Source organism: Stenotrophomonas sp. INTA L402-1 (genome assembly GCF_059295135.1).
In genome coordinates this window covers 1-54603 of sequence record NZ_JCAFWP010000011.1, presented here as the reverse complement: position 1 = coordinate 54603, position 54603 = coordinate 1, and the positions used below count along the sequence as shown (strand labels likewise).

The 54603-nt window shown below is 67.1% G+C and carries 54 protein-coding genes and 4 tRNA genes (1 of these 58 only partly in view); 32 read left to right on the top strand and 26 right to left on the bottom strand.

The features are described from left to right. The 4 genes from AC5O77_RS08695 to AC5O77_RS08680 form a co-directional block, all read right to left on the bottom strand. On the bottom strand, positions 1-15 hold the 5' end (the start) of the coding sequence (locus AC5O77_RS08695) for a nucleoside deaminase (RefSeq protein ID WP_004154307.1). 546 nt of this gene lie to the left of the window's left edge; the window shows 15 of its 561 coding nt (coding positions 1-15); it begins with the start codon at positions 13-15; its stop codon lies off the left edge, out of view. A 98-nt stretch (positions 16-113) separates the two neighbouring features. Next, positions 114-836 (bottom strand): DUF6348 family protein, encoded by a 723-nt coding sequence (locus AC5O77_RS08690; RefSeq protein ID WP_478057627.1) that lies wholly within the window; start codon positions 834-836, stop codon positions 114-116. A gap of 50 nt (positions 837-886) precedes the next feature. Continuing rightward, complete coding sequence (locus tag AC5O77_RS08685; protein ID WP_049460927.1) at positions 887-1540, bottom strand: membrane protein; 654 nt, start codon at positions 1538-1540, stop codon at positions 887-889. A gap of 43 nt (positions 1541-1583) precedes the next feature. Beyond that, a complete protein-coding gene (locus AC5O77_RS08680) occupies positions 1584-3332 on the bottom strand; it encodes a glutamine--tRNA ligase/YqeY domain fusion protein (RefSeq protein WP_494506675.1) in 1749 nt (582 codons plus the stop codon). A 258-nt stretch (positions 3333-3590) separates the two neighbouring features. On the opposite strand from AC5O77_RS08680, the gene AC5O77_RS08675 reads away from it, so the two are divergent. Both AC5O77_RS08675 and msrA read left to right on the top strand, forming a co-directional pair. After that, on the top strand, positions 3591-3854 hold the full coding sequence (locus AC5O77_RS08675) for a putative signal transducing protein (protein ID WP_010481810.1): 264 nt from the start codon (positions 3591-3593) through the stop codon (positions 3852-3854). A 30-nt stretch (positions 3855-3884) separates the two neighbouring features. Next, positions 3885-4550, top strand: coding sequence for a peptide-methionine (S)-S-oxide reductase MsrA (msrA, locus tag AC5O77_RS08670; RefSeq protein ID WP_032968772.1), 666 nt, complete (start codon positions 3885-3887; stop codon positions 4548-4550). Positions 4551-5127: 577 nt separating this feature from the next. Here the strand turns inward: msrA and AC5O77_RS08665 are convergent. The 5 genes from AC5O77_RS08665 to ahpC form a co-directional block, all read right to left on the bottom strand. After that, positions 5128-6084: a transaldolase gene (locus tag AC5O77_RS08665; RefSeq protein ID WP_494506674.1), complete on the bottom strand. Its 957-nt coding sequence runs from the start codon at positions 6082-6084 to the stop codon at positions 5128-5130. Between the two features lie 48 nt (positions 6085-6132). Then, on the bottom strand, positions 6133-6537 hold the full coding sequence (rnk, locus tag AC5O77_RS08660; RefSeq protein WP_005408156.1) for a nucleoside diphosphate kinase regulator: 405 nt from the start codon (positions 6535-6537) through the stop codon (positions 6133-6135). Between the two features lie 123 nt (positions 6538-6660). Next, complete coding sequence (locus AC5O77_RS08655) at positions 6661-7623, bottom strand: LysR substrate-binding domain-containing protein (RefSeq protein WP_032129919.1); 963 nt, start codon at positions 7621-7623, stop codon at positions 6661-6663. A gap of 85 nt (positions 7624-7708) precedes the next feature. Next, entirely contained in the window at positions 7709-9301 is a 1593-nt protein-coding gene (ahpF, locus tag AC5O77_RS08650; RefSeq protein ID WP_478057624.1) for an alkyl hydroperoxide reductase subunit F, read from the bottom strand. A 225-nt stretch (positions 9302-9526) separates the two neighbouring features. Next, on the bottom strand, positions 9527-10090 hold the full coding sequence (gene ahpC / locus AC5O77_RS08645; protein WP_004144811.1) for an alkyl hydroperoxide reductase subunit C: 564 nt from the start codon (positions 10088-10090) through the stop codon (positions 9527-9529). 350 nt (positions 10091-10440) lie between these two features. On the opposite strand from ahpC, the gene prmC reads away from it, so the two are divergent. Further along, positions 10441-11298, top strand: a complete 858-nt coding sequence (gene prmC / locus AC5O77_RS08640) for a peptide chain release factor N(5)-glutamine methyltransferase (RefSeq protein WP_478057623.1) — start codon at positions 10441-10443, stop codon at positions 11296-11298. Positions 11299-11346: 48 nt separating this feature from the next. Then, a complete protein-coding gene (gene pip, locus AC5O77_RS08635) occupies positions 11347-12288 on the top strand; it encodes a prolyl aminopeptidase (protein ID WP_032130095.1) in 942 nt (313 codons plus the stop codon). A gap of 139 nt (positions 12289-12427) precedes the next feature. Here the strand turns inward: pip and AC5O77_RS08630 are convergent, their stop codons facing one another. Then, positions 12428-13312 (bottom strand): LysR family transcriptional regulator, encoded by an 885-nt coding sequence (locus AC5O77_RS08630; protein ID WP_478057670.1) that lies wholly within the window; start codon positions 13310-13312, stop codon positions 12428-12430. Between the two features lie 105 nt (positions 13313-13417). On the opposite strand from AC5O77_RS08630, the gene AC5O77_RS08625 reads away from it, so the two are divergent. Continuing rightward, the gene (locus tag AC5O77_RS08625) at positions 13418-14836 is read left to right on the top strand and encodes an MFS transporter (RefSeq protein WP_478057622.1); all 1419 of its coding nucleotides are present in this window, start codon (positions 13418-13420) and stop codon (positions 14834-14836) included. Then, positions 14833-15504, top strand: coding sequence for a DUF7716 domain-containing protein (locus AC5O77_RS08620; RefSeq protein ID WP_478057621.1), 672 nt, complete (start codon positions 14833-14835; stop codon positions 15502-15504). The genes AC5O77_RS08625 and AC5O77_RS08620 overlap by 4 nt, the downstream gene beginning before the upstream one ends. Before the next feature lie 83 nt (positions 15505-15587). Here the strand turns inward: AC5O77_RS08620 and AC5O77_RS08615 are convergent, their stop codons facing one another. Genes AC5O77_RS08615 through AC5O77_RS08600 form a run of 4 tightly spaced genes read right to left on the bottom strand, consistent with a single transcriptional unit; the run spans position 15588 to position 18457 of the window. Continuing rightward, the gene (locus AC5O77_RS08615) at positions 15588-16385 is read right to left on the bottom strand and encodes an N-formylglutamate amidohydrolase (protein WP_478057620.1); all 798 of its coding nucleotides are present in this window, start codon (positions 16383-16385) and stop codon (positions 15588-15590) included. Beyond that, on the bottom strand, positions 16378-16932 hold the full coding sequence (locus AC5O77_RS08610; RefSeq protein ID WP_010481791.1) for an NUDIX hydrolase: 555 nt from the start codon (positions 16930-16932) through the stop codon (positions 16378-16380). The genes AC5O77_RS08615 and AC5O77_RS08610 overlap by 8 nt, the downstream gene beginning before the upstream one ends. Then, complete coding sequence (locus tag AC5O77_RS08605; RefSeq protein WP_107432197.1) at positions 16929-17879, bottom strand: 5'-3' exonuclease; 951 nt, start codon at positions 17877-17879, stop codon at positions 16929-16931. The genes AC5O77_RS08610 and AC5O77_RS08605 overlap by 4 nt, the downstream gene beginning before the upstream one ends. Further along, positions 17876-18457: a nitroreductase family protein gene (locus AC5O77_RS08600; RefSeq protein ID WP_049399990.1), complete on the bottom strand. Its 582-nt coding sequence runs from the start codon at positions 18455-18457 to the stop codon at positions 17876-17878. The genes AC5O77_RS08605 and AC5O77_RS08600 overlap by 4 nt, the downstream gene beginning before the upstream one ends. A gap of 331 nt (positions 18458-18788) precedes the next feature. On the opposite strand from AC5O77_RS08600, the gene pacR reads away from it, so the two are divergent. Together pacR and AC5O77_RS08590 are read left to right on the top strand one after the other, a co-directional pair. Next, entirely contained in the window at positions 18789-21110 is a 2322-nt protein-coding gene (gene pacR, locus AC5O77_RS08595) for a PacR family protein (RefSeq protein ID WP_478057619.1), read from the top strand. Positions 21111-21162: 52 nt separating this feature from the next. Further along, the gene (locus AC5O77_RS08590) at positions 21163-22242 is read left to right on the top strand and encodes an NAD(P) transhydrogenase subunit alpha (RefSeq protein WP_049422877.1); all 1080 of its coding nucleotides are present in this window, start codon (positions 21163-21165) and stop codon (positions 22240-22242) included. A 100-nt stretch (positions 22243-22342) separates the two neighbouring features. Here AC5O77_RS08590 and AC5O77_RS08585 read toward each other — a convergent pair whose 3' ends face one another. The 3 genes from AC5O77_RS08585 to AC5O77_RS08575 are packed head-to-tail and all read right to left on the bottom strand — an operon-like array spanning position 22343 to position 23715. Continuing rightward, positions 22343-22804, bottom strand: a complete 462-nt coding sequence (locus AC5O77_RS08585) for a DUF3106 domain-containing protein (protein ID WP_049463518.1) — start codon at positions 22802-22804, stop codon at positions 22343-22345. 3 nt (positions 22805-22807) lie between these two features. Continuing rightward, on the bottom strand, positions 22808-23134 hold the full coding sequence (locus AC5O77_RS08580; RefSeq protein WP_032130086.1) for a hypothetical protein: 327 nt from the start codon (positions 23132-23134) through the stop codon (positions 22808-22810). Beyond that, positions 23131-23715 carry an RNA polymerase sigma factor gene (locus tag AC5O77_RS08575; RefSeq protein WP_478057618.1) on the bottom strand — a complete coding sequence of 195 codons (585 nt, stop codon included), beginning with the start codon at positions 23713-23715 and terminating at the stop codon, positions 23131-23133. The genes AC5O77_RS08580 and AC5O77_RS08575 overlap by 4 nt, the downstream gene beginning before the upstream one ends. A 98-nt stretch (positions 23716-23813) precedes the next feature. Between AC5O77_RS08575 and AC5O77_RS08570 the strand changes: the two genes are divergently transcribed. Further along, complete coding sequence (locus AC5O77_RS08570) at positions 23814-24134, top strand: NAD(P) transhydrogenase subunit alpha part 2 (RefSeq protein ID WP_005408173.1); 321 nt, start codon at positions 23814-23816, stop codon at positions 24132-24134. Continuing rightward, positions 24131-25591: an NAD(P)(+) transhydrogenase (Re/Si-specific) subunit beta gene (locus AC5O77_RS08565; RefSeq protein ID WP_032130084.1), complete on the top strand. Its 1461-nt coding sequence runs from the start codon at positions 24131-24133 to the stop codon at positions 25589-25591. Before AC5O77_RS08570 ends, AC5O77_RS08565 begins: the two co-directional genes overlap by 4 nt. A 237-nt stretch (positions 25592-25828) precedes the next feature. On the opposite strand, the gene AC5O77_RS08560 is transcribed toward AC5O77_RS08565, so the two are convergent. Then, positions 25829-26248, bottom strand: a complete 420-nt coding sequence (locus tag AC5O77_RS08560) for a hypothetical protein (protein WP_049399978.1) — start codon at positions 26246-26248, stop codon at positions 25829-25831. A 122-nt stretch (positions 26249-26370) separates the two neighbouring features. Here AC5O77_RS08560 and sufT point away from each other — a divergent pair, with 122 nt between their 5' ends. From sufT to AC5O77_RS08530, 6 genes are all read left to right on the top strand, one after another. Continuing rightward, entirely contained in the window at positions 26371-26922 is a 552-nt protein-coding gene (gene sufT / locus AC5O77_RS08555; protein WP_005415385.1) for a putative Fe-S cluster assembly protein SufT, read from the top strand. Positions 26923-26981: 59 nt separating this feature from the next. Continuing rightward, positions 26982-28076 carry a branched-chain amino acid aminotransferase gene (locus AC5O77_RS08550; protein ID WP_004144913.1) on the top strand — a complete coding sequence of 365 codons (1095 nt, stop codon included), beginning with the start codon at positions 26982-26984 and terminating at the stop codon, positions 28074-28076. Positions 28077-28250: 174 nt separating this feature from the next. After that, the gene (locus AC5O77_RS08545) at positions 28251-28907 is read left to right on the top strand and encodes a hypothetical protein (protein WP_478057617.1); all 657 of its coding nucleotides are present in this window, start codon (positions 28251-28253) and stop codon (positions 28905-28907) included. Beyond that, entirely contained in the window at positions 28904-29239 is a 336-nt protein-coding gene (locus AC5O77_RS08540; RefSeq protein ID WP_012510131.1) for a transcriptional regulator, read from the top strand. Before AC5O77_RS08545 ends, AC5O77_RS08540 begins: the two co-directional genes overlap by 4 nt. 1 nt (position 29240) lies before the next feature. Further along, entirely contained in the window at positions 29241-30263 is a 1023-nt protein-coding gene (locus tag AC5O77_RS08535; protein WP_494506673.1) for a M23 family metallopeptidase, read from the top strand. A gap of 367 nt (positions 30264-30630) precedes the next feature. Then, the gene (locus tag AC5O77_RS08530) at positions 30631-32370 is read left to right on the top strand and encodes a S8 family peptidase (protein ID WP_004144921.1); all 1740 of its coding nucleotides are present in this window, start codon (positions 30631-30633) and stop codon (positions 32368-32370) included. A gap of 120 nt (positions 32371-32490) precedes the next feature. Here the strand turns inward: AC5O77_RS08530 and AC5O77_RS08525 are convergent, their stop codons facing one another. The 3 genes from AC5O77_RS08525 to wrbA form a co-directional block, all read right to left on the bottom strand. Beyond that, positions 32491-32976, bottom strand: coding sequence for an asparaginase domain-containing protein (locus tag AC5O77_RS08525; RefSeq protein ID WP_032130424.1), 486 nt, complete (start codon positions 32974-32976; stop codon positions 32491-32493). Positions 32977-33055: 79 nt separating this feature from the next. Beyond that, positions 33056-33391, bottom strand: a complete 336-nt coding sequence (locus AC5O77_RS08520; RefSeq protein ID WP_049422884.1) for a DUF2069 domain-containing protein — start codon at positions 33389-33391, stop codon at positions 33056-33058. Further along, positions 33388-33981: an NAD(P)H:quinone oxidoreductase gene (gene wrbA, locus AC5O77_RS08515; RefSeq protein WP_012510135.1), complete on the bottom strand. Its 594-nt coding sequence runs from the start codon at positions 33979-33981 to the stop codon at positions 33388-33390. The genes AC5O77_RS08520 and wrbA overlap by 4 nt, the downstream gene beginning before the upstream one ends. 77 nt (positions 33982-34058) lie before the next feature. Here wrbA and AC5O77_RS08510 point away from each other — a divergent pair, with 77 nt between their 5' ends. Together AC5O77_RS08510 and AC5O77_RS08505 are read left to right on the top strand one after the other, a co-directional pair. Beyond that, positions 34059-35333: a YihY family inner membrane protein gene (locus AC5O77_RS08510; protein ID WP_032130426.1), complete on the top strand. Its 1275-nt coding sequence runs from the start codon at positions 34059-34061 to the stop codon at positions 35331-35333. Further along, entirely contained in the window at positions 35330-35899 is a 570-nt protein-coding gene (locus AC5O77_RS08505) for a TlpA family protein disulfide reductase (protein WP_121504922.1), read from the top strand. Before AC5O77_RS08510 ends, AC5O77_RS08505 begins: the two co-directional genes overlap by 4 nt. A 216-nt stretch (positions 35900-36115) precedes the next feature. Here AC5O77_RS08505 and ppk2 read toward each other — a convergent pair whose 3' ends face one another. From ppk2 to hemA, 4 genes are read right to left on the bottom strand one after another with little or no spacing between them, the layout of a single operon-like run. Next, positions 36116-36898 (bottom strand): polyphosphate kinase 2, encoded by a 783-nt coding sequence (ppk2, locus tag AC5O77_RS08500; protein WP_032130438.1) that lies wholly within the window; start codon positions 36896-36898, stop codon positions 36116-36118. Positions 36899-36944: 46 nt separating this feature from the next. Continuing rightward, the gene (locus tag AC5O77_RS08495; protein WP_494506672.1) at positions 36945-38651 is read right to left on the bottom strand and encodes an O-linked N-acetylglucosamine transferase, SPINDLY family protein; all 1707 of its coding nucleotides are present in this window, start codon (positions 38649-38651) and stop codon (positions 36945-36947) included. A 5-nt stretch (positions 38652-38656) separates the two neighbouring features. Then, positions 38657-39739, bottom strand: coding sequence for a peptide chain release factor 1 (prfA, locus tag AC5O77_RS08490; protein WP_010481754.1), 1083 nt, complete (start codon positions 39737-39739; stop codon positions 38657-38659). Continuing rightward, positions 39717-41000 (bottom strand): glutamyl-tRNA reductase, encoded by a 1284-nt coding sequence (gene hemA, locus AC5O77_RS08485; RefSeq protein ID WP_010481752.1) that lies wholly within the window; start codon positions 40998-41000, stop codon positions 39717-39719. The genes prfA and hemA overlap by 23 nt, the downstream gene beginning before the upstream one ends. 63 nt (positions 41001-41063) lie before the next feature. Between hemA and AC5O77_RS08480 the strand changes: the two genes are divergently transcribed. From AC5O77_RS08480 to ychF, 8 genes are all read left to right on the top strand, one after another. Next, positions 41064-42749: a tetratricopeptide repeat protein gene (locus AC5O77_RS08480; RefSeq protein WP_183080233.1), complete on the top strand. Its 1686-nt coding sequence runs from the start codon at positions 41064-41066 to the stop codon at positions 42747-42749. Beyond that, positions 42746-43405: a lipoprotein insertase outer membrane protein LolB gene (gene lolB, locus AC5O77_RS08475; protein WP_478057610.1), complete on the top strand. Its 660-nt coding sequence runs from the start codon at positions 42746-42748 to the stop codon at positions 43403-43405. The genes AC5O77_RS08480 and lolB overlap by 4 nt, the downstream gene beginning before the upstream one ends. Further along, a complete protein-coding gene (gene ispE, locus AC5O77_RS08470; RefSeq protein ID WP_494506671.1) occupies positions 43402-44271 on the top strand; it encodes a 4-(cytidine 5'-diphospho)-2-C-methyl-D-erythritol kinase in 870 nt (289 codons plus the stop codon). The genes lolB and ispE overlap by 4 nt, the downstream gene beginning before the upstream one ends. Positions 44272-44282: 11 nt before the next feature. Beyond that, positions 44283-44359 (top strand) — tRNA-Gln (locus AC5O77_RS08465). Positions 44360-44498: 139 nt separating this feature from the next. After that, positions 44499-45458: a ribose-phosphate diphosphokinase gene (locus AC5O77_RS08460; protein ID WP_005415400.1), complete on the top strand. Its 960-nt coding sequence runs from the start codon at positions 44499-44501 to the stop codon at positions 45456-45458. A 110-nt stretch (positions 45459-45568) separates the two neighbouring features. Further along, positions 45569-46186, top strand: a complete 618-nt coding sequence (locus tag AC5O77_RS08455) for a 50S ribosomal protein L25/general stress protein Ctc (RefSeq protein ID WP_014036085.1) — start codon at positions 45569-45571, stop codon at positions 46184-46186. A gap of 48 nt (positions 46187-46234) precedes the next feature. Beyond that, positions 46235-46813 carry an aminoacyl-tRNA hydrolase gene (gene pth, locus AC5O77_RS08450; protein ID WP_032130433.1) on the top strand — a complete coding sequence of 193 codons (579 nt, stop codon included), beginning with the start codon at positions 46235-46237 and terminating at the stop codon, positions 46811-46813. A 150-nt stretch (positions 46814-46963) separates the two neighbouring features. Then, the gene (ychF, locus tag AC5O77_RS08445; protein WP_478057608.1) at positions 46964-48055 is read left to right on the top strand and encodes a redox-regulated ATPase YchF; all 1092 of its coding nucleotides are present in this window, start codon (positions 46964-46966) and stop codon (positions 48053-48055) included. A 589-nt stretch (positions 48056-48644) separates the two neighbouring features. Here ychF and AC5O77_RS08440 read toward each other — a convergent pair. Then, a complete protein-coding gene (locus AC5O77_RS08440) occupies positions 48645-51377 on the bottom strand; it encodes a TonB-dependent receptor plug domain-containing protein (RefSeq protein ID WP_478057607.1) in 2733 nt (910 codons plus the stop codon). A 170-nt stretch (positions 51378-51547) separates the two neighbouring features. Here AC5O77_RS08440 and AC5O77_RS08435 point away from each other — a divergent pair, with 170 nt between their 5' ends. From AC5O77_RS08435 to AC5O77_RS08410, 6 genes are all read left to right on the top strand, one after another. Continuing rightward, complete coding sequence (locus AC5O77_RS08435) at positions 51548-52567, top strand: cyanophycinase (RefSeq protein ID WP_478057606.1); 1020 nt, start codon at positions 51548-51550, stop codon at positions 52565-52567. 105 nt (positions 52568-52672) lie between these two features. Next, positions 52673-53689 carry an isoaspartyl peptidase/L-asparaginase family protein gene (locus tag AC5O77_RS08430; RefSeq protein ID WP_478057605.1) on the top strand — a complete coding sequence of 339 codons (1017 nt, stop codon included), beginning with the start codon at positions 52673-52675 and terminating at the stop codon, positions 53687-53689. Positions 53690-53826: 137 nt separating this feature from the next. Next, positions 53827-53912: transfer RNA gene (locus tag AC5O77_RS08425), tRNA-Tyr, on the top strand. A gap of 24 nt (positions 53913-53936) precedes the next feature. Further along, positions 53937-54010: transfer RNA gene (locus AC5O77_RS08420), tRNA-Gly, on the top strand. Between the two features lie 49 nt (positions 54011-54059). Then, a tRNA-Thr gene (locus AC5O77_RS08415) sits at positions 54060-54135 on the top strand. 41 nt (positions 54136-54176) lie between these two features. Continuing rightward, on the top strand, positions 54177-54603 hold a 427-nt coding region (locus AC5O77_RS08410; RefSeq protein ID WP_172711931.1), incomplete at its 3' end, for a GTP-binding protein.

The window sequence follows — 54603 nt, the reverse complement described above, 5'->3', positions numbered from 1 at the left end:
TTGCGCGTACAGCATCGCGGGGGCGCCTCGTAGTGGGATGGAAGAAAGTGCGGTTGCTTGGGAAACCGGCGCGCAGTGTAGCTGCACCGGCCTGTATCGGGTGTGGCGGCGGGTCAGCCCGGTGAGCCGGTGCGGATCACCACGTACTGCTTGCGGAATTCCAGCCCGGCCTGCGGCCAGCTGGCGGCGTAGGCGCGCAGCAGGGGCAGGGCGGCGGTAAAGTCGTGGCCGTTGACCCGGCAATCGGCCTCGCACAGGCCGTCGGCATCGCGCGAGGCGAACAGGCGGATGGCGAGGAATTGGCGGGCTTTCAGCAGCTCGTCGAAGGCCTCCATGCTACGCGTGAACAGGCAGCAGGGGCAGGAGCCATGATCGTCTTCGCTGCAGGTGGAGGCATCCACTTCCTGTGCACGGTAGTGCGCCAACGGCCCCAGCACCACGGTGCGCTCGTGTTCCTCGCCATCGTCACCGGCTGGATAGGTCAGGCCCATCATCGGCAGGCCCTGCGCGTCTTCGGCGCCGATCGCGGTCTGCAGCGTTGCCAGGTCCACCCGCACCCAGGTCTGAAAGCCGGACAACAGCGATGCCTGCTCATCGGCACCGTTGGCGTGCTGGTACTCGAACAGGCCATCGGCGAACAGCTGCGGATGCTGGGCCTCGATGACGGTGGATGTCTGCCAGCCGCCGTTGTCGCGCGCGTGCGCGGCCATCGCATGCGGGGTCAGGCGCAGGCCGCTGTCCAGCAGCAGCGCGTCGCCGTCGACGTGGCTGGCGATGCCGGCCTCCTGCAGGACCTGCTGCAGCAGCGGGAGGAGGTCGGTGGAGGTCGTGGTCATGTCAGGCCTGTGGATGGATGGGGTGGAACATCCAGGCAAGGCCTGGGGATCTAGCGGTCGAGCGCGTCAAGTTCGGCGCGATATCGCTGCGCGTCGGACTGCTGCTGCGGATCGTTGCCGTGGTCGCGCAGCCAGGTTTCCAGCTCGCGGCGATAGTCCGCGCGGAAATCGGCATTGCCCGGGCTGAAGTGCAGCTTGCGCGCCGCCACTTCCACCCGCTCGCGCGCGCTGGCCCGGGCCTGGGCGATGCCGTGCGGCGATTCATTGGTGAGGATGACGAAGTTGCGCGGGAAACCCGGCGTGTACTTGACCACGAACGGCTGGTCGGGCGCCGGGATGCGGATCGCGTTCTCCAGCGGCCACAGCGAGGCGGTGTTGGTGTGGAACACCACCTCCACGTCGCGGCCCTCGGCGGTACGCAGCACCCCTTCGTAGCGCCAGATGTACTGCTCGTTCATCGTCGAGCTGGTGCGCTCGGACTTCACGATCACTGCTTCACCACGCTCGCCCACCACGTTGAGGAAGGCGGCGTTGAGGAAGTGGCCGAGGAAGATGTTGAGCATCGCCAGCGGGAACACCACGATGGCGTAGCCCGGAAAACGCCGCCACCACGAGACCAGCCCGGCCAGCACCATCGCCGAAAAGAACGTCAGCAGCGGATGCTGCGAGATGAACCAGAACAGGACGGAGAGGGCGGTGATCATCGTCGGGGTCATGCGGGCGCCGTGCTGGCGCCCGCGCAGGTCCTCAGGCCGACCAGGTGTCGCGCAGGGTCACGCTGCGGTTGAACACCGGCTTGGCTTCGGTGTGGTCGCGGCGGTCGGCCACGAAGTAGCCGGTACGTTCGAACTGGAACGACTGCTCCGGCGCGGCGCTGGCCGCGGCCGGCTCGACATAGCCGGTGACGGTGCGGCGCGATTCCGGATTGAGGTAATCGCGGTAGGTCTTGCCTTCCGATTCATCATCCGGGTTCGGCACCGAGAACAGGCGGTCGTACAGGCGGATCTCGGCCGGCACGCCATGCACGGCGCTGACCCAGTGGATGGTGCCCTTGACCTTGCGGTTGGCGCCTTCCATGCCCGGACGCGATTCCGGATCCAGCCAGCCACGCAGCTCGGTGATGGTGCCGTCGGCATCCTTGATCACTTCGTCGCAGCGGATGATGCCGGCACCACGCAGGCGCACTTCGCCGCCGGGGACCAGGCGCTTCCAGCCCTTCGGCGGCACTTCGGCGAAGTCCTCGCGGTCGATCCACACTTCGCGTGCGAACGGCACTTCGCGGCTGCCGAAGCTCTCGTCCTTCGGGTGATTGCTGAAGGTCAGCTGTTCTTCATGGCCTTCCGGCAGGTTGGTCAGCACCAGCTTGACCGGGTCGACCACCGCCATGCGGCGCGGCGCGGCGCTGTCCAGGTCTTCGCGCAGCGCGCCTTCCAGCACGCTGAAGTCGATCAGCGAATTCTGCTTGCTGATGCCCACGCGCTCGGCGAACAGGCGCATCGCGGCCGGGGTGTAGCCACGGCGACGCAGGCCCTGCAGGGTCGGCATGCGCGGGTCTTCCCAGCCGTCCACCAGCTGCTCGGTAACCAGCGCCATCAGCTTGCGCTTGCTCATCACCGTGTAATTGATGTTCAGGCGCGAGAACTCGATCTGGCGCGGCTTGGCGGCTTCGCGCGGCAGGCCGGCGTCGACCAGCGGCTGGGTCAGCGTGTCGTCATGGGCGAAATCGACGTTGTCCACGCACCAGTCGTACAGCGGGCGGTGGTCTTCGAATTCCAGCGTGCACAGCGAGTGGGTGATGCCCTCGATCGAGTCGCCCAGCGCGTGCGCGAAGTCGTACATCGGGTAGATCGGCCACGCGTTGCCGGTGTTCTGGTGCTCGACGTGCTTGATGCGGTACAGCGCCGGATCGCGCAGGTTGATGTTGCCGCTGGCCATGTCGATCTTCGCGCGCAGGGTGCGCGCGCCATCCGGGAATTCACCGGCGCGCATGCGGCGGAACAGGTCGAGGTTTTCCTCGACGCTGCGGTCGCGCCACGGCGACGGGCGGCCCGGCTCGGTCAGGGTGCCGCGGTAGGCGCGCACTTCCTCGGCCGACAGGTCGCAGACATAGGCCTTGCCCTGTTCGATCAGCTTTTCGGCGGCCAGGTAATAGGTCTGGAAGTAGTCAGAAGCATGGCGCAGCTCGTTCCAGCTGAAGCCCAGCCAGCGCACGTCGTCCTGGATCGCGGCCACGTATTCCGGGTCTTCCTTGGCCGGGTTGGTGTCGTCGAAGCGCAGGTTGCAGACGCCGCTGAACTCGCCGGCGATGCCGAAGTTCAGGCAGATCGACTTGGCATGGCCGATGTGCAGGTAGCCGTTCGGTTCCGGCGGGAAACGGGTCTTGATCCCCTGGTGCTTTCCGCTGGCCAGGTCCTCGCGCACGATCTGGCGGATGAAATCGCGCTTCTCGTGGCTGTCGGCGGGGGTCTCGGGGCTGGCGGGGGTGTGCTCGGACATGAGTCGGCGAAAAGAAAGGCAGAAAGACCAACAGTCTAGCGCGTACCGGGCAGGGCTGCCCGGTGGGGCGTGGGGATGCCGGCCAGCGGCCGGCACTACCAACCCCTCTTCCGGTAGCGCCGGCCGCCGGCCGGCGGAATGTGGATCGCCGTGCAATTGGGTAGTGCCGGCCGCTGGCCGGCAGAACGGTCATGCGCCGTCACCACCACCATTCAGCCCCCGGGCGTATGCTGGGACCCTGTCCCACGGAGCTGCTGCATGCACATCGTGTACAAGGCCGACAACCTGTTCGACGCCCACCTGGTCAAGCACGCGCTGGAGGATGCCGGCATCCCGGCCTTCGTGTTCGGCGAGTCGTTGCTGGGTGGCATGGGCGAGCTGCCGCTGTTCGGCGTGCTGCGGGTAGGCATCCCTGATGCGGCACGGCCGCAGGCCGAGGACATCGTGGCGGCGCTGGACTTGGGCCACGCGCCGGACGCCCCCATTTCCGATGCAGACGACATAGCCGGCCTTCCGGCGTAGGAGCGCATCATGTTGGGAATTGGCCAGGGCATCCTCGGCATCGGCGCCTTCAAGCAGCGCCTGCCGCGCCCGGAAGAAGCACTGCCGGGGCGTGACCAACCGCTGCCGCTGCACAGCAACCAGCACTTCGTGAACAGCCATCCGCTGAAGGACCGTTTCGCCGGCCTGCAGCAGATCCGCTTCGCGCTGGGTTGCTTCTGGGGCGCCGAGCGCAAGTTCTGGACCGAACCGGGCGTGTACAGCACCTCGGTGGGCTATGCCGGCGGCATCACCCCGAACCCGACCTATGAAGAGGTGTGCTCGGGCCTGACCGGCCACACCGAAGTGGTGCAGGTGGTGTTCGACCCGGCGGTGGTGAGCCTGGAGCGGCTTCTGCAGCTGTTCTGGGAAAGCCACGACCCGACCCAGGGCATGCGCCAGGGCAACGACACCGGCACCCAGTACCGTTCGGCGATCCACGCCACCGACGAGGCGCAGTACGCCGCCGCGCTGGCCAGCCGCGAGGCCTACCAGGCGCAGCTGGATGCGGCCGGCTACGGCCCGATCACCACCGAGATCGTGTACCCGGCACCGGCGTACTACTACGCCGAGGACTATCACCAGCAGTACCTGGCGAAGAACCCGAACGGTTACTGCGGCATCGGCGGCACCGGGGTGAGCTGCCCGATCGGATTGGATGTGGAGGCGCCGCGCTGACGCGCGGTGGTCCGCCTGCGGCGGGCAGAATCTACGGCAGAAGCCAAAGCCAAAGCCAAAGCGGCTCTGCGTTTCTGCGGGTTGGGCGGGGCGGTGTGGGTTGGCAGGACATGCCGTAAACCCGTCCTTGGGGGCTCGATGGCGCCATCCATGGCGCCAACGGTCCTGCCAACCCACACCGCCCCACCCCCGACAGTTTCCCGGTGACGGTGGGCAAGAGCATGGGTTACTGACGAAATGAAAGAAAAGAAAAAGGACGCGGCCTTCGCCGCGTCCTTTTTGTTTGATCCTGCAGTGCTTTCTGTAGAGCGGAGCCATGCTCCGCTCAGAGCAAGCGAAGCGCGCGACCCGCTTTGCTCTTCTTTCTTTCATCCGTGGCGGGCGGCCACCGGAAACTGTCAGAGGGCGGGCGGGTTGGGTTCGCGGGAGTGTCCGCCGCATGGATGCGGCGGCCAAGCCTCCAGGGACGGATTCACGGCGTCTCCCGCGAACCCAACCCGCCCGACCCAGCGCGGCTTTCGCTCTTGCTTCAACGCGACCAAGCCCCCGCCACGAGGGGCTCAGCCGTTCGCCGGAATCACAGTTCCGAACGAATGCGCTCGCGCAGCGCCTGCAGATCCTTGGCAAACGCATCGATACCGGTCGCCAGCTTCTCGGTCGCCATCGGATCGGCCGCCAGATCCGCCGCGAACTTCGCCGCATCGATCGGGGTCACCGCCGCGCCATCCGCCGCACCGGCCACCAGCTTGCGCGGCAGCTCGCCGTGGTCGGCGTCCAGCTTCTCCAGCAGGTCCGGCGAAATCGTCAGGCGGTCGCAGCCGGCCAGCGCTTCGATCTGCGCGGTCGAACGGAACGAGGCGCCCATCACCACCGTCGGCGAACCGCGGCGCTTGAATTCGGCATACACGCCGCGCACGAACTTCACGCCCGGGTCTTCATCGATGTTGGCCGGGGTCTGGCCGTTGGCCACGTACCAGTCCAGGATGCGGCCGACGAACGGCGAGATCAGGAACGCGCCGGCTTCGCTGCAGGCCAGCGCCTGGGTCGGGTTGAAGATCAGGGTCAGGTTGCAGTCGATGCCCTCGGCCTGCAGGATGCGCGCGGCTTCCACGCCTTCCCAGGTCGCGGCGATCTTGATCAGGATCTTCTCGCGCGGCACGCCGGCATCGGCGTACATCTGGATGAACTGGCGGGCCTTGGCCACGGTGGCAGCGGTGTCGTGGGCCTGGTCGGCGTCCACTTCGGTGGACACGCGGCCCGGCACCAGCGTGCTCAGCAGCGCGCCGACGCCGATGGTCAGGCGGTCGGCCACGGCGTGCACCACGGCTTCGCGGTCGCCAGTCTGCTGGCGGCCCCAGGCCAGTTCGCGTTCGATCAGCTCGGCGTAGACCGGCAGGTCCAGCGCCTTCTTCACCAGGGTCGGGTTGGTGGTGCAGTCCACCGGCTGCAGGCGCTTGATCGCCTCGTAGTCACCGGTATCGGCAACGACCACGGACAGTTCGCGCAGCTGGGACAGTTTGGACGGGGTACTCATTACGGCTCCTGGTGCAGGGGGATCGAATCGCGCGGTGCGCAGCGGTAATCAGGGGCGGTCGTTGTGGACCGCGGTCACGCGCAGGCGCAGCTTGCGGCCGCCGGGCGCGTTCCAGTCGATGCTCTGGCCGATCGAAAGGCCGAGCAGGGCACTGCCGACCGGGGCCAGCACGGAAACCTTGCCTTCATCGACGTTGGCTTCGCGGGGGAAGACCAGGGTCAGGACGTGCTTCTCGCCCGACACTTCATCTTCGCACTCCACGCGCGAATGCATCATGACGATGCCTTCGGGAATCTGGTCCGGTGCCAGCACGGTGGCACGGTTGAGTTCTTCAGCAAGCGCGAGCGCGGCAGGCGTCTGGCTCAGCGCAGGGGATTCGAGCATGGCGTCCAGGCGGTCCATGTCGAAGGTGGAAACGGTGATCGACGGCGGCAGGCCGCTGGCGGTACTCATGGTGAAGCTCCTTGGTTGAAAGCCATGCAAAAGGCGGCACCTGCTGGCGCCGCCTGTCTGTATTGTGGGGACAAATGCGACCGGAATCGACTCCTGCCGATTCCAGGCCGGTGCTGCGGGGGTTCAGCCGTTCAGCGCGGGGCCGGGCAGGGCGGTCGTGTCGCCGGCGGCGTTGACCGCTTCCAGGGTGAACAGCGCCTGCGGCAGGCGCTTGAACTGATCGGCCAGCTCCATCAGGAAGTCGTTCATGGCCGAGCTGCGGCGCCAGATCATGGCGATGCGGCGGCTGGGGCGTCCTTCGCCGGTGAAGTCGAGCAGGCGGATGTTGTTCGAGCGCGGCACCGGCGGCTGCACCGACAGGCTTGGCAGCAGGGTGATGCCGACGTCGGCGGCGACCATCTGCCGCAGGGTTTCCAGGCTGGTGGCGCGGAACTCGGACTTCTCGTTGGCACCGAACAGGCGGCAGACTTCCAGTGCCTGGTCGCGCAGGCAATGGCCATCTTCCAGCAGCAGCAGCTTCTGCGTGGCCAGCTCCTGCACGTCCAGGTGTTCGCGACGGGCCAGCGGGTGGCGCCCGGATACGGCCAGCAGGAAGGGTTCCTCGAACAGAAACTCGGCATGCAGTTGGTCGTCGATCACCGGCAGGGCCAGCAGTGCAGCGTCGAGCTTGCCTTCGCGCAGGCGGTCCAGCAGCACATCGCTCTTTTCCTCGACCAGCAGCAGTTCCAGCTCCGGGAAGCGATCGCGGATGCGCGGAATTACATGCGGCAGCAGGTACGGGCCCAGGGTCGGGAAGATCCCCAGGCGCACCGTACCGGCTTCCGGATCGCGACTGCGACGTGCCGCTTCCTTCAGCTGTTCCACTTCGGACACGATCACCCGTGCCCGTGCTGCTGCTTCCTGGCCGGCCGGGGTCAGCATCACCTTGCGCGGTGCACGTTCCACCAGCGGCAGGCCCAGCTCTTCTTCCAGCTTGCGGATCTGCGTGGACAGCGTCGGCTGGCTGACGAAGCAGGAGGCGGCAGCCCGGCCGAAATGCTTGTGGTCGGCCAGGGCTACCAGGTACTTCAGATCACGTAGGTTCATCCTTACACCCCAGGGGTAACGGACCGGCTGACGGCATGGTTACCCGACAGGCAGACAATGTTCCCGGTGATCTGGGAACGATAGATCAGGCAGCTTCAGCAACGGCACCGCTGCTGCTGCTCACCGACGAGCGGATCAGGTGGTCGAACGCGCTCAGTGCGGCGGTCGAACCGGCGCCCATGGCAATGATGATCTGCTTGTAGGGTACCGTCGTGCAATCGCCAGCAGCGAACACGCCCGGCAGGTTGGTCTGGCCGCGGTCGTCGATGACGACCTCGCCACGCGGCGACAGCGCCACGGTGTCCTTCAGCCACTCAGTGTTGGGCAGCAGGCCGATCTGCACGAAGATGCCTTCCAGCTCGACGCGGTGGGCGTCGCCGCCGACACGGTCCTTGTAGACCAGGCCGGTGACACGGCTGCCGTCGCCCAGCACTTCGGTGGTCTGTGCGCTGGTCAGCACGGTGACGTTGGCCAGGCTGCGCAGTTTCTTCTGCAGCACTTCGTCGGCGCGCAGGCTGGAATCGAACTCCAGCAGGGTTACATGCGACACGATGCCGGCCAGATCGATGGCCGCTTCCACGCCGGAGTTGCCGCCGCCAATCACCGCCACGCGCTTGCCCTTGAACAGCGGACCATCGCAGTGCGGGCAGTAGGCCACGCCCTTGTTGCGGTACTGGTCTTCGCCCGGCACGTTCATCTGGCGCCAGCGTGCGCCGGTGGACAGGATCACCGAACGCGACTTCAGCACCGCGCCGTTCTCCAGCTGCACCTGCACCAGGCCGTCTTCACCGGCCGGCACCAGCGCACTGGCGCGCTGCAGGTTCATGATGTCCACCTCGTACTCGCGCACGTGCTGTTCCAGCGCCGTGGCCAGCTTCGGGCCCTCGGTCTCCTTCACCGAGATGAAGTTCTCGATCGCCATGGTGTCCAGCACCTGGCCACCGAAACGTTCGGCGGCGATGCCGGTGCGGATGCCCTTGCGTGCAGCATAGATCGCTGCTGCCGCGCCGGCCGGGCCACCGCCCACCACCAGCACGTCGAAGGCATCCTTGGCGGCGATCTTCTCGGCATCGCGCTTGCTGGCGTTGGTGTCCAGCTTGGCGACGATCTGCTCGAGGGTCATGCGACCCTGGTCGAAGACTTCACCGTTGAGGTACACGGTCGGCACCGACATGATCTCGCGCTTCTCGACTTCGTCCTGGAAAAGGGCGCCGTCGATGGCCACGTGCTGGATGCGCGGGTTGAGTACCGCGGCCAGGTTCAGCGCCTGCACCACGTCCGGGCAGTTCTGGCAGGACAGCGAGAAGTAGGTTTCGAACTTGTATTCACCTTCCAGGTTCTGCACCTGCTCGATCAGCTCGGCGGTGGCCTTGGACGGATGACCGCCCACCTGCAGTAGCGCCAGCACCAGCGAGGTGAACTCGTGGCCCATCGGCAGGCCGGCGAAGGTCAGTTGGATATCCTGGCCCGGGGTGCCCAGGTCGAAGGACGGCACGCGGCCCTGGCCATCGCGCAGGACCTGCAGCGTGATCTTGTCCGACAGGCTGTCCAAGGTCTGCAGCAGTTCCAGCATTTCCTGCGACTTGGCGCCGTCGTCGGCGTGCGCGGTGATCTGGATCGGGCGGGTCACGCGCTCCAGATAGGTCTTCAGCTGCGACTGCAGGTTGGCGTCCAACATCGGGTCATCTCCTGGCTTCAGGCAAACAGGGGGCGTGGCACCGCTGTAGAAGGTAGCGGACCAGCAGGGGGTAGGGGTGAACCCAAGACAGCGACCGTGGAAGGGGCTGGCTGGCCAAGGCGGGCGAGCGTTGGCTGTCTTGGGTTCACCCCCACGCCGGCGGGGGGACCGGCACGGGGATGAAAGGCGCGCCGTGGCGTGGGGCCACGGCAGGCCGGTACTGCTTTAGATCTTGCCGACCAGGTCCAGCGACGGGGTCAGGGTCTTCTCGCCTTCCTTCCACTTGGCCGGGCACACCTGGTTCGGGTTGGCGGCGGTGAACTGGGCAGCCTTCAGCTTGCGCAGGGTTTCGGAGACGTCACGGGCGATCTCGTTGGAGTGGATCTCCAGGGTCTTGATCACGCCTTCCGGGTTGATGATGAAGGTGCCGCGCAGGGCCAGGCCTTCTTCCGGAATGTGCACGCCGAAGGCGTTGGTCAGCTGGTGGGTCGGGTCGCCGACCAGCGGGAACTGGGCCTTGCCGACGGCCGGCGAGGTTTCGTGCCACACCTTGTGCGAGAAGTGGGTGTCGGTGGTGACGATATAGACCTCGGCGCCGGCCTTCTTGAACTCGGCGTAATGGTCAGCGGCGTCTTCGATCTCGGTCGGGCAGTTGAAGGTGAAGGCGGCCGGCATGAAGATCAGGACCGACCACTGGCCCTTCAGGGTGCTGTCGGAAACCTTGATGAACTCGCCATTCAGGTAAGCATTGGCTTCGAACGGCTGGATCTGGGTGTTGATCAGGGACATCGTTTTTCCTCTGGGTGAAGGGGAGTGGGTGAATCGACAGGACCTAGAGTACCGACTCGCTATCGATAAGAACAATCCATTGATTGCATCTATTTGATAGATACAGTCTATCAAAATGCACTGAGCAGGCACTGAACCCGGACGCTTTCATCCTGCAACTGCCTGTGTGACAAGGAAAATCTTCCGGAACGGCTGAATAGGGCCAATAGTCCCTCCTTATCCCCTCGGGTAGAACCTGAACGGATTGCAGCCTTTTGTAGAGTCGAGCCATGCTCGACTGCGGACCTGTGGATGTGTAGCTCGACTGCGGCAGAATCAGCCGAGCATGGGCTCCGCTCTACAATTGCGGCATGTTTTCCCAAACCGAACCCTCCCTGCGCCAGATCGTGGCCGAGGCCAGTGCCCGCCTCGGCGGCGTCGAGGCCCGCCACGAGGCCGAACTGCTGCTGCTGCATGTGCTGGAGCGCCCGCGCAGCTGGCTGTTCGCGCATGCCACCGATCCGCTGGCCGCCGCCGACCTGGCCGCCTTCGAAGCGTTGCTGGCCCGCCGCGTTGCCGGCGAGCCGGTGGCCTACCTGACCGGCCGCCGCGGTTTCTGGACGCTGGACCTGGAGGTCGACCCGGCCACGCTGATCCCGCGTCCGGAAACCGAACTGCTGGTCGAGCTGGCGCTGGAGCGCCTGCCGCAGGACCAGGCGCTGCAGCTGGTTGACCTGGGCACCGGCAGCGGTGCGATTGCACTTGCACTGGCCAGCGAACGGCCCCAAGCGCAGGTGCTGGCCACCGATGCCAGCCCGGGCGCGCTGGCCGTGGCCGCGCGCAATGCTGCGCGCCATGAACTGCGCAACGTCCGCTTCGCCGAGGGCGGGCACGACTGGTATGCGCCACTGCAGGGTGCACGCTTCGACCTGATTGCCAGCAACCCGCCATACATCGCCAGCGACGACCCGCATCTGGAGCAGGGCGACCTGCGTTTTGAACCGGCTACCGCGCTGGCCTCCGGCGTGGATGGCCTGGATGACATCCGTCGCATCGTAGACGGTGGCCAGGCCCACCTGCTGCCCGGCGGTTGGCTGCTGATCGAGCACGGTTGGGACCAGGGCGCGGCGATCCGCGCGCTGTTCGACGCCGCGGGTTTTGCGGAGGTGCAGACCGTGCAGGACCTGGAGCAGCGCGACCGCATCACCCTGGGCCGGCGTCCGGCCTAGAATGGAGGTTCTCCTGCCCCGGCAGGGCATCACCCTGGAGCTGCAAGCATGCGTACGCTGTACCCCGCCATCACCCCCTACGACGTCGGCACCCTGAAGGTCGACGACCGCCACACGCTGTACTTCGAACAGTGCGGCAACCCGGATGGCAAGCCGGTGGTGATGCTGCACGGTGGCCCGGGCGGCGGTTGCAGCGACAAGATGCGCCAGTTCCACGACCCGTCCAAGTACCGCATCATCCTGTTCGACCAGCGCGGTGCCGGCCGTTCCACCCCGCACGCGGACCTGGTGGACAACACCACCTGGGACCTCGTCGCCGATATCGAGAAGCTGCGCGAGCACCTCAAGGTTGATCGCTGGCAGGTGTTCGGCGGCAGCTGGGGTTCGACCCTGGCACTGGCCTATGCCGAAACCCACCCGCAGCGCGTGACCGAACTGGTCCTGCGCGGCATCTTCATGCTGCGTCGCTGGGAACTGGAATGGTTCTACCAGGAAGGCGCCAACCGCTTGTTCCCGGATGCATGGGAGCACTACCTCAAGCCGATTCCGTCGGTGGAGCGTCATGACCTGATCTCGGCCTTCCACCGCCGCCTGACCAGCGAAGACGAAACCACCCGCCTGGAAGCGGCCAAAGCCTGGGCGGTGTGGGAAGGCGCGACCAGCTTCCTGCACGTCGACGACGACTTCATCAACAGCCACGAAGACCCGCACTTCGCGCTGGCCTTTGCCCGCATCGAGAACCATTACTTCGTCAACGGCGGCTTCTTCGAGGTGGAAGACCAGCTGCTGCGCGACGCGCACCGCATCGCTGACATTCCCGGCGTGATCGTGCACGGCCGCTACGACGTGGTCTGCCCGCTGGCCAACGCCTGGGACCTGACCAAGGTGTGGCCGAAGGCGAAGCTGGAAATTACGCCGGCTTCGGGGCACTCGGCGTTCGAAGCCGAAAACGTGGACGCGCTGGTGCGCGCCACCGATAGCTTCGCCTGATCGGTAGCGCGGGGCCATGCCCGGCGCTATCGGCCCTCATCCACGCATGGCGTGGATCTACTACAGCCCGGTAGTGCCGGCCGCTGGCCGGCAAACCTGAGACGGTTGGATTCCTGGAGGCGCCGGCCAGCGGCCGGCGCTACCACTCCCCAGCCAGCAACGCGTCGGCCAGTACCTGCAGCTTTGGCGAGCATTGCCGCGAGGGCGGATAGATCAGTGACAGTGCACGGCTGCGGCCTTCAAACGGCTGCAGCACGCGCTGCAGGCGGCCATCGGTCAACGCATCGGCCACGGCGAAATCCATCACCTGCACGATGCCGATACCGGCGATGGCCGCTTCCACCAGCGGATCGCCGCTGTCGAACACCATCCGCGTCGGCGGCGTGAACTCGCGCAGTTGCCCGTCCTGCAGGAACTGCCAGTCCACCAGCCGGCCACTGCGCAGGTTGCGCACCGCCAGGCAGGCATGATCCTGCAGCGCGGACACATCGTCCGGTGCGCCGCAACGGGCCAGATAGGCGGGGCTGGCCACCGTCACCCAGCGCAGCGGTCGCAATGGCCGCGCGACGATGCGCTGGTCGGCGATGACGCCGGTGCGCAGCGCGGCATCGAAGCCTTCCTCGACCAGATCGACCAGACGGTCGCTGAGCACCGCTTCCACCTGCAGCTGCGGATGCTGCTGCAGCAACGGCGCCAGCATCGGCACCAGCACCTTGCGCCCGAACATCGACGGCGCACTGATCTTCAATGTGCCCGAGGGCGTGCACGGGCGGTCGGCCAGTTGCCGTTCGGCATCGTCCAGGCCGGTCAGCAGTGGTGCCACCTGTTCCACGAACTGGCGGCCATCCGGGGTCAGCGCCACATTGCGGGTGTTCCGCTGCAGCAGCTTCACCCCCAGCGTGGCTTCCAGCCTTCCGATCGCGCGCGACAGGCCGGACTGGCTCAGGCCCAGTTGGCCGGCGGCCACGGTGAAACTGCGGGCTTCGGCCACCTGCACCAGCATGCGCACCGCATTGAGGTCCATCGAGGCTCCATTCATGCCGAAAATCATGACAGATATTGTCGGGGAGGGGTTTATTGATTGGCTCGCATCAATGAGACTGCGCTCCCCCACCGCGCCAGACTGCCGATGCCTCCCCTCAAATACCCGCGCTGGGCGCTGACCCTGCTGGCCACCGCCCAGCTGATCATCGCCCTGGATGCCACCATCATCTTCGTTGCCCTGCATGACATGGGCAGCGCGCTGCAGATCAACGCGCAGCAGCTGCAATGGGTGGTCAGTGCCTACACCGTGGCCTTTGGCGGCAGCCTGCTGCTGGGTGGCCGTGCCGCCGACCTGATCGGCCGCCGCCGCTTCTACCGGCTGGGCATGCTGCTGTTCGCGCTGGCCTCGCTGCTCGGTGCGCTGGCGCCGAATGCCACGCTGTTGATCATCGCGCGTGCGGCACAGGGCATCGGCGCGGCGTTGCTGTTCCCGGCCACGCTGGCACTGATCAACACGCTGTATGCGGAAGGTCCGGTGCGAAACCGCGCGCTGGCAATCTGGAGCATGGCCAGCGCGGCCGGCCTGGCGTTGGGCACGCTGCTCGGCGGCGTGCTGACCCAGGCATTCGGCTGGCCGGCGGTGCTGGCGGTGATCGTGCCGCTGGCCACCGCCTGCGCGGTCGCGGCCGGTGTGTGGTTGCCGGCCGATGGTCCACGGGTGCAGGGGCGTTCCTTCGATCTGGCCGGTTGCCTCACTGTCACCGCCGGCGGCAGCCTGTTGGTCACCACCCTGGTGCAAGGGCCGGAGTGGGGCTGGACGGCGCCGGCTACGCTCATCTGCCTGCTGCTTTCAGCCGTACTGTTGACGGTGTTCGTACAGATCGAAAAGCGCAGCCGTGACCCGCTGATGCAGTTTTCGCTGTTGCGCCTGCCCGGCCTCCGCGCCGCGCTGGGTCTGACCTTCGCTTTCATGAGCAGCTATGGCGTGCAGTACTACTTCCTGGCGCTCTACTTCCAGGATGGCTATGGCTGGAGCCCGCTGCAGGCCGGTATGGCCTTCCTGCTGCCGACATTGGTGTGCACCTTCGGCATCCGCATTGCCGAACGCATGCTGCGGCGCCGTTCGCCACGGCAGGTGCTGGCCTGGGGCTTCGCCGCAGGTGCCGTCGGCATCGCCGCGGTGGCGCTGGCGATGCCGCATGGCGCCAGCTACTGGCCGCTGTTGCCGGGCATCGTGGTGCTCAGCGTCGGCCAGGGCATGAGCTGGACGGCGATGTGGATCGTGGCCGGGCAGGGCGTGCCGGGTCCGCAGCAAGGCGTCGCGTCCGGCATGGCGGCCACCGCCCAGCAGATCGGCGGCGCCTTGGGATTGGCGGTACTGGTGATGGTCGCCAACGCCGCGCGCGGCACGCAGGCGGCAACCAGCCCTGATGCGTTGCAGGGCATGGTCAATGCACAGTACGGCGCCGCGCTGTTCGCCGCGCTCGGCGTGGTGATCGCGCTGGGCCTGCGCCCGGCGCCGGTAGACTCGGCAGCGACTGCCGGCCTGAGCACCGACGCATGATCGAACTGCTGGACCTGCAACAGACCCTGCATGCCTTCGCTGCCTGCAACGATGACGATGAGGTGTGGAACGCCTTCGGCTGGGTGATGGCCAGCAACGAGGACCTGCTGGCTGCGCGGTTGTGGTTGCCGTCATCCAGTGATGAAGCGCTGGATGACGACGGCGAGCGATCGGCCGCTTCGGCAGCGATGGGGCTGTTCCCGTATCTGGAGCCGGCCACGTTTGCCGACGTGCTGGATGTGCAGAAGCGGCAACGCCCGCTGTCGTCGCTGCAGGACTACGCGCAGGCACTGGCGTACTACGCCGAGTACGACGCGTTCCAGCAGGTCGAGGGTATCGACGAGGCTCTGGGCGAAGCGGGTGCTGAGGAACAAGCGGAGGCGCGCGAGGCAGGGGTGGGCGCAGGCATCTTCGCTTCGTTCGATCTGTGCCTGGTGGCGTGCCCGGCAGACCAGCTGAAGGCTGCTGCGCAGCGCGTGGCGCGCCTGCTGGAGATGCCGGTGGGCGAGGCGTTGGCGCGCTGCCGTGCGTTGCCGCTGGTGCTGGGTGAAGCGCTGGATCGTCGCCGCGCGCAGGCGATCAAGGATGATTTCGAAGCGATCGGTGCGACCGTGCAGGTGCACGGGTTCAAGCCGTTCCCGTGGATGGATGCGCCCGTATTGCGGTAGTGCCGGCCGCTGGCCGGCAACCTCAGGTTCGTTGGATCATTGCAGTTGCCGGCCAGCGGCCGGCACTACCAAGCCTGGGTAAATCACCCGGCGGCCAGCAACTGCGGCTGCAGCGCGCTGAAGATCCGCGCCAGCCGCTCCGCCCATGCCTGCTGCCCGGCGGCATCGGCGATCAGGTCCTGGCGGATCTCCAGTTCCACGTGCACCAGACCGCGGCCCTCGCCATGCACCGGCACCGCGTAGTCGCTGGTACTGCTGACCGAATACGGTTCGTTGTCGCCCACCACCAGGCCGCCTTCGTCGCGCAGTGCCTGCAGCAGTGCATGCGCAAAGCGCGTGTCCTGGTGGTACAGCACGCCGGCATGCCACGGCCGCTGCGCGCCGTTCATCGCTGGGGTGAAGCTGTGCATCATCACCAGCAGGGTGGGGCGACCGGCATCGCGGCGTGCGTCCAGTTCGGCGTCGATGCGTGCGTGGTACGGCGCGTGGATCGCATCGATGCGCTGTTGCCGCTGTGCCACTGACAGACCGGCATTGCCCGGTACCACGGTGTGGTCGCTCACTTCCGGAATCAGCGTGGGCGAGGCCAGCGGGCGGTTGCAGTCGATCAGCAGCCGCGAATAGGTCTGTTCGATCGCCCAGGCATCCAGCCGTTCGGCCAGTGCGCGGGTGGTGCCGGCAATGCCGATGTCCCAGCCGATGTGGCGATCCAGTTCGGCCTGTGGCAAGCCCAGGCCGGCGAGGGCGCGCGGCACCTGCTGGCCGGCGTGGTCGGCCAGCAGTAGGTACGGCGACGCGCCTTGAGCCCGGTGGATCGCGTAGATTGCCGGATCATCGGCGCCGAGCAGCGCAGGCAGCGCATGCAGATCGGCGTCAGCCACGCGGGCGCCCGTCCAGGTGGTGCTCGATCATCCACAGGCCGGCCCACAGCTTGGCATCCAGCTCGTAGCCTTCGCCCATCTTCTGCACCAGCCAGGCCGCGGCCTCACTGCGTGGAATCTCGTGCACGGTGATGTCCTCGCTGTCATCACCGCCACCTTCGCCGATCCGGCGCAGGCCGGTAGCGCGTACGAAGGCGATCTTCTCGCTGCTGGCGCCGGACGACGTCGGGCCGATCATCAGCACTTCGGCGTGATCGGCGGTCCAGCCGGTTTCTTCTTCCAGTTCGCGCACGGCCGAGACTTCAATCGATTCGCCGGCGTGGATGTCGCCGACCAGGCCGGCCGGCATCTCGATGGTGGGTGCCTGCAGCGGCACGCGGAACTGCTCGACGAACAGCACCTTGTCCTCAGGGGTGACGGCGATGATGATTGCGGCCAGGCCACCGGCGTGGGTACGTTCGCTGTATTCCCAGGTGCCGCGCACCAGCATGCGCTGGTACTTGCCTTCATAGACGACACGCGGGGCTTCGGTGTTGCGCTGGCTCATGCGGGCTCGCTGGAATTGGAAAAGGATGGAGTGGGAACGGGGTCGGCCACACCGGCGGCATCGAACAGCCGGCGGCGGGTCATCGGGCCGAAGCGCAGGGTCTGGCACAGGCCACCGAGCAGCTCCGGGTCGGCCGCCTGGCGCAGCAGACCGGGTTGGCTGCCTTCCAGCGGCGCGTCCAGCGCGATGGTGGTCAGCTGGCGCCAGAGCTGGGCGTGCTCGCGCTGTTCGCGCAGGCGCACCGCCATCTGTGCCGCGCCGCGCAGGCGCAGGAACGGCACTTCGTCCAGGCGTTCGTACAGCGCATCCATGCTGCCGAAGTGGGCCAGCAGCACGGCGGCGGACTTGCTGCCGACACCACTGACACCGGGAATGTTGTCCACCGCATCGCCGCACAGTGCCAGGTAATCGGCGATCTGGTGCGCGTGCACGCCGTGCCGCGCCTTCACTCCGGCTACGTCCCAACGCTGGTTGCGTGCGTAGTCCCACTGCTCGTCGTGATCCAGCAGCAGCTGCGACAGGTCCTTGTCGGCGGAGATGATCACCCCGCGGTGGCTGCCACGGTGCACGTGCAGGGCGCTGCCGATCAGGTCATCGGCTTCGTATTCGTGGTGGGCCAGCACCGCAAGGCCCAACGCCGCGCACAGCGCCTTGCAGTGTACGAACTGGCGCTTGAGCGCTTCCGGCGCCGGGTCCCGATTGGCCTTGTAGGCCGGATACAGCCGGTGGCGGAAGCCGCTGTCGAGTGCTTCGTCGAAGGCGATGGCGATGTGCCGCGGGCGCTCGCGTTCGAGCAGATCGAGCAGGAAGCGGGCGAAGCCGTGCACGGCGTTGGTCGGCCAGCCCTGCGCGTCCTGGAACTGGTCCGGCAGCGAGTGCCAGGCGCGGAACACGTAGATGCTGGCGTCGACCAGATACAGCGATGGCGGTGGTGCCGGCAGGCTCATGCCGGTGGCGTCCAGTCGCGCAGCAGGGCCGCCGGATCGGGGCGCTCGCGCTCAGGTACATCGGCCTTGGGTGTACCGATGTGGATGAAGCCGGCGATGCGTTCGCCTTCGACCAGGCCCAGGTGGGCCTGTACCGCCGGATCGAAGGCCATCCAGGCGGTCAGCCACTGCGCGCCGAAGCCCAGCGCCTGCGCGGCCTGCAGCAGGGCGAAGCAGACGCAGCCGGCGGTCATCAGCTGTTCCTGCTCGGGCACCTTCGGGTCTGGCCGCGGGCTGGCCACCACCACGATCACCAGCGGCGCATGGCTGAAACGCTGGCGGTCCTTCTCGAATACTGCCTCGCCGGCATGCGGGTCGCGCTGGCGGCTGCGCTCGGCCAGGAAGTCGCCCAGAGTGTGACGTGCATCGCCGGCGATCTTCAGGAAGCGGAACGGTACGCGCTTGCCGTGGTCGGGCACGCGCACGGCCGAGGCCAGCATGCGCTGCAGGGTGGCTGGATCCGGTCCGGGCTCGCCCAGTTGCCGCGAGGGCACCGAGCGGCGGGCATCCAGGGCAAGCAGGGCAGCGGGATCGGGCATGGAGTCTGAACCGGTCATCACGGGTGTTTGATTATAGTCGGGGTGGTCAATGACGCCGTCTGTGTCGCGTCCCGCCCCTGAATATCAAACTGTGATGAACATCATGCCACTGGCGGGAAAGGGACGACCGCTTCCTCTCGCCTCGTGGGCCTCGCACGGCTTACGATATCTATCTTGCCGGGCCGCCGGTCATGAGGTTTGAAGTGAGGACTGTTTCACTGTCCGTGACGGGCTGGCCGGCCTACCATCGACGTACCGGCACATGGGGTGTGCCGGCCGTCGCGATGTCCATGCTGTCTGTCGTACCAGAGAAGGTGGGGAGCCTTCCCGAATGATGAGCGCGCCCACACCGATGGGATCGCCGGGCCGTGACCCGGTCCAGCTTCAGCGTGCCCGGGACATGGTCCTGCCGGCGCTGTGCCAGGCGTTCGGGGCCGCACTGGCGCGTTTCGACGATGCACTGTTCGACCGCGCCGGCAATGCTGGCTCGTCGCAGCTGCTGTTCCTGGATGCGATGCGCGAGCTGCGCCGTCGCCGTGAGGACATCGCCGCCGCCTTCGCCGGCCACCTGCAGCGGGCCTGGGATGCACTGGCCAGTGGCGAGCCGTTGTCGGCCGAAGCCACCCTGTCCGGGCCGGCCGAGGATGGCCTGAGCCTGCTGGCTGAACATGTACTGGAATCGCGGCTGGCGGTGCGCAATTTCGCCACCGTGCTGCTGCGTGACTTCAAGCCGGTGCTGGCGCGGCTGGACCGCCGCCTCGGCCGCCTGATCGGCGGCGCCGAGCTGGATGCCGATCACGACCCGGTCAGCCCCGAACATCTGGGCGTGGCCATCCATGAGGCCTTTGCCGGCTGCGAACTGGCGCCGGAAGTGCACCTGGTGCTGATCAAGCTGTGCGAGCGCGACCTGCGCGCGCCGGTGGGCCGCATCTACGAGAAGCTGGACGAGCAGCTGGCCGCCGCTGGCGTGATGTCGCAGATGGGGGCGCCGCGGCGTCCATTGTCGGCCGCGCCCGACCCGCGCATGGCGCCCGGGTCGGACGATCTGGGCGAGCCGCGCCACGCGGCGGGCTTCGTATCCGAATTCAGCGATGATGAACAGGCCGCGCCGGCCTGGGCACAGCGCTTCGCTGCGCGCTGGTCCGAGCGCCGTGGCCACATGCAGCAGCACCTCGGGAGCGAGGATGCCGGCAACGGCGAGGCGTATGCCGGCCAGCAGGGAATGCTGCTGGAGGCCCTGCATGAGCTGCTGCAGCAGACCCGTCATGTCCGCGAAGACGCCACCTCGGCCGCGCAGGTCGCGGTTGGCCAGCACCGCCCGTTGAGCCAGCGCGAGATGATGTCGGTGCTGTCGCTGCTGCAGGCCACGCCCAGCGCCACCCTGCGTGCGGCCATCGGCGAGGACGGCGAATCACTGGCGCAGCGGCTGAAGAGTGAAGTGCTGTCCAGCGCCACCCGTCTCGGCGTCGATCCTGGCCAGACCCGGCTGGACCCGCAGGACGAAGATGCGATCGATCTGGTCGGCATGCTGTTCGACGTGATGCTGGACGAACGCGAGCTGGAGGGCCGTTCGCGCGAGCTGATCGGCCGCCTGGTGGTGCCCTTCGTCAAGGTGGCGATGCTCGACCGCCGCATGTTCGTGCAGAAGACCCACCCGGCCCGCAAGCTGCTCAACTCGCTGGCCGAAGCCTGCGAGGGGAATACCGGCGAAAGCCAGGCCGAGCGCATGCTGATGGCCAAGGTCGAGGAAATCATCGAGCGCCTGGTGGCCGAGTTCAACGAGAACCTGGCGATCTTCCTGACCCTGGAAGAAGAATTCCGCGAGTTCCTGGTGCAGCATCGCCGCCGCGTGGAAATCGCCGAGCGCCGCGCCGCCGAAACGCAGCGCGGCCAGGAGAAGCTGGAAATGGCCCGCAGCCGGGCGGGTGCCGAACTGGATCGCCGCATCGGCGATGCCACCCTGCCGCCGGCCATCGCTGAGTTCCTGCGCCAGCCATGGCAGCACCACCTGACCCTGGCGCTGCTGCGCGAGGGCGAGGAGGGCGCGTCGGTGGCCGAGGCACTGAGCCTGGCTGACGGCCTGCTGGAGGAAGTGGCCGAGGCCCGCCGCCAGATCGTCGGCAAGCCGTGGCTGCAGGCCTGGCAGCCGGTGCTGGCCAAGGTATTTGCCAGTGTCGGCGTGCACGGCGATGCCGCCACCGGTGCCATCGACGCCCTGCACGACACCCTGCAGGGCATTGCGGAATCGCGACCGGAACTGCAGCGCGCGCTGCCGGAGCTGCCGCAGGTTGCCTTGCCGGCGCCGCCGGTGGCTGAGTCGCCAGCGGTGGAGCTCGGCGGGCAGATCGACGCCGACGATTTCGACAACGCCGACGCCGACCGCTTCCGACGCATGGAAATCGGCAACTGGCTGGACTTCGTCGACAAGGACGGCAAGGTGCAGGCCGGCAAGCTGTCCTGGGTCAGCCCGATTTCCTCGCGCCTGCTGTTCGTCAACCGCCGCGGCGTGCGCTTCTGCGTGGCCTCGCCGGAAGAACTGGCGGTGATGGTGCGGCTGGGCCGCCTGCGCGCCCACGTCGACGATGGCGCCTTCGACAGCGCGATGCAGGGTGTGATCGATCGGCTGGACCCGGGCAGCGCAACACTGCACTGAGCCGTGGCCGCCTGCTAGGATCGGGAAAACTCACCGATCAGCGGGGACCTGCATGGCCGTGGCGTTGCTGGGGATCAAGGAGACCGCGCCGGGCGAACGGCGCGTGGCGTTGACGCCGGAAACCGCGCGCAAGCTCGGTGCCTTGGGCATCACTGTCTGGTATGAGGCCGGCGCCGGTCTGGCGGCGGGATTTACCGATGCTGCCTATGACGACGCCGGTGCACGTGTGTTCGATGTAGGTCGCTGGGCCGAGATCGATATCCTGCTGTGCGTGCAGGCACCGCCGGTGGCGGTGCTGGAGCAGCTCAAGCCCGCTGCCAGCGTGGTCGGCCTGCTGACTCCGGCCAGTGATCCGGCGCTTGCGGCATTGGCCGCTGGCGACCGCCTGCACCTGTTCCCACTGCAGCAGCTGCCGCGCACCACCCGCGCGCAGGCGATGGATGTACTCAGCTCGCAGGCCGGCATGGCCGGTTACAAGGCGGCACTGATCGCGGCCGAGCGTGCGCCGCGTTTCTTCCCGATGCTGACCACCGCCGCCGGTACCGTGCGTCCGGCCAAGGTGCTGGTAATCGGTGCCGGCGTGGCCGGCCTGCAGGCCATCGCCACCGCGCGCCGCCTTGGCGCGCAGGTGGAAGGTTTCGACGTGCGTCCGGAAACCCGCGAGCAGATCCAGTCGCTGGGCGCGCGCTTCCTTGATCTTGGTGTGAGTGCAGCCGGTGAAGGCGGCTATGCGCGTGCGTTGACCGATGAGGAACGCGCCGAGCAGCAGCGCCGGCTGGCCGACCACCTGCGCAGCGTGGATGTGGTGATCTGCACGGCAGCGGTACCGGGGCGACCGGCGCCGACGATCGTGACTGCCGCGATGGTGGAAGGCATGGCCACCGGCAGCGTCATTGTCGATCTGGCGGCAGAGAGCGGCGGCAACTGCGCACTGACCCAGCCGGGGCAGTGCATCGAACATCAGGGCGTGACCATCGATGGCCCGCTTGGCCTGGCCAGCCGCGGCGCGACCCAAGCCAGCGAGATGTACGCGCGCAACCTGCTCAACTTCGTCGCCTTGTTCGTGCGCGAAGGGGAGCTCAGTTTCGACTGGGACGACGAGTTGCTGGCGAAGACACGCTGGCAGGCGTGAGCCGGTAGCGCCGGTTGCCTTCCCGGTAGATCCACGCCATGCGTGGAGGAACGGCCCAGCGTGCGGACCAGGGTCCGCACCCACCCTGCGGATGCCGGCGTTACCGCGGCTTCGCCGGCGGCGGGTTGTCGCGCACCCAGTCCTTGCGTTGTTCCGGCGTCATCTGCGACCAGCGCTCGCGCAGGGCGTCGCGCTGTTCCGGCGGCATGTTCCGCATCTGACCGAACAGGGCCCGGGCCTGCTCACGCTGTTCCGGGTTCATGTGCTCGAAGCGGCGCAGGCCACGGCGGGCCTTGTCGCGCTCCTCCGGGCTCATCGATTGCCAGCGCTGGCCATGCGAAAGCATGCGCTGGCGCTGGCCGGCATCGGCGCTGTTCCAGCGGTCGCGCAGCGGCGCCAGCAGGGATTCGCGCTGCGCTTCGCTCAGGTGTTCCCACGCCGGCAGCGGTGCGGCCGGCGCAGGGCGTGCGGCAGGGGCGGGCGCGGCGCTCTGCGCCAGTGCCGGGAAGGCCGGCAGCAGCAACAGGGTCATCAGCAGGGGCAGGGTGTGCAGTCGGGACATGATTCACTCCATCGCCAGGTCGGTATCGCCCAGCCACAGGTACAGATCGGGATTTTCGTCGTAGAGCGCGCTGTTGTCTTCCGCCGAGGCAAGCACAGGTGCCGGCGCAGGGCCCGTCAGGGTGCCGTGGCCGGTGAACTGCAGGCCGATACCCAGTGCCACCACCAGTGAACAGGCACTGGCCAGCCACCAGCGCCAGCGCCCGCGATGGGCGGCCGTGGCGCCGTGGCGAGCCTGGCGCAGCCGGGCCAGCGTTGCCGGCGACAGCGCGTGCAGCGACTGCGCGTGCAGGCTGCGCAGGGTGTCATCGGAAGGCAGGGAGCGGTTCACGGATGGGTCTCCAGATAATCCTGCAGCGCCTGGCGGGCGCGTGCCAGATGGGTTTTTACCGCGCCTTCGCTGCAGCCCATGGCGCGGGCGGTGGTGGCCCCGTCCAGGTCCTGCAGCACGCGCAGGGTGAAGGCCTCGCGCTGGCGGGCGGGCAGGCGGCGCAACGCGTCCACCAGCTGTTGGTACTGCTGGCGCTGTTCGTGCGCCTGTGCCGGGTCCGGGCCGGGGTCGGCCCAGTCGATCTCGCCGCCTTCCGCGTCCTGGTTGTCGCGCCAGAACGGCAGTCGGAAGCGGCGCCGGCGCTGCACGTCGATCACGCGTCGGCGCAGGATGCTCCAGAACAGCGGGGCCCATTCGGCAGCCGGCTTGTCGGCGTAGTCCAGCATGCGCAGCAGCGCGTCCTGCACCGCGTCCATGGCGTCTTCGCGCTGGCGCAGGCCGGCCTCGGCGAAGCGGAACGCGCGCGGGCCAACACTGGCCAGGAACGCCTCCAGCGACGCCGGCAGGGCATCGGTCTCGGCGCTCGGGGGGGCGGGGCTGCTCACCAGCACAGGGTACGGTTCCTCGCTCGGGGTCACCATCGACAACGCGTGAGCGCGGCTTCGGTTGACGCCGGGCGCGCACCGGGTTCAGCCCATGGTTATGATGGGACGACGAAGACAGAGCAGGAGCGTTGCCGGTGAGTGACGGGTTCGTAGCGCTGTACATCTTCATGCTGGCAGCCATTGCCGGCCACGTGATCATTTCGCGGGTGCCGGTGATCCTGCATACCCCGCTGATGTCGGGCTCCAACTTCATCCACGGCATCGTGCTGATCGGTGCAATGGTGGTGCTGGGGCACGCGCAGACACCGCTGGAGAAAGCTCTGGGCTTCCTCGCCGTGGTGCTTGGTGCCGGCAACGCCGCCGGTGGCTACGTGGTCACCGCGCGCATGCTGGAAATGTTCAAGCCGAGCGCGCCCAAGGGCGGCAAGGACGAGCCGAAGGAGCCGCAGGCTTGAACATCAGCACCGTCGAACTGCTCGATTGGCTGGTCAAGGCCAGCTACCTCGTCGCCGCCACGCTGTTCCTGCTGGGCCTGCAGCGCATGGCCTCGCCGCTGACCGCGCGCAGCGGCATCCGCTGGGCCGGGCTGGGCATGCTGCTGGCCACGGTGGCGACTTTCTTCCTGCCCGAACTGCACAACGTGCCGCTGATCCTGGTGGCGCTGCTGCTTGGCGCGGGCCTGGCCTGGTGGTCGGCCGGCAAGGTTGCCATCACCGACATGCCGCAGATGGTGGCGCTGTACAACGGCATGGGCGGCGGCTCGGCCGCGGCCATCGGTGCAGTGGAACTGCTGCGCTACGCCTTCCTCGCCAACCGTGATACCAGCCACTGGAGCGCACAGGCGCTGGCCGACCTCGCTGCCCGCCAACCCTCGGGCATGGTGCTGCTGCTGGCGGTGGTCGGCGCGGCCATCGGTGCGGTGTCGCTGTCCGGCTCGGTGATTGCCTGGGCCAAGCTCGATGGCCGCCTGGACAAGCGGGTGACCTGGCCGGGCCAGCAGGTGATGAACCTGCTGGTGGCACTGGCGGTGGTGGTGCTGGCGATCATCGCGGCCAGCACGCTCAACACCTGGGCGATCGTCGCCTTCTTCGTGCTGGCGCTGGCACTGGGCGTGCTGATGACGCTGCCGATCGGTGGCGCTGACATGCCGGTGGTGATCTCGCTGTACAACGCGTTCACCGGCCTGGCGGTGTCGTTCGAAGGTTACGTGCTGGGCAACGAGGCGCTGATCATCGCCGGCATGATGGTCGGCGCGGCGGGCATCCTGCTGACCCGGCTGATGGCCAAGGCGATGAACCGGCCGATCCGCAACGTGCTGTTCTCCAACTTCGGCGGCGGTGCCGGCGGGGAAGCGCAGGCGATCACTGGCGCGCAGAAGCCGATTGAAGCGTCGGACGTCGCGGCGATGATGGCCTACGCCGAACGCGTGGTGATCGTGCCCGGTTATGGCATGGCGGTGGCGCAGGCCCAGCACAAGATCTGGGAGCTGGCGCAGCGGTTGGGCCAGCGCGGGGTGAAGGTGAAGTTCGCGATCCACCCGGTGGCGGGGCGCATGCCTGGGCACATGAACGTGCTGCTGGCCGAAGCGGGTGTGCCCTACGACCTGATCGCCGACATGGACGACATCAACCCGGAATTTGCCAACACCGATGTGGTGCTGGTGATCGGTGCCAACGACGTGGTCAATCCGGTGGCACGTACCGACCCGGCCAGCCCGATCTACGGCATGCCGGTGCTGGATGTGGTCAACGCGCGCAACGTGGTGGTGATCAAGCGCGGCAAGGGCACCGGTTTTGCCGGCATCGAGAATGCGCTGTTCTACGCCGACAACACCCGCATGCTGTACGGCGATGGTGCGGAAGCGGCGGCCTCGCTGGTGAGCGAACTGAAGGCGCTCGACGGCGGGCATTGAGCGGCGGCTGCGCCCGGTAGGTGCGGACCTTGGTCCGCACGCATTTGCCGGCCAGCGGCCGGCACTACCGAATCCATGCGTGGTGGTTGCATCTGGTAGGTGCGGACCTTGGTCCGCACGCTTCTGCCGGCCAGCGGCCGGCACTACCGAATCCATGCGTGGTGGTTGCATCGGGTAGGTGCGGACCTTGGTCCGCACGCTTCTGCCGGCCAACGGCCGGCACTACCTGCCGGTGGGTCAGCGCGCCAGCCAGGCGCCCACGGCCAGGCCCAGGGCCAGCCAAAGCCATTCCATCGCGCCGTTGGCGAGGGTGATCAGGGTCCAGGCCAGGTGCGGGCCCATCCGCAGGGTGGCGTCCCACAGGTCCAGCCCGATCGAGCCGCCCATCCACGCGCTGGCGATGGCCCAGTTGGCCACGGCCGCCACCAGCACGGTGCCCAGCACGACCAGGGCGATGCGCAGCCGGCCCGGGCCCAGCGTGCCCATGCGCAGCATGAACACCAGTTCCAGGGCGGTCAGTACCGCCATCCAGCCGACCTGCCGGCCGGTCATCAGCGCCAGCATCATCCAGGCGAGGGGAGCAACAAGCAGACCCAGCAACAGCATGATGGGCCAGAGCCAGGTCACGGTCCTGGCACGCGCGGCATTGGAGGACATCGAAGCTCCCTGAAGATCACCCACAGGATACTGTGGTTTGCCGCAGTGCACCGGCGGCGGCAGGGCGGCTGGGCTAGAATGCCGTCTTGCGTGGCCTTGGCCACGGCCCCATATCGGTCCCCATGTATTCCCGTAGCAGCGAACCTGTCCACTTCGAACGCGATTGCGAGGCCGTGATGGTCCCGCAGGGCGACACTGTGACCCTGCCCGCCGGCAGCTATGGGTACATCACCCAGGCGCTGGGTGGCAGTTATTCGGTGTTCGTCGAGGGCAACCTGTTCCGCATCGCCGGCAAGGACGGCGACGCCATCGGCAAGGAGGCACCGGCACCGCTCGAGCTGCCGGCCGACGCCACCGATGAACAGGTGGAACAGCTGGTGTGGCAGCAGCTGCGTACCTGCTTTGATCCGGAAATTCCGGTGAACATCGTCGAACTGGGCCTGGTCTACGAGGTCGAGATCAAGCACCTGGACGAAGGCAAGCGCGAGATCGACGTGAAGATGACCCTGACCGCACCGGGCTGCGGCATGGGCGAGATCCTGGTCGACGACGTGCGCAGCAAGCTCGAAATGATCCCGACGGTGGCCGAGGCCGACGTCGACCTGGTGTTCGACCCGCCGTGGAACCAGCACATGATGTCCGAGGCGGCCCGGCTCGAGACCGGCATGCTTTGACCCACGGCCCGCAGTGACGCGGGCCGGGCATTACCCGCAACCAGAACAGGAAATCTCCGGTGTCCCAGTCCATTCCCAGCTTCGCCGTCACCCGTTCGGACCACCCGCGCAGCGCTGAAGAGCGCGCCCAGATCCTGGAGAAGCCGGGTTTCGGCCTGCACTTCACCGACCACATGGTGGAAGTGCGCTGGGACAAGGACACCGGCTGGCACAACGCCAACGTGCGCGCCTATGGCCCGCTGCAGCTGGACCCGGCCGCGGCCGTGCTGCACTACGGCCAGGAAATCTTCGAGGGCATCAAGGCCTACCGCCATGCCGACGGTTCGATCTGGACCTTCCGCCCGGATGCCAACGGCCGTCGCCTGCAGCGTTCGGCGCAGCGCCTGGCGCTGCCGGAACTGCCGGTGGAGATCTTCGTCGAATCGCTGAAGCAGCTGATCGCCGTCGACAGCGCCTGGGTGCCGTCGGCCGATGAGTCGAGCCTGTACTTCCGTCCGTTCATGATCGGCGACGAAGCTTTCCTCGGCGTGCGCGGCGCGCACAAGGCCGGCTACTACGTGATCGCCAGCCCGGCCGGCCCGTACTTCGCCAAGGGCGTCGCCCCGGTGTCGATCTGGCTGTCGACCGAGTACGCACGTGCGGCCAAGGGTGGCACCGGTGCCGCAAAGTGCGGTGGCAACTACGCCGCCTCGCTGCTGCCGCAGCAGAAGGCACAGGCACAGGGCTGCTCGCAGGTGCTGTTCCTCGACCCGGTCGAAGGCAAGTACCTGGAAGAACTGGGTGGCATGAACGTGTTCCTGGTCTACAAGGACGGCACGCTGGTTACCCCGCAGCTGTCCGGCAGCATCCTCGAAGGCATCACCCGCGAGAGCATCCTGCAGCTGGCCCGCGACCGCGGCATGAAGGTCGAAGAGCGCAAGGTCACCATCGATGAGTGGAAGCAGGGTGTGACCTCGGGCGAGATCGCCGAAGTGTTCGCCTGCGGTACCGCTGCGGTGGTCACCCCGATCGGCCAGCTGAAGGGCGAAGGCTTCTCGGTGGGCGACATCAACGCCCCGGCCGGCGAAGTGACCATGTCGCTGCGCAAGGAACTGACCGACATCCAGTACGGCCGCCTGCCGGACCGCCACAACTGGCTGGTCAAGCTGGGCTGATCGCCCGCGTTGAACCGGTAGCGCCGGGCCATGCCCGGCGGCGCTTCTTGAAAGCCCGTCCCAGTGACGGGCTTTCTGCGTTGTGGGCCCGCCCGTCGACCGCAGCAGGCGGGCGCTTGACGCAAATAGGTTTGCGATGCAAACTAAATTCAAGCGACCCCGATGGAGCGTGTCATGCAGCAGCCGTCCGTCATTGATCCTTCCTCGCGCCTGCAGGCGCTGACCCGTGAATATTCGCGGTACTCGCGAAGTGCCGGGGGCCTGTCGGCGATGGCAGGCGGCATTGCCTGCCTGGCCTCGTTCCTTACCGGCGCGCTGCTGCCGACCACCCTGGCGCTGCGCATCGTGCTGATTGCCGTGCCGGTGCTGTGGATCGTCGGCAAGCAATGGCTGGCACGCCGTTACTACCAGCGGCTGGGCCAGGTCGAGGAGCAGGTCACGCCGGTCGAGCGCAATTTCCAGCGCTTCTTCATTGCCTTCACCGCGCTGGTAAGCGTGCTGGTGATCGGCAGCGTGCTGACCCGGCTGGCGCCGATGGGCGAGCTGCCCTGGGACCTGCGCGCCATCGGTTACCTGGCCGTGGTAGCGCTGCTGCCCTGGGTGGTGTGGCGCTGGCTGCGTACACCGCTGGAGTTCATCGTGGGCGTGTTCCTGTTGTGCCAGGCCGCGCTGGCCTTCACCGGGCAGACGTATGGCTTCGGCCCGAGCACGGCGGTGTTCCCGCTGGCATCCATCGCACTGATCGTGGTCGGCTGGCGTGACCACCAGCGCTTCCACCGGCTGCAGGTAGAGATGCGCGCGTTCATGGCGGCGCGGACGAACGCCGAATGACCCAGCTGCCTGACTCCAGAGCGCTGCTCCAGCTCGACCGCTTGATCCACGAGCCGGCACGCCTGCTGATCCTGTCGATCCTGGCAGGTGCCGAATCGGCCGAGTTCGGCTTTGTCGAACATCTCAGCGGGTTGAGCAAGGGCAACCTCTCCAGCCATCTGAGCAAGCTTGAAGCGGCAGGGCTGGTCGCAATCGACAAGTCGTTCCGCGGCAAGCGCCCATTGACCACCCTGCAGTTGACGCCGATGGGCCGCACTGCCCTGGCCGAGTACCGCACGCAGCTGGCGGCGATCGTTGCCGGCATTCCCGATCCGGATCGAAAGGACGCCTGACATGACATTGCTCCCGCGCCTGTTTGCAGTTCTGGTTGTTTCCTTCTCTGCCCTCATCGGCGCGGCCGCGGCCGCAGATCCGCGCCAACAGGGAGCTGCGCTGACCACGCAGTTCTACGAAGGGCACATCGACGCCCTGTGGGAACGGATGACGCCGCAGATGCAGGCGGGGCTGCAGTCCCCGCAGAACCTGGTGGCGCTGCGCGAGCAGGTGCTGGCGGGCTGGGGCGCAGAAACCGAGCTGGTCAGTGAGAAGGTCGAGAAGGTTGATGGATTCGACACCTATCTGCGGCAGGCGCGCTTCGCCAGGAGCCCGGACCTGATCCAGGTGCTGTGGGCCATCGATGCCGACGGGCGGATTGGCGGCTTCTACATCCGCCCGCTACAGACCACGCCGCCGCAGGCCGCAGCGAGCGGGTTCCTCGACTACCAGACCCGCACACGGCTGCAACTGCCGTTCGATGATGAGTACTTCGTGTTCTGGGGCGGGCGTACCGTCGAACAGAACTACCATGCGGCGCATGCCGGCCAGCGCTTCGCGCTGGATCTGCTGGTGGTCCGCGATGGCCGCTCGCACCGTGGCGATGGCCTGCGCAACGATGATTACTACTGCTTCGGTCGCCCGATCCTCGCGCCCGCCGACGGCACGGTGGTGGAGGTGATCGAGGGTGTCGCCGACAACGTGCCGGGCCAGATGAATGCCGCCCAGCTCACCGGCAACCGCGTCATCGTCGACCACGGCAACGAGGAATACTCGGTGCTGGCGCACCTGCGCCAGGGCAGTGTGCGTGTGGCGCAGGGACAGGCTGTCCGCAGCGGCGCGCATCTCGGTGACTGCGGCAACAGCGGCAACTCCTCCCAACCGCACCTGCACTACCAGCTGCAGGCCGGGCCCGTGTTCGGTGTCGGCGAAGCGCTGCCGGCACAGTTCTCCGGTTATGTGGCCGATGACCAGCCAGTTGCACGCGGCGAGCCGGTCAAAGGTCAGCGGATCCGGCCAGCGGGCGTTCCGCGGGCCAAGTAGTCAGCGCGTCCGACGCGGCGGGCAGGTGCGCCGTGCGGTCGTCGGTGTGAGCCGTGGACGCCGATGTCGGCAAAGTCATCGCAGGACACGTGATGACCCAGTCAGGTGCGTGCAGGGCAGGAGAAAGTTCCTTCACCTTCACAAACCCTCGACCCAAAAAGTCTCAGAACGAACATTTCATCTTGCTGAAAAGACGCTGAAAATCTTGTGGTGTCCGGTTTTGGTCATTAGCGTCATCTGCACGGCGGATCGTTAGGGGGATCCGCTGGCTCGCCGGACTTCGAACCTCGCCAACGCAAGCCAGCCCAGGGTTCGGGCCGGTGCTTCTGCCGATTCCGGCATTCACACCACAAGAAAGGGAAATACGATGTCCCAGGTAACGCAACCGCGTGTGCGTCGAGTGTGGGTGGTCCTTGGTGCGTCCGTTCTGTCATCGCTGCTGCTGGCCACGCCTGCGCTGGCCGGTGATGTCCAGCTCAGCGGCCTGCAGTCCGCACAGACCCACCAGCGTTTCATCGTGAAGTACCGCGACGGCAGCGCGCCGGTGGCCAACACCACCGCACTGGCCTCTTCGCTGAAGAGCGCCGCCGCCGGCCTGGCCAGCAGCCAGGGCCGCGCGCTGGGCCTGCAGCAGGTCCGCAAGCTGGCCGTCGGCCCGACCCTGGTCAAGACCGATCGTCCGCTCGACCAGGCCGAATCCGAGCAGCTGATGCGCAAGCTGGCCGCCGACCCGAACGTGGAATACGTTGAAGTCGACCAGATCATGCGTGCCACGCTGACCCCGAACGACACCCGCTTCAGCGAGCAATGGGGCTTCGGCACCTCCAATGCCGGCATCAACATCCGGCCGGCCTGGGACAAGGCCACCGGCACCGGCGTCGTGGTCGCTGTGATCGATACCGGCATCACCAACCATGCCGATCTCAACGCCAACATCCTGCCCGGCTATGACTTCATCAGCGACGCGGCGATGGCGCGCGACGGCAACGGCCGCGACAACAACCCGAACGATGAAGGCGACTGGTACGGCGACAACGAGTGCCAGGCGGGCTACCCGGGTTCGAACTCCAGCTGGCACGGTACCCACGTGGCCGGCACGGTAGCGGCGGTGACCAACAACAGCACCGGCGTGGCAGGTACTGCGTTCAACGCCAAGGTCGTGCCGGTGCGCGTGCTCGGCAAGTGCGGCGGTTACACCTCCGACATTGCCGACGCGATCGTGTGGGCGTCCGGCGGCAGCGTCAGCGGCGTGCCGGCCAATGCCAATCCGGCCGAGGTCATCAACCTCTCGCTGGGCGGCGGCGGCAGCTGCTCGACCACCTACCAGAACGCGATCAATGGCGCTGTCGGGCGTGGCACCACCGTGGTGGTCGCCGCCGGCAACAGCAACACCAACGTGTCCTCGTCGGTGCCGGCCAACTGCCCGAACGTGATCGCAGTGGCGGCCACCACCTCGGCCGGTGCGCGTGCCAGCTTCTCCAACTATGGCAACGGCATCGACATCTCGGCACCGGGCCAGGGCATCCTGTCCACCCTCAACAGCGGCACCACCACCCCGGGCAGTGCCAGCTACGCTTCGTACAACGGCACCTCGATGGCGGCACCGCACGTGGCCGGCGTGGTCGCGCTGATGCAGTCCGTAGCCCCGAGCCCGCTGAGCCCGGCGCAGGTGGAGAGCATCATCAAGAGCACTGCACGTCCGCTGCCGGGCGCCTGCTCGGGCGGCTGCGGCGCCGGCATCATCGACGCCGACGCGGCCGTGGCTGCGGCGATCAACGGTGGCGGCCCGAACCCGGGTGGCAACGTGCTGCAGAACAACGTTCCGGTCACCGGCCTCGGCGCTGCCAGCGGCGCTTCGCTGAGTTACACCGTGAACGTTCCGGCCGGCAGCACCCAGCTGCGCGTGGCGATCAGTGGCGGCAGCGGTGATGCCGACCTGTACGTGCGCCAGGGCAGTGCCCCGACCGATACCGCCTACACCTGCCGCCCGTACCTGAGCGGCAACAGCGAGACCTGCACCATCAACAGTCCGGCTGCCGGCACGTGGTATGTGCGGGTGAAGGCCTACAGCACCTTCTCGGGCCTGACTCTCAACGCCCAGTACTGAGCCCAAGCCCCTCTCCATGGGCACGCCCCGGCTCCGGCCGGGGCGTTTTTGCATGGGGACGCGCGGTGATACGAGCCGCCGCGTCGTGGTGGGTGCCGACCTTGGTCGGCACGCTGTTCCTCACACCGATTCGAAGCGGTTCGCGGCCACGTTCTTGCGCACGTGCTGCGGGTCGAAAATCCGCCCGTTCATCGCGATGTACACGCCGCTCGGCAGCGACTGCACCGCACCGATCGCGCAGCCGATGTTGAACTCCGCATCCGAGCCGCGGAAACGCGCCGGGCTCAGCGCGCCGGTCATCACGATGGTCTTGTCCGGGATCGTCGCCAGCACCTGGCCGGTCTGCACCATCGAATCGGTGCCGTGGGTCACCAGCACGTGGCGGGTCGGCTGCGCGGCGATGGTGGCGCGGATCAGTTCGCGGTCCTCATCGTTGATGTGCAGCGAATCCTTGCGCAGGATCGGAATCACGTTGAAGCGGAACGTCACGCCCAGCTCGCGCAGGATCATGCCGATCTGGGGGTCGCCGATCTGGTAGTCCGACTTGTCGTCGAAGTAGATCTTGTCGATCGTGCCACCGGTGGTGACGACCAGGAGCTCTTCCATCATGTGCATGCGCGAAACCAGGACAGGTACAGCGGCGCGGGGCCAGGAACACAGATGATACGGCCCGGCGGGCGCAGCGTCAGCGTCGCTTGCCGAAGCGGGCGCGCAGCCCGGGGAGGCTGGCGCTGAAGATCACCAGCAGGGCCAGCGCGATCTCGATCAGCGCCAGCCAGCGTGTTTCCGGGTGGCTCCAGGCACTCATCACCCCGTGGCTGAACCAGCCCAGGGCCAGCACCGAGGCCCAGAAACCGGCCTTGCGCCAGCCCAGTCGCAGGGCAACGGCCAACGCCAGCGGCGGCGCGGTGAACACCAGCTGGGTGGCCAGCCAGTGCTTGTCATTGATGAACCAGCCGGCGAACAGCGCGGCCAGCCCCATCAGGGCCAGCAGCAGGGCCGTGCGCGGCGCGGCGCTCATCGGGCCAACCGCTGCGCGATGTCGGCCACCCGGCGGCCCAGCGCGCGCGCCAGCACGGCTTCATCGTCGGTCGGCTGCGGGTCGTCGGCTGCACCGGCCACATGGCTGGCGCCATACGGCGTGCCGCCACTGGTGGTGTGGCTCAGCGCCGGCTCGGTGAACGGGATGCCGACGATCACGCAGCCATGGTGCAGCAGCGGCACCTGCATCGACAGCAGGGTCGATTCCTGGCCGCCATGCATCGAGGCGGTGGAGGTGAACACGCCGGCCGGCTTGCCGGAGAGGGTGCCGTTGACCCATTCGGCGCCCAGCCCGTCGAGGAAGTGCTTGACCGGCGCCGCCATGTTGCCGAAGCGGGTGGGGCTGCCAAGCAGCAGGCCCTGGCATTCGACCAGGTCCTGCACGCTCACGTAGGGGGCACCATCGTCGGGGACCGGAGGTTGTGCGGTCTGGGTCACGGCGGCCACCGGCGGCACTGTGCGCAGGCGCGCGGTCATGCCCGGCACTTCGCCGATGCCCCGCGCGATCTGGCGCGCCAGCCGTGCCACTGAACCGCCCCGGCTGTAGTACAGCACCAGAATCTCGCCCATCGTGCCCGCTTCTCCTCGTCGTGTGGCCACCAGTATGGCTATCCTGCGAGCATTCCGCATCGGGTACCCTTTCGCCGATGGAACCTTTGGATACGCTCAACCTGTGGATGGAGCGCGCGCGGGATCGCGCACGGGCCATCAGTTTCGGCCGCTTCCTGTGGCATCGCTTCCTCGACGACCGCCTGTTCCAGGCGGCGGCGGCGCTCGCGTACACCACGGTGTTCGCGCTGGTGCCGCTGGCCATCGTGGTGTTCGGCGTGCTCTCGGCCTTCCCTGTCTTCGACCGCTGGAGCGACCAGCTCAGCGATTACGTCTTCTCCAACTTCGTGCCCAACGCCGCGCGTGCGGCCGAAGGCTACCTGCGGCAGTTCTCGGCCAGTGCCGGCCAGCTCACGGCTGCCGGCTTCATCGCACTGGTGGTCTCGTTGCTGATCACCCTCAACAGCGTTGAAGAGACCTTCAACCAGATCTGGCGGGTCGGCTCGACCCGGCCCAAGCTGACCCGCTTCCTGGTCTACTGGACCGTGCTGACCCTGGGCGCAATGCTCGCTGCCGCTTCGCTGGCGGTGTCGGCGCGGGTGTTCGCGATGCCACTGTTCGGCACCCAGGAGGGCCGCTGGCTGGCCGAGTTCGCGCTGCGGCTGGCGCCGATCCTGATCGAGTTCGTCTGCATCACGCTGATGTTCCGGGTGGTGCCGCACCACACCGTGAAATGGCGGCACGCGGTGCCCGGCGCGATTCTCGCGGCGGTCATCCTGGAACTGGTGAAGTGGGGCATCGGCGCCTACCTGGGCAGCTTCCAGTCCTACCAGAAGCTCTACGGCACGGTCGCCTTCGTGCCGATCCTGCTGCTGTGGATCTACCTGTGCTGGGTGGCGGTGCTGCTGGGCGCGTCGCTGTCCTCGTCGATGGCCGCCTTCCGCTACCAGCCGGTGGAACTGCGCCTGCCGCAGGGCTACGAGTTCTATGGCCTGCTGCGCCTGCTCGGCCGCTTCCACCATGCCCGAGCCAAGGGCAAGGGCCTGGCCGATGATGAAATCCTGCGGCTGGAGCCGATGCTGACCGATTCGCTGCTGCAGGACCTGGCCTGCAACCTGCAGGAGATCGGCCTGCTGCGCCGCGATGAACGTGGCGAATGGCTGCTCTCGCGCGACCTGGACCAGGTCAGCCTGGCCGATCTGTACGAATGTACCCAGTTGCGCATTCCGGTAGCCGAGCAGCATCTGCCATACCGCGACGACACACTGGGCCGTGCTGCGCTGGCGGCACTGGACGATCTGCGACTGCCCCTGCGCGAACGCCTCAAGCGCAAGGTCAGCGATATCTACACCGATTCCGGAGACATGCCATGACCCGCAAGACCCCGTTGCTGCTCCCGCTGGCCCTGTTGCTGGCGCTGTCGGCCTGCAAACCGGCCCAGGAGCCGACCCCCGCCAGCAGCCAGCCGCCAGCACAGGCACCGACGCCGACCACACCGGCACCGGTCGAAGAGACCCCGGCCGAGCGCACCACTGCCGAGTTCCCGACGCTGAGGATGAAGGCGGTGGATGGCAGCGACTACGACCTGGCCGCGCACCGCGGCAAGTGGGTGATCGTGAATTTCTGGGCGACCTGGTGTGCCCCGTGCCGCAAGGAGATGCCGGAGCTGTCGGCCCTGCATGCGATGCGTAGCAACATCGAGGTGGTTGGCTTGGCCTATGAGGATATCGAGGTGCCGGAGATGCAGTCGTTCCTGACCAAGCACCCGGTGACCTATCCGATCGTGATCGTGGACCCGTTCGATCCGCCGGCGGACTTCGCCACGCCGCGAGGCCTGCCGTTGACGCATCTGCTGGATCCGCAGGGCAAGCTGGCGCACACCTTCCTCGGCCCAGTGACGGCCGCCGACATCGAAAAGCAGATCGCCAGCGCAAAGTAGTGGGTTGGTCGGCAGGGCCTGCGGCCCTGCACCCGTGGAGGCCAGAGCAACAGCAACGGCAACAGCCGAAGCAAAGGCGGGTCTCCTGAGGGATGGCGGGGTGGGGCCGGTTGCGGCGTCCCCGCACTCCGACACCGCCCCACCACCCCACGGAATACCCGCTGTTGCTGTTGCTCTGGCCTCTGCAGGTGCAGGGCGCAGCCCTGCCGACCCACCCTAATCTTCGACCGGGAACTCCTCGATCGGCTTCAGTACATCGTAGTGCTCGCGATGCAGCTTGCCCTTCAGCTTCGGCAGCTCCGGCAACGGCGCATCCACCCGCGTGTCCGGCAACCGGTCCAGCAGGTTGCGCACCAGCGTCAGCCGGCCCAACCGCTGGTCGTTGAAATCCACCAGCGTCCACGGTGCCGCCTCGCGATGCGTCGCGCGCAGCATCGCCTCGCGGGCCTCGGTGTAGGCGCTGTACTTGCTGCGGGATTTCAGGTCCACCGGGGAGAGCTTCCAGCCCTTCAGCGGATCGAGGTGGCGCTCGGCGAAGCGTTTTTCCTGCTGTTCCTGATCCACGCACAGCCAGTACTTGAACAGCAGGATGCCGTCGTCCACCAGCAGTTGCTCGAATACCGGCGCCTGATGCAGGAACTGCTGGTACTCGGTTTCGCTGCAGTAGCCCATCACCCGCTCCACGCCGGCACGGTTGTACCAGCTGCGGTCCATCAGCACGATCTCGCCGGCGGCCGGAAGGTGCGAGGCGTAGCGCTGGAAATACCACTGCGTGGCTTCGCGGTCGGTCGGCTTGGGCAGTGCCACCACCCGGCATTGACGCGGGTTGAGGTGCTGGCTGATGGCCTGGATCGCGCCGCCTTTGCCTGCGGTATCTCGGCCTTCGAACAGCACCAGCAGGCGTTGCCCGCTGTGCTGCACCCAGCGCGCCATCGCGGTCAGTTCCAGCTGCAGCGGCAGCAGCAATTCGTCGTAGTCCTTGCGCTTGAGCTTGGCCATCATCACACCACGCGGGGAGGGAGCCCGAGCGTAGCGCAGGGATCGCTCAGGCGATGTCGAGGCCCTGCCAGCCATGCTCGCCGGCCAGTCGCTGCAGCAGCGCCGACAGGTCGCGGGCGAAGCTGGCCATGTCGAACAATCCACTGCGCTCGCGTGCCTGCGCCAGCTCGGCGTGCAACGCTGCCAGTGCTGCCGGGTCGTTGCCCAGCACGCTGGCGGTGGCGATGAATGCCGCATCGTCGGCGACATTCATCCGTGCCAGCCCCAGATGGTGATTGAGGCTGCCGGCCACGCGCGCGGCGAAGGTGTCGCCCGGGCAGGTCAGTACCGGGCAGCCGGCCCACAGCGCATCGGAGGCGGTGGTGTGTGCGTTGTACGGATGCGTGTCGAGGAACAGGTCGGCCAGCGGATAGCGAGCCAGGTACTGCGGATGTGGCAGCTTGGCCATGAACACCAGGCGGGCCGGGTCCAGGCCGGCAGCCTGCGCGGCGGTGCGCAGGCGGGCGTCGGCCTGGCCGGGACCGGACAGCAGCCACAGCACGCTGCCGGGCACCGCCTGCAGCACCGCGAAGGCGCGGCCCATGCTGCGTGGATTGAGCTTGTAGCTGTTGTTGAAGCAGCAGAACACCACGCCCTGTTCGGGCAGGCCGCACTCGGCCCGGGACGGTGCCGGTTCGAGCAAGCGGGTGTTGTCCGAGGGCTGGAACGCACGCGGCAGGCGCAGTACGCGCTCGCTGTAGTGGGCTTCCAGTGACGGCGGCAGAACGAAGCTGTCGCCGATCACCGCATCCATCCACGGCGCACCGGACGTGCCGGGATAGGCCAGCCAGTTCAACTGCAGCGGGGCAGGGCGCATCGCCAGCACTTCCGGCGTACCGCCGCCGCCCCAGCCGCGCAGGTCGAACAGCAGGTCGATGCCCTGTGCGCGGATGCGTGCAGCAGTGTCTGCATGGCGCAGCGCGGCCACATCATGCAGCTGCGTGGCCACCTGCAGGCGCTGGCGGATGCGGCTGCCGTCATCGTGGTTCAACGCGAACAGGTGCAGCTGCAACGCCGGGTCACGACGCAACTGCTCGAACAGGGCCACGGTCAACAATCCGGTGGGATGGGCGCCGAAACCATTGGAAAGGAAGCCGACCCGCAGCGGGCCCTGGGAACGCACCTTCACTGGCGGCAACGGCCGCACTGAAGTGGCAACGGCGGATGCACGGGCACGCGCGCAGGCCAACTGCTCGGCTGCGCTGGCATCTTCGCTGAGGAACGCGAACGGTTCGACCACGCCCTGCCCAGAGGCAAGTGCACCACGTACCTGTACCGCCAGCGCGTCCACGTCCTGCCAGTCGCACAGGCGACGCTGCCAGGCCAGGCGCTGGGCGGCGATATAGGGTTCGCCCGGCATCAGTGCATGCGCACGGCGATAGGCTGCCGCCGCGCCTTCGGCATCATCGGCATCTTCCAGCGCATGGCCCAGCCACAGGGCAATGCCCGGGTGCTGCGGGGCCAACGCCGAGGCCTGGCCGAGCAGTTTCGCCGCATCGGCATGCGCGCCGGCCATCCAGGCCACGCGGCCCAGCCGCGCCAGCGCTTCAGGGTGGTTCGGGCGCAGCTGCAGTGCACGGCGCGCGGCCTGCTCGCCGGCGGCGATGTCGCCGGCTTCCAGTTCCAGGTCCGCCAGCATCACCCAGGCGACGAAGTCGCCCGGCTGGCGTGCAATCGCCTGTTGCAGGTGCTGCCGCTGCTGCCAGGCCGACATGCGACTCAGCCCGCCGACAACTGGGCCAGGGCGTCGACCTGGTGCTCGTGGCTGAGCCGCTGCAGCAGCGGGTCGAGGTCGCCGGCCAGCACGTTGGGCAGGTCGTACAGGGTCAGGCCTTCCACGCGATGGTCGGTGATCCGGCCCTGCGGGAAGTTGTAGGTGCGGATGCGCTGGCTGCGGTCACCGCTGCCCACCTGCAGGCGCCGCGACTCGGCCTGCGCCGCGTCCTGGCGCTGGCGCTCGGCATCGAGCAGCTGTGCCTTCAGGCGCTTCATCGCCTTGTCGCGGTTGGCGTGCTGGCTGCGCTCGGTCTGGCATTCCACCACCACGCCGGTCGGCACGTGGGTGATGCGGATGGCCGATTCGGTCTTGTTGACGTGCTGGCCGCCGGCACCGGACGAACGGAACGTATCCACCTTCAGGTCGGCCGGGTTGATGACGATGTCATCGACCTCATCGGCCTCGGGAATGATCGCCACGGTGGCCGCCGAGGTATGGATGCGGCCCTGCGATTCGGTGGCCGGCACGCGCTGCACGCGGTGCGTGCCCGATTCGAACTTCAGGCGCGAGAACGCGCCACGCCCGACCACGCGCGCTACCACTTCCTTGTAGCCGCCATGCTCGCCCGGGCTGTCCGATTCGATCTCGACCTTCCAGCCCTGGCGCTCGGCGTAGCGGGCGTACATGCGGAACAGGTCGCCGGCAAAGATCGCGGCCTCGTCGCCGCCGGTACCGGCGCGCACTTCCAGGAACAGGTTGCCTTCGTCACGCGGGTCGCGCGGCACCAGCAGCAGCGCCAGCTCCTGCTCCAGTTCCTGCAGGCGCGCCTGTGCAGCAGCGATTTCCTCATCGGCCAGCTCGCGCAGGTCCGGGTCGGCGCGCATGCCTTCGGCGGCGGCCAGATCGGCCTTGGCACGGGCTTCATCGGCCAGGGCGATGGCGATCGGTTCAAGTTGGGCGAATTCGCGCGAAAGGTCGCGGAAACGAGTGTTGTCGGCGACCACATCGGGTTCGGCGAGCAGGCGTTCCAGTTCTTCGCGGCGCTCGGCCAGCGCTTCCAGCTTACGGCGCAGGGTCGGCGTCATCGGGTCTCACGGGTGGGTGGCGGTAACCCGGCGTGGCCGGGAACAGGCGCTCGGCGGCGCGGGTCAGGTCGGCATCGCCACTCAGCGCGGCCGCACGCAGGGCGGCGGTCGGCGGATGCAGCAGGCGGTTGGTCAGGCCGTGGGCAAGCAGCTCCAGCACTTCGTCGGCCGGCTTGCCGTTGGCCAGTTGCTGGCGTGCGCGCTCCAGCAGCTCGGCACGGGTGGCTTCGCCGAACGCGCGCAGCTGCCGCAGCGGCGCCTGGTGGGCGCTGGCCTGCTGGGTCTCGACGAAGCGCGACACCTGCAGGTCGATGATCGCCTCGGCTTCGGCGGCGGCCTCGCGACGGCCACGGCGGTTGTCTTCCACCGCGCGTTCGAGATCGTCCACGGTGTAGAGGAAGGCGTCGTTGAGCGTGCCGACCTCGGCCTCGATGTCGCGCGGTACGGCCAGGTCGAACAGCAGCATCGGCTTGTGCCGGCGCGCGCGCAGGGCCTTGGCCACCATTTCGCGATGGATCACCGGTTCGCGCGCAGCGGTGGCCGAGAACACCACGTCGGCCTCACCCAGGTGGCGGTCCAGTTCGGTCAGCGGCAGCGCCACGCCACCATGTCGGCTGGCCAGTTCCTGCGCGTGGGCGAGGGTGCGGTTGGCGATCAGCAGCCGGCGTACCTTGCCTTCGCTCAGGTGCCGTGCAGCCAGTTCGATGGTCTCGCCAGCACCGACCAGCAGTACGGTGGAATCGTCCAGCCGCGCGAACGCGTTCTGCGCCAGGCGCACCGCAGCCGACGCCACCGATACCGGGTTGGCGCCGACCTGGGTATCGGTGCGCGCACGCTTGGCCACCGAGAAGGTCTGCTGGAACAGGCGGTCCAGGCGTTGGCCGAGCAGGCCATGGTCGCGCGCGGTCGACCAGGCATCCTTCACCTGGCCGAGGATCTGCGGTTCACCCAGCACCATCGAGTCCAGCCCGGTGGCGACCCGGAACAGGTGGCGCACGGCCTCGGCGTCGGCGTGCTGGTACAGGTAGCCCTGCAGGTCGCCGGCCTGGGTGTGCAGCCACTGGTCCAGCGCCTGTGCCGAATCGGCCACGGCGTACAGCTCGGTGCGGTTGCAGGTGGACAGCAGCACCGCCTCGGCGATCTGCGGGGTATCGCGCAGCGAACCGAGCGCGCGCGGCAATGCCTCACCGGCGAAGGCCGCGCGTTCGCGCAGCTCCACCGGTGCGGTCTGGTGATTCAGTCCGAGCACCCACAGGGTCATTGTTCAGTTGCTTGCGATAAGCTGCTGGCCATTGGACGACATTTTAAGGCCCCGATGCCGACGATGCCCGCATTGATTCGCATCCCCAGTGTTCTGCTGCTGTCCCTGGCCTGCAGCCAGGCCCTGGCGGCGGTGCCGGCCAAGGCCCCCGTGCGGGCCGCGGCCACTGAGGAACTGGCGCTGGAACCGGTGATGGCCGGTGAGTTCGCCCTGCAGGCCGGCAAGCTGGCCGAGGCCGCGCGCTGGTACCTGCAGGCGGCCCAGCAGACCGACGGCGACGCTGGCCTGGCCGAGCGCGCGACCCGCATTTCCATGCTCGCCAACGATGATGCCAGCGCCGCCAAGGGCCTAGCCCTGTGGCAGCAGCGCGCCCCGCGTTCGTTGACCATGCGCAGTGCGGCCGGTGCACTGGCCATGCGCCAGGGCGATGTGAAGGCGGCCCGCACCGAACTGCAGGGCCTGCTGGCCGACCCCGACGAGCGCGGCTGGAAGTTCGCCCTGGCCGCACTGATCGGTGGCGGCCGTGATCCAGCGGTGCCCGCGCAGGTGCTGGGTGAGCTGGTCGACGCCAATGCCATTCCGCCGAAGATCGAAGCCTGGCAGGAGTTTGGCCGCCTTGCCCTGCGCATGGAAAAGCCCGAGCTGGCCCGGCGCATGATCGATGAAGTGGTCAAGCGCTTCCCGGAAGAGCCACGTGTGGCGCTGCTGCGTGCCAGCCAGCTGCAACAAGCGGGCGAGACCGGCAAGGCGTTGTCGCTGCTGCACGATGTGGAGCCGAAGACCCGCCAGGACCCGGAACTGCGCAATGCGGTGGCCATTGCCTATGACAGTCTCGGCCAGCCGTCCGCCGCCGAGCGCGTGCTGGCGTTCGGCCCGCAGGACGTGCAGACCTGGGGCATGCGCGCCTCGCTGCTGGCCAAGCAGGGCGACAAGGCCGCGCTGTCCAATCTCTACAACGAACTGTCGCGGCAGGCGGCCAAGCCGGACCCGGCGCAGCGCCTGCTGCTGGGCAAGATCGCCGAGTACCTGAAGCGTTATCCCGAGGCGGTGCAGTGGTACCACAGCGTGCCCGGTGGCGATGAGCTGAGCGAAGCGCGCCTGCGCGCGGCCAATGCCCAGGCCCTGGCCGGGCGTCTGCCGCTGGCGCTGGAAGAAGTGCATGCGATCCAGTCCGATGCGGTGGTCGACGACGACGTGCGCCGCGACGCCTACCTGCTGGAAGCCGAACTGCGCCAGCGCGCCGACGACAGCGCCGGTGAACTGGATGCGCTGGCCCGCGGCCTGGCCGCTTACCCGGATGACAACGGCCTGCTGTACGCCCGAGCGCTCACCTGGGAACGCCGCGACGACATCCCGCGCGCCGAGGCCGATCTGCGCAAGATCCTGGTGACCGAGCCGGAGAACGTGCCGGCTTTGAACGCGCTGGGTTACACCCTGGCCGATCGCACCGGCCGCCTGCAGGAAGCACTGGAGCTGATCGACCGCGCCCGCGTGGCCGAACCGGACAACGCCGCCATCGTCGACAGCTATGGCTGGGTGCTGTATCGCCTGGGCCGCAAGGAAGAGGCACTGGTGCAGCTGCGCCGGGCCTGGACCCTGGCCAAGGACCCGGAGATCGCTTCGCACGTTGGCGAAGTGCTGTGGGTGCTGGGCAAGCACGATGAGGCCCGTCATTTCTTCGAGGAAGCGGCCAAGCTCGACCCTGAAAACCGCGCGCTGCTGCGCGCCCGCGAGAAATTCAATCCATGAGTGTTTCCCTGATCCGGCCGCTGCTGTTGGCGGCCGCGACCCTGGCGGTCAGCGCCTGCACCAGCGTCGGCACGCAGAAGACCCCGGCGCCGGCGGTGGTAGAGATCGTGTCCGCCGAAGCCGCGCAGGCCGAGGCCGCGCGCGTGGCCGCGCTGCAGGCACAGCCGGACTGGGCCTTCCAGGGTCGGGTCGCGGTCAGCAAGGGCAAGGATGGCGGCAGTGGCCGCATCGACTGGAAGCAGGACGGCCGCCGCTACGTGGTCGAACTGAGCGCGCCGGTGACCCGGCAGAGCTGGAAGCTGACCGGCGATACCCATTCCGAAGCCGGCCGCCTGGAAGGGTTGGCCGGTGGCCCGCGTGACGGCGAGGACGCCCAGCAGCTGCTGTTGGAGGCGACCGGCTGGGACATTCCGGTCAACCAACTGCCGGAGTGGATCCGCGGGCTGGTGGCCGGCGACGCCGCCGGCCCTGAGACGGTCGAGCGCGACGGTGAAGGCCGACCGCGCCGCATGCAACAGATGGGCTGGCAGGTGCAGTACCTGGACTGGTACCCGGCCGAGGCCGGGCGCCCGGCCGTGCCGCGCCGGATCGAGGCCAGCAATGGTGACGCCAAGGTGCGCCTGCTGGTGGACCAGTGGGGGCAGGGCACGCCATGAGCGGGGCAGCCGATGACGCGGGCTGGTCCTGGTGGCCGGCCCCGGCCAAGCTGAACCTGTTCCTGCACATCACCGGCCGCCGGGCCGACGGCTACCACGAGCTGCAGACCGTGTTCCGCCTGCTGGACTGGGGGGACCGCATCGGCCTGCGCCTGCGTGAAGACGGCCAGGTGCGTCGGCAGGGCGAGGGCCTGGCCGGCGTGGCCGAGGCCGATGACCTGGCGGTGCGCGCCGCGCGATTGCTCAAAGATGTGGCAAATGTCACGCAAGGTGCGGATATCATCGTTGAAAAGCATGTATCTGCCGGTGGCGGCTTCGGCGGCGGTTCGTCCGATGCCGCCACCGTGCTGGTGGTGCTGAACCGCCTGTGGCGGGCCGGTCTGGACGAGGACGCGCTTGCCGCGCTGGGCCTGCGCCTGGGGGCGGACGTGCCGGTGTTCGTGCGCGGGCGCAATGCCTGGGCCGAAGGGGTGGGCGAGCGCCTGCAGCCGATCGCGCTGGAACCGGCCTGGTATGTGGTGGTTGAACCGGGCGTTCATGTTCCCACCCCGGCCCTGTTCGCAGACCCGGATTTGACGCGCGACAGCCCAGTGGCGAAAATAGAGGACTTCGCTTCCGGAACCTTGGTCGGGAACGCGTTCGAACCGGTGCTGCGCCGCCGTGAGCCTGCCGTCGAGGCAGCGTTCGCAGCGTTGAGCGACATCGGCACGGCGCGGCTGACCGGTTCGGGAAGTGGTTGTTTCGTCGAGTTCGCATCGCAGTCTGCCGCAGAGCAGGGACGGTCGAAGTTGCCGAAGGAGTTGCGGGCAAGGGTGGCAGCGGGCGTTGCGCGTTCGCCACTGCTGGATGCACTCGAGCAACACTGATTTATCAATGCAGGGGCGTCGCCAAGAGGCCCAAGGCACCAGGTTTTGATCCTGGCATTCGTAGGTTCGAATCCTACCGCCCCTGCCAATAGCGGCTGTGTCCGCGCCTTCCAGCGCATCGCCTGCGCGGGACGTGGAAACAACCGCGGTGTTGTCAGCAGCAAGGGTCCATCGGGTCCTTGCCGACTCCGGATCCCCGCCACTCGTCCCCGCCCGAGACAATCATGATGCAAGAGTCCCCGAACCTGCTGGTCTTTTCCGGCAACGCCAACAAACGTCTGGCGCAGAACATCTGCAAGGAACTGGGGGTTCGCCCGGGCAAGGCGCTGGTCTCGCACTTCTCCGATGGTGAAGTGCAGGTGGAAATCGAAGAGAACGTCCGCAAGCAGGACGTGTTCGTGATCCAGCCGACCTGCGCGCCGAGCGCGGAAAACCTGATGGAACTGCTGGTGCTGATCGACGCGCTCAAGCGCGCATCGGTGGCCAGCGTGACCGCCGTGGTGCCGTACTTCGGCTACTCTCGCCAGGATCGCCGCATGCGTTCCTCGCGCGTGCCGATCACCGCCAAGCTGGCGGCGAAGATGTTCAGCACCGCTGGCGCTGATCGCGTGCTGACCGTCGACCTGCACGCCGACCAGATCCAGGGCTTCTTCGATATTCCGGTGGACAACGTGTATGCGTCCCCGCTGCTGCTGGCCGACATCTGGCGCGCCTACGGCACCGAGAACCTGATCGTTGTGTCGCCGGACGTGGGCGGCGTGGTCCGCGCCCGTGCGGTCGCCAAGCGCCTGGATGACGCCGATCTGGCGATCATCGACAAGCGCCGCCCGCGCGCCAACGTCTCCACCGTGATGAACATCATCGGTGACGTCGAAGGCAAGACCTGCGTGATGGTCGATGACATCGTCGATACCGCCGGCACCCTGTGCGCCGCTGCCGCTGCCCTGAAGGCGCGCGGTGCGCTCAAGGTCGCCGCCTACTGCACCCATGCGGTGCTGTCGGGCCCGGCGGTGGACAACATCACCAATTCCCAGCTCGACGAGCTGGTGGTGACCGACACCATCCCGCTGAAGGACGCAGCGCGGGTGTGCAGCAAGATCCGCCAGCTGAGCGTGGCGGAAATGCTGGCCGAAACGATGCGCCGCATCGCCTTCGGCGAGTCGGTCAGCTCGCTGTACGTCGACTGAGTTTTTCGTCCCTGCCGGCAACGGCGGGGACATACCCCGGGTGCTTCTGGTCGCGGAAGCATCTTCAACCGCCACGCCGCAAGGCGCGGCAACAACCTGAGTAGTCGAAAATGTCGAAGACCCATGAAATCAAGGTCACCAAGCGTGAACTGCAGCGTAAGGGTGCGAGCCGCCGCCTGCGTCACGCTGGTGTGATCCCGGCCATCGTGTACGGCGGCAACGCCGAGCCGGTCGCCATCAGCCTGGACCACAACGAAATCTGGCTGGCCCAGCAGAACGAGTGGTTCTATGCCTCGATCCTGGACCTGAACCTGGACGGCCAGGTGCAGAAGGTCCTGCTGCGTGACATGCAGCGCCATCCGTACAAGCAGCTGATCATGCACCTGGACTTCCAGCGCGTGAACGAGAACGAAGCCCTGACCGCTTCGGTCCCGCTGCACTTCATCAACGAAGACACCTCGCCGGCCGGCAAGGCTGCCGACGTCGTGGTCACCCACGAACTGAAGGAAGTGACCATCACCTGCCTGCCGAAGGACCTGCCGGAGTCGATCGAAGTCGACCTGGGCGAGCTGAAGGCCGGTGACGTGGTGTACCTGTCCAACATCAAGCTGCCGAAGGGCGTGGAAATCCCGGCCCTGGCGCTGGGCAAGGACCACGACGACGCCATCGTCACCGCCAAGGCCGGCAAGGCCGACGCGGCTGACGAAGAAGCGGCTGCCGCCGAGTAATACCGCTACGGTGCCTGCCTCCGGGCAGGCACCGTATTGGAAGGGACCATGGCAGGACTGCGACTGATCGTCGGTCTGGGCAACCCCGGATCGGAACACGCCCGGACCCGGCACAATGCCGGGTTTCATTTCGTTGAGGCCCTGGCGGAAAAAGCCGGTGCACGATGGAATGTGGACAGCAAGCTGTTCGGTGAGACCGCCAAGGTCGAGATCGCCGGGCAGACGGTGTGGCTGCTCAAGCCCGCCACCTTCATGAACCTCAGCGGCAAGTCGGTCACCGCCGCACAGCGGTTCTGGAAGATCGAGCCGGAAGAAACCCTGCTGGCCCACGACGAACTGGACCTGGCGCCCGGCGTGGCGCGGCTGAAGTTCGACGGTGGCCACGGTGGCCAGAACGGCCTGCGCGACACCATCCGCCTGCTCGGCCACGGAAAGTTCCACCGCCTGCGCGTGGGCATCGGCCATCCCGGCCACAAGGACCGCGTGGTGGGTTGGGTGCTGGGACGCCCTTCCAAGGACGATGAAGTACTGATTTCGCGCGCCATCGACGATGCCATCGATGTGATGCCGCTGGCAGTGCAGGGCGATTTCAGCGAAGCGATGAAGCGGCTGCACACCCCGAAATAAGCGGTAGGTACCGACCGCTGGTCGGCAACGGGCATCAACCGGCCCGGTAGTTGCCAACCTTGGTTGGCAGATGTTGAACGCCGAGATGGATTGGCCAAGCAGCGCGCGCGCTGTTTCACCAATCACTTTCACCCCAGAGAGTTGTCACCCATGGGTATCAAATGCGGCATCGTCGGCCTGCCCAACGTCGGCAAGTCGACCCTGTTCAATGCGCTGACCAAGGCGGGTATCGCCGCGGCGAACTTCCCGTTCTGCACCATCGAGCCGAACGTCGGCATCGTGCCTGTGCCGGATCCGCGCCTGAACGAGCTGGCAGCGATCATCAACCCGCAGAAGGTCATCCCGACCGCGGTCGAATTCGTCGACATCGCCGGCCTGGTGGCCGGTGCCGCCAGCGGTGAAGGCCTGGGCAACAAGTTCCTGGCGCACATCCGTGAAGTCGATGCGATCACCCACGTGGTGCGCTGCTTCGAGAACGCCGACGTCATCCACGTCAACAACAAGGTCGACCCGATCTCGGACATCGAAACCATCGATACCGAGCTGGCGCTGGCCGACCTGGACAGCGTCGAGAAGGCGCTGAACCGTGCCGAGCGTGCGGCCAAGGGTGGTGACAAGGACGCCGCGGCGCGCAAGCCGGTGCTGGCCAAGCTGCAGGCGGCGCTGTCCGACGGCAAGTCCGGCCGTTCGGTGGGCCTGGACGAGGAAGAGAAGGCGCTGGTGCGCGATCTGTTCCTGCTGACCCTGAAGCCGGTGATGTACATCGCCAACGTGCTGGAAGACGGTTTCGACAACAACCCGCACCTGGAAGCCGTGCGTGCGCATGCTGCCGCCGAAGGCGCGCAGGTGGTGCCGGTGTCGGCCGCGATCGAAGAAGAGCTGTCCCAGCTCGACGACGAAGACCGCGATACTTTCCTGGCCGACCTGGGTCTGAGCGAGCCGGGCCTGAACCGCGTGATCAACGCGGCCTACAGCCTGCTCGGCCTGCAGACCTACTTCACCGCCGGCGTGAAGGAAGTCCGCGCTTGGACCGTGCGCAAGGGCGCCACCGCCCCGCAGGCTGCCGCGGTCATCCACACCGACTTCGAGAAGGGCTTCATCCGCGCTGAAACCATCGCGTATGACGACTTCATCAAGTACAAGGGCGAAGTCGGCGCCAAGGAAGCCGGTCGCCTGCGCCTGGAAGGCAAGGAATACCGCGTGCAGGAAGGCGACGTGCTGCACTTCCGCTTCAACGTCTGATCCAGCGGCATCGGATCGACCCAGGACGCCCCGCCTTGTGCGGGGCGTTCGCGTTTCTGGTGATGGACAAAAAAGCACCAGGCTGCGAAACGCTTGCGGTGCGACGTTTGCCGGCACTTGTCCACAGCAAACTCCCATCGCTTTCCACGCCGGATGTGGAAAACCGTGGGGGCGGATCCCTTTCCACGGGAAAGGGCTCCGACCCCGATCAGTGCAGTCGGACCGTGGACAGAATTTCACCACGCTTCGAAACGCCTGCGCTGCAATGCTCGCGCCCACTTGTCCACACCAAGTTCTCATCGCTCTCCACGTCCGGTGTGGAAAACAATCGAAGGGCATGGACAAAAAATCACCACGACCGGAAACGCCCGCGCTGCAAGCCTCGCGGCCACTTGTCCACACCAAGTTCCCATCGCTTTCCACGCGCGGTGTGGAAAACCCGCGTGGCCCGCTCTGGTAGTCGCCCACCTTGGTGGGCGCGTGGCAGATCAGTGCCCACCAAGGTGGGCATCTACCAGAGCCAGGTTCCCAAACAACAAGGCCCGCCAATGGCGGGCCCTGTCGTCCACGTTCTGCAATGCGGCGTGCCTTACAGCGCGCTGCCACCGAACTTGTGGGTGTACTGCAGGTTGATGGTGCGGCCGACGCTGTCGAACCAGGACACGTCGTAGTACGGATACGCGGTGTACGTGGCGTCCTTCGGCGGCATCTTGTTGAACACGTTGACCACCGACAGCGACAGGCGCGAGTGGTCGTCGAAGCGGTACTGCAGCGACGCGTTGTAGCGGTAGGTTGCCTTGATGTACGGGCTGTCACCGCTGTCCCACTTGAATACCTGGTCGTAGCTGTCCGAGGTCGGCAGCTTGCCCAGGCGCGAACCATAGACCGTGGCCGACCACGCGTCCTTCTCCCAGGTCACGCTCAGGCTGGTCTTGGTACGCGGGATGTCGAAGTTGCTGTTGACCGCGAACTGGTCCTGGATCGGATCACCGGGGTAGCGCTGGAAATCGTGCTTCTTCACCCAGGTGTGGGTGCCGTTGAGGATGAAGTCGCCGATGCCGGTCTGCAGGCGGTAGCGCAGGCCAATGTCGATGCCGGAGGTGGATTCGCGGGCGACGTTGATCGGGGCGACACGCACGCCGTACAGGCGGCCATCACTGGTGCGGGTGATGCGGTCGAGCGCGTCCACGCAGGTCGGCGAGTTGATGTCGGCACTGCCGAGGCGGCAGTTCGCTTCGCTGGCCAGGATCGTGCGCACGTCCATGTCCTGCACCTGCTTGCGCATGTCGATGTCGAACCAGTCCACCGACAGATCCAGGCCGATTGCCGGCGACCAGACGAAGCCGGCACTCCACGAGGTGCTGGTTTCCGGGTCGAGCTGGCGATTGCCGGTGCGGCTGCGGATGATGCTGACGTCTTCGTCGCATTCGGTCCCATTGGCGCGACAGTCGTACAGATCCACTATGTCAGTCTCGTCGTTGCCCGGGCCGGCGAACACGTAGTGCAGGTCCGGTGCGCGGAACGCGGTGCCATACGAACCGCGGACCAGAAGCGTGTCGATCGGGCGCCATTCCAGGCCGCCGCTCCAGGTTGCCTTGCCGATGGTGTGGCCGGAATAACGGTACTGGTCGTAGCGGCCGGCCACGCTCAGGTTGACCGTCTCGTGCAGCGGCATGCGCAGCTCCGCAGCGGTCGCCCAGCGGTTGCGCGAGCCCTTGCCGTCCGAATCCTTCCAGCTGTAGTAGTAGTACTCGGTCGCCAGCGGATCGGGGTTCAGCGAGTACGCCTGCTGGCCCACTTCCACGGTCGCGGCGAAGCCGGCATCACCGCCCGGCAGGCCGAACAGCGCGGAATTGGTCAGCGTTAACGCAGCCGTTTCGGTGCGCGACTTCGGGGTGTAGGTGGTGCGCGCCGCGATCGAATCGTACTCGGCGCGGGTCAGCGGCCGGTACAGGCGCGACGGGTCGGCGTTGTAGATCGGGAAGCCGTCGTCGTCCACGCCCAGCTGCGGGCCCAGGAACAGGTCATTGGCTTTGGCGGCGATGATCTGTGCCCAGCTGATCCGCGACTGGTACTGCGAATGGCTCAGGGCCGCTTCGTAGTCCCAGTTGCGGGCCAGGTTGCCCTTGAAGCCGGTGGTCACGCTGAAGGTCTTCTGCGTGCTGCGCACCATTGCATTGCGCAGGCCACCCATCTCCTCGGGCGAGAACTGGCGCTGCCAGAACTCGATCTCGCCGGTGGCCTGGTTGTTGAAATAGCCCGACTCATCGCCGTTGGCGTCCATGCGGCCCCACTTGGTGACGTCGCGCATCAGCGACATCGTGTGGTAGCCCAGCTGCACATCGGCGAACCACTGCTGGCCGTTGTCGAAGTCGTAGCTCAGCGAGGCGTAGCCATTGGCGCCGCGGCGCTTGCTGACGATGGTGCCGTAGCCGATCGAACTGTCGCTGCCGCAGTAGTAACCGTAGCGCGGGCGGTAGGCGCGGTAGGTGCTGCCCTGGTTCTGCCCGGCCAGCGCTTCGCAGGTGGCCGCGCCCGGATCCAGGTAGTCGTCGTTGTAGTCCGTGCGCAGGTAAGCGCGGCGTGCGATGCGTGAGCCCTCGGTGGGGCCGTCCTGGGTCGAATCCTGGATGTCGCGCTCGTACGCCCACAGCGGGGTCTGCGACTGCAGTTCAACGCTGTATACGGCGTTGAAGTTGCCACGGCTGAAGCCACTGGCCAGGCTCATGTCGAACGACTCGCCACCGCCTTCGCTGGTGGTGCCCATGCGCATGTCGACGGTGGTGCCGTCGGCCTTCTTCTTCAGGATGAAGTTGACCACGCCGGCGATCGCGTCCGAACCGTAGATGGCCGAGGCACTGCCGGTCAGCACTTCGATGCGCTCGATCATGCCCAGCGGGATGTTGGAGACGTCGGTGAAGTTGCTGCGGCCCTTGAACGGCATCGGGAAGTCGGCGATGCGGCGGCCATTGACCAGCACCAGCGTGTGGTTCGGGCCCAGCCCGCGCAGGTCCACCTGCTGGGCGCCCGGCGAGAAGTCGGCGCCGCTGGACGACTGCTGGCTCTGCGTCTCACCGCCGTTCTGGGTCATCGAGCGCAGCACGTCGGGCACGCTGGTGAAGCCGCTGGAGCGGATCTGCTCGGCGCTGATCACCGTGATCGGGGCGGGGCCTTCCACCTGGGCGCGCGGAATGCGCGAACCGGTGACCTGCACCGCATCCAGTTGTTGAACCGAAGAGGAAGCCGGTGCCTGGGCCGCCGCGGAAGCAGCCACGCCCATCAACGCCAGCTGGATCGACCACGCCATCGCCTTTCTACGCATGAGGAATTCTCGGAAATGAAGCCGGCCCGCAGAGGAGGGGCCCTGTCCCCCATTCAGATTTCCGGAATGGGCGCGCGCATTTAACGCCTTTTTCATGCCCTTGACTACTGGGTCCCTATCTGGCAAAGAGTGAAAACGCTTGCAAGTCGATTTTGTTCAGGGAGATCAAGATGCGACGCCTCCATTGCACCCTGCGTGCCCCCTTCGCCTGGCTGGCGCTGCTGGTGTTGGCCGTGCCGTTGGCCGCCCCTGCGCAGGACCTGCAGGGCCCGGGCTTCGCCTACTACGAAGCCGGGGATCTCGACGCACCCCGGCCCGGCCCGCGCGCGCCGGCCATGATGCTGATGGGCGGTGGCGAATGGGTGCCGGAGGCCTTTCACTGGTGGCTGAAGCAGGCCGGTAACGGCCGCGTGCTGATCCTGCGCGCTTCTGGCAGTGATGAGCTGCAGGACCGCCTGTATCGCGAGATTGGCGGGACCACCGCAGTGCAGACGCTGGTCTTCGACAGCCGCCGCGGTGCCGACGATCCGGCCGTGCTGCGCGTGGTCGCTGCGGCCGACGCCATCTTCATCGCCGGCGGCGACCAGTCACGCTACATCCGCTTCTGGAAGGGCACCGCACTCAACCTCGCACTCAATGCACATGTACGCGCCGGCAAGCCGATTGCCGGTACCAGCGCCGGACTGGCGATCCTCGGTGGCTATGCCTACGGCGCGATGGATGGTGGCAGCATCACCTCGGCCGGAGCCCTGGCCGATCCGATGGGCAGCGCAGTCACCCTGGACAGCGGATTCCTGCAGATGCCCTACCTGCAGCGCGTGGTCACCGACACCCATTTCGACAAGCGTGACCGGCTCGGTCGCCTGATCGTGTTCGTGGCACGCGCCGCGCAGGACAGTGGTGACCCGGACGTCGTCGGCATTGGCGTTGATGAGGACACCGCCCTGTGCGTGGAGCCCGATGGGCAGGCCCAGGTCTACAGCGCCGACGGCGAAGGCAAGGTCTGGGTGGTCAGCCCCGGCCGTGATGCCGACCGCCTGGTCGAGGGCGAACCATTGCGCTTCCATGCGGTGCCTGTAACGGTGGTCGCCAGCGGCAGCCGCATGCGCCTGGATGACTTCCAGGCCGAGGCCGATTACCAGGCGATGGCCGACGTCAGCGACGGCGAGATTGAGTTCACGCTTCGGTAGTGCCGGCCGCTGGCCGGCAACTCGCCTTCCCTGATGCGCCCCTTGCCGGCCAGCGGCCGGCACTACCCCGCAATCCATTCCCTCGTTCTGCTGGAGACGTACCCGATGAAACTGCGCCTGGCGCTGTCCGCGCTGCTGTCCCTGCCATTGCTTGCCCAGGCCGCACCGGCCACGTCGCCGCTGCTGGTCATCCATGGCGGCGCCGGCGTCGAGCGCAAGGACCTGTCGCCGGCCGAGGAAAAGGCCGCACGTGACGCGCTGCGGGCGGCCCTGTTGAAGGGGCATGCGGAGCTGGCGGCGGGTCGCCCCGCGTTGGCTGCAGTCACCGCTGCGATCACCGTGCTGGAGGACGATCCGACCTTCAACGCCGGCAAGGGCTCGGTGTTCACCCATGACGGCCACAACGAGCTGGATGCCGCGGTGATGGACGGCGCCACCCAGGCTGCTGGTGCGGTGGCCGGCGTGCAGCGGGTGCGCAACCCGATCCTGCTGGCGCAGACCGTGATGCAGAAATCCAGGCACGTGATGATGGTGGGGCAGGGCGCCGAAGCCTTCGCGGTCGAGCAGGGGATGTCTCTGGTCGATCCCTCCTACTTCCGTACGGAGAAGCGTTGGCAGCAGCTGCAGCGTGCACTGAAAGAAGAGGCCAGTGGCCAGGCGCATGCTGACCTGGAGACTGCAAAGCACTTCGGGACCGTCGGTGCAGTCGCATTGGATGCGCAGGGGCACCTGGCCGCCGGTACATCCACTGGTGGCATGACCAACAAGCGCTATGGCCGGGTGGGTGATTCGCCGATCATCGGTGCAGGCACCTGGGCCGATGCGCGCTGTGCGGTGTCCGGCACCGGCTGGGGCGAGTACTACATCCGCACCGCGGGCGCGCACGAGATCTGCGCACGCATGCGCTACCAGGGGCAGACGCCGGAACAGGCCGGCAAGGGCGTGATCAACGAGACGATTCCGCAGATGGGGGGTGACGGCGGTGCGATCGTGCTCGCTGCAGACGGAAAAATGGCCACGCCATTCAACACCCAGGGCATGTATCGGGGCTGGATCGGCGGCGACGGCGTCCCTCATGTCGCAATTTTCGCCAACGAGACCCTTGCGGTCCCGGGGCAATAACCTTGCGTATCAATGGGTTTGCGACAGCGTGTGAAAAAAGTGGAAAAAAGCGTTGACAGCCCCCCGTCCCATCAGCAGAATAAGCGGCTCACCACCACACACCGCAACGCTTCGGCGGCAACGGAATGGGGTGGTAAGGAGGGATACCCAAGCGGCCAACGGGGGCAGACTGTAAATCTGCTGGCTTACGCCTTCGGTGGTTCGAATCCACCTCCCTCCACCAGTTTCACGTTGTGACATTCCCGGCGCGGGGGTAGTTCAATGGTAGAACCTCAGCCTTCCAAGCTGATGGTGCGGGTTCGATTCCCGTCTCCCGCTCCATTGAATGAACTTTGAATATTATCGAGTTCATGTCATAATGCAAAACTCGGCTCACGTAGCTCAGTCGGTAGAGCACTTCCTTGGTAAGGAAGAGGTCGAAGGTTCGATTCCTTTCGTGAGCACCATCTTAAGCATCACCTCTCAGACGAATTCGAGATAAGCAGCCATGGCCAAGGGTAAGTTCGAGCGCACCAAGCCGCACGTCAATGTCGGCACCATCGGTCACGTCGACCACGGCAAGACCACGCTGACCGCCGCACTGACCAAGATCGGTGCCGAGCGCTTCGGTGGCGAGTTCAAGGACTACTCCTCGATCGACGCCGCGCCGGAAGAAAAGGCGCGTGGTATCACGATCTCGACCGCGCACGTCGAATACGAATCCCCGGTCCGTCACTACGCCCACGTCGATTGCCCGGGCCACGCTGACTACGTCAAGAACATGATCACCGGTGCCGCCCAGATGGATGGCGCGATCCTGGTGTGCTCGGCCGCTGACGGCCCGATGCCGCAGACCCGCGAGCACATCCTGCTGTCGCGTCAGGTCGGCGTGCCGTACATCGTCGTGTTCCTGAACAAGGCCGACATGGTTGACG

Excerpts from the sequence above, each read along its gene's own strand:
- AC5O77_RS08690 (WP_478057627.1), bottom strand. The coding sequence starts at position 836 with ATGACCACGACCTCCACCGACCTCCTCCCGCTGCTGCAGCAGGTCCTG.
- AC5O77_RS08685 (WP_049460927.1), bottom strand. The coding sequence starts at position 1,540 with ATGATCACCGCCCTCTCCGTCCTGTTCTGGTTCATCTCGCAGCATCCG.
- AC5O77_RS08680 (WP_494506675.1), bottom strand. The coding sequence starts at position 3,332 with ATGTCCGAGCACACCCCCGCCAGCCCCGAGACCCCCGCCGACAGCCAC.
- AC5O77_RS08675 (WP_010481810.1), top strand. The coding sequence starts at position 3,591 with ATGCACATCGTGTACAAGGCCGACAACCTGTTCGACGCCCACCTGGTC.
- AC5O77_RS08665 (WP_494506674.1), bottom strand. The coding sequence starts at position 6,084 with ATGAGTACCCCGTCCAAACTGTCCCAGCTGCGCGAACTGTCCGTGGTC.
- rnk (WP_005408156.1), bottom strand. The coding sequence starts at position 6,537 with ATGAGTACCGCCAGCGGCCTGCCGCCGTCGATCACCGTTTCCACCTTC.
- AC5O77_RS08655 (WP_032129919.1), bottom strand. The coding sequence starts at position 7,623 with ATGAACCTACGTGATCTGAAGTACCTGGTAGCCCTGGCCGACCACAAG.
- ahpF (WP_478057624.1), bottom strand. The coding sequence starts at position 9,301 with ATGTTGGACGCCAACCTGCAGTCGCAGCTGAAGACCTATCTGGAGCGC.
- ahpC (WP_004144811.1), bottom strand. The coding sequence starts at position 10,090 with ATGTCCCTGATCAACACCCAGATCCAGCCGTTCGAAGCCAATGCTTAC.
- prmC (WP_478057623.1), top strand. The coding sequence starts at position 10,441 with ATGTTTTCCCAAACCGAACCCTCCCTGCGCCAGATCGTGGCCGAGGCC.
- pip (WP_032130095.1), top strand. The coding sequence starts at position 11,347 with ATGCGTACGCTGTACCCCGCCATCACCCCCTACGACGTCGGCACCCTG.
- AC5O77_RS08630 (WP_478057670.1), bottom strand. The coding sequence starts at position 13,312 with ATGGACCTCAATGCGGTGCGCATGCTGGTGCAGGTGGCCGAAGCCCGC.
- AC5O77_RS08625 (WP_478057622.1), top strand. The coding sequence starts at position 13,418 with ATGCCTCCCCTCAAATACCCGCGCTGGGCGCTGACCCTGCTGGCCACC.
- AC5O77_RS08620 (WP_478057621.1), top strand. The coding sequence starts at position 14,833 with ATGATCGAACTGCTGGACCTGCAACAGACCCTGCATGCCTTCGCTGCC.
- AC5O77_RS08610 (WP_010481791.1), bottom strand. The coding sequence starts at position 16,932 with ATGAGCCAGCGCAACACCGAAGCCCCGCGTGTCGTCTATGAAGGCAAG.
- AC5O77_RS08605 (WP_107432197.1), bottom strand. The coding sequence starts at position 17,879 with ATGAGCCTGCCGGCACCACCGCCATCGCTGTATCTGGTCGACGCCAGC.
- AC5O77_RS08600 (WP_049399990.1), bottom strand. The coding sequence starts at position 18,457 with ATGCCCGATCCCGCTGCCCTGCTTGCCCTGGATGCCCGCCGCTCGGTG.
- pacR (WP_478057619.1), top strand. The coding sequence starts at position 18,789 with ATGATGAGCGCGCCCACACCGATGGGATCGCCGGGCCGTGACCCGGTC.
- AC5O77_RS08590 (WP_049422877.1), top strand. The coding sequence starts at position 21,163 with ATGGCCGTGGCGTTGCTGGGGATCAAGGAGACCGCGCCGGGCGAACGG.
- AC5O77_RS08585 (WP_049463518.1), bottom strand. The coding sequence starts at position 22,804 with ATGTCCCGACTGCACACCCTGCCCCTGCTGATGACCCTGTTGCTGCTG.
- AC5O77_RS08575 (WP_478057618.1), bottom strand. The coding sequence starts at position 23,715 with ATGGTGACCCCGAGCGAGGAACCGTACCCTGTGCTGGTGAGCAGCCCC.
- AC5O77_RS08560 (WP_049399978.1), bottom strand. The coding sequence starts at position 26,248 with ATGTCCTCCAATGCCGCGCGTGCCAGGACCGTGACCTGGCTCTGGCCC.
- sufT (WP_005415385.1), top strand. The coding sequence starts at position 26,371 with ATGTATTCCCGTAGCAGCGAACCTGTCCACTTCGAACGCGATTGCGAG.
- AC5O77_RS08545 (WP_478057617.1), top strand. The coding sequence starts at position 28,251 with ATGCAGCAGCCGTCCGTCATTGATCCTTCCTCGCGCCTGCAGGCGCTG.
- AC5O77_RS08540 (WP_012510131.1), top strand. The coding sequence starts at position 28,904 with ATGACCCAGCTGCCTGACTCCAGAGCGCTGCTCCAGCTCGACCGCTTG.
- AC5O77_RS08535 (WP_494506673.1), top strand. The coding sequence starts at position 29,241 with ATGACATTGCTCCCGCGCCTGTTTGCAGTTCTGGTTGTTTCCTTCTCT.
- AC5O77_RS08530 (WP_004144921.1), top strand. The coding sequence starts at position 30,631 with ATGTCCCAGGTAACGCAACCGCGTGTGCGTCGAGTGTGGGTGGTCCTT.
- AC5O77_RS08525 (WP_032130424.1), bottom strand. The coding sequence starts at position 32,976 with ATGGAAGAGCTCCTGGTCGTCACCACCGGTGGCACGATCGACAAGATC.
- AC5O77_RS08520 (WP_049422884.1), bottom strand. The coding sequence starts at position 33,391 with ATGAGCGCCGCGCCGCGCACGGCCCTGCTGCTGGCCCTGATGGGGCTG.
- wrbA (WP_012510135.1), bottom strand. The coding sequence starts at position 33,981 with ATGGGCGAGATTCTGGTGCTGTACTACAGCCGGGGCGGTTCAGTGGCA.
- AC5O77_RS08510 (WP_032130426.1), top strand. The coding sequence starts at position 34,059 with ATGGAACCTTTGGATACGCTCAACCTGTGGATGGAGCGCGCGCGGGAT.
- AC5O77_RS08505 (WP_121504922.1), top strand. The coding sequence starts at position 35,330 with ATGACCCGCAAGACCCCGTTGCTGCTCCCGCTGGCCCTGTTGCTGGCG.
- ppk2 (WP_032130438.1), bottom strand. The coding sequence starts at position 36,898 with ATGGCCAAGCTCAAGCGCAAGGACTACGACGAATTGCTGCTGCCGCTG.
- AC5O77_RS08495 (WP_494506672.1), bottom strand. The coding sequence starts at position 38,651 with ATGTCGGCCTGGCAGCAGCGGCAGCACCTGCAACAGGCGATTGCACGC.
- prfA (WP_010481754.1), bottom strand. The coding sequence starts at position 39,739 with ATGACGCCGACCCTGCGCCGTAAGCTGGAAGCGCTGGCCGAGCGCCGC.
- hemA (WP_010481752.1), bottom strand. The coding sequence starts at position 41,000 with ATGACCCTGTGGGTGCTCGGACTGAATCACCAGACCGCACCGGTGGAG.
- AC5O77_RS08480 (WP_183080233.1), top strand. The coding sequence starts at position 41,064 with ATGCCCGCATTGATTCGCATCCCCAGTGTTCTGCTGCTGTCCCTGGCC.
- lolB (WP_478057610.1), top strand. The coding sequence starts at position 42,746 with ATGAGTGTTTCCCTGATCCGGCCGCTGCTGTTGGCGGCCGCGACCCTG.
- ispE (WP_494506671.1), top strand. The coding sequence starts at position 43,402 with ATGAGCGGGGCAGCCGATGACGCGGGCTGGTCCTGGTGGCCGGCCCCG.
- AC5O77_RS08460 (WP_005415400.1), top strand. The coding sequence starts at position 44,499 with ATGCAAGAGTCCCCGAACCTGCTGGTCTTTTCCGGCAACGCCAACAAA.
- AC5O77_RS08455 (WP_014036085.1), top strand. The coding sequence starts at position 45,569 with ATGTCGAAGACCCATGAAATCAAGGTCACCAAGCGTGAACTGCAGCGT.
- pth (WP_032130433.1), top strand. The coding sequence starts at position 46,235 with ATGGCAGGACTGCGACTGATCGTCGGTCTGGGCAACCCCGGATCGGAA.
- ychF (WP_478057608.1), top strand. The coding sequence starts at position 46,964 with ATGGGTATCAAATGCGGCATCGTCGGCCTGCCCAACGTCGGCAAGTCG.
- AC5O77_RS08440 (WP_478057607.1), bottom strand. The coding sequence starts at position 51,377 with ATGCGTAGAAAGGCGATGGCGTGGTCGATCCAGCTGGCGTTGATGGGC.
- AC5O77_RS08435 (WP_478057606.1), top strand. The coding sequence starts at position 51,548 with ATGCGACGCCTCCATTGCACCCTGCGTGCCCCCTTCGCCTGGCTGGCG.
- AC5O77_RS08430 (WP_478057605.1), top strand. The coding sequence starts at position 52,673 with ATGAAACTGCGCCTGGCGCTGTCCGCGCTGCTGTCCCTGCCATTGCTT.